The sequence below is a fragment of the Gemmatimonadota bacterium genome (genome assembly GCA_009838845.1).
In the GTDB taxonomy this organism is placed as follows: Bacteria; Latescibacterota; UBA2968; order UBA2968; family UBA2968; genus VXRD01.
In genome coordinates, this window is record VXRD01000010.1 from 1 (window position 1) to 57,671 (window position 57,671).

Sequence of the window (57,671 nt, forward strand, 5' to 3'; positions counted from 1 at the left end):
AATATTTCCCCATAAAGTTTACAAAAGGCACATCGGCTGGTGCATCAAACGTGTTATAAGCGACACACCAATCGGTAGTGGCTTTGTGTCCGCCTTGGGGAGGGGCATTGTGCCCACCCTGGGGACCTGCTATGCCTTCACCCATTCGAAGTACAGCGATGTAAGGTTTATTGCCTTCAGGTGTGTTTCTTCCGTTGACGCGAAAATAGTTACCGACTATGATGTGGTTCCTATCCCAACCGATGATGGCCATTGCCGCGCGTTGTAAAAAATAACTGTGAACAATGTAAGCATAGCCTCCCATTCGCAAACTGAGGTATTTGTGACAGTCTTCCATCGTGTTGTTGAGCCAGAGAAACCCCCCCATTTTGCCGACAAAGTGTTCTGGATCGCCTTCCCGGTTGCCTGCGATCAGGTTTGCATCAAAGATACTCTCAGAATCCCGATTACCAGTGCGGCCGAGTCTCAAAAAGCTATTCTCTATATTTTGAAAAAAGTTGTGGTCAACCCGCACGCTGATGGGATTGTTTGTGCCTTGCCTCTGTTCTAACCCTCCGTCGCCATCACCGGAGCCGACCTGGGTGTTATCGAGTTGAAGATAAGCCTTGCCAATGAAAGCACAATGGTCAATTCGAAGAAACCGGGCTACTTTGTCATTGGCTCTGAGGGAAGTGCTGATAAGGACGGCTCTAATACCTGTCTCCTGGGTGCGGCGGGGGTAAAAAACACACTCTGTGAAGCGATTGTGATCTCCTCTAATGGTAAGCGGCGTTTTAAACTGGGTTCTGCCTATTTTAGTATTTGAACTGATATCGCGAAAGATAAGCCCATGAAACACATTGTGATCCCCTGAGATATCAAAAACAGTGTTCCCCGTAATCGTGACTTCACCGGGATTAATCGCTCGCATTTCAAAGGTGTCGTACCGGCTGACCCCTGTTTTTGAAAATGCAATGCGCCCTAAATCTGTGTAAGTACCATCTGAAAAAGCGATGGTGGCAGGACCCGATACATCCTCTATGACGCTGGCGATACCCTCGGTGGTGGGAGAAACCGTAACGGTCTGCTTTTTGTAAATTGACACAGTTGTTGAGCCTATTTTATTCCTCGTTTGCGATAGCAAATCTACATGGAGAAGGTAAGTCTCGTTTTGCCACTCTGCAGGTTCGATTTTCAATCGCACTTTTCCTGTTTTTTCATCAATAGCGAAAGTGGCTGCTTTTTGTTGGTGGTCTTTTTGTGTGGGTTCCAAAACGTAATGGTGAACGGCTGCAAGATTCCCTTTGAGAAGAATAACGCCAATGGACTCGCCTGTTTTCGCAAGCGTCGAAACCCCAAAGAGCGATTCGCCTTGAAGATCACTGACTGACCCGGTGGTTCTTTTGCCAAAGCTACTGACAAAAACCAGAAAATCGTCAAGTCCAATCGCACCATCGCCATTTAGATCGTATCTTGCCTCATACATCTTTTGACCATCCTGAGCCCCAAACGCGCCTACAAACAGCAAAAAGTCGGAAATACCCACAACTCCATCTCCGTCAAAATCAGGGGAAGGTTCCGCACCGAGAGATAAGGGTTGACTCAACAGCGCGATGATTATAAACGTTTGTAAACGCATGCGAAGTAGCATATTAAACCTCTCCTAATAACAGCTATAAAGATTTGGATTGTACGCTTTTGTATCCACAGTAAGTCCTGCCCCCGAAATCTTGCTTTCTGAGATTGTAAGCGGCATGCTGCGAATCATTTCCCACTCCGTGCGCAGATCTTTTAGCCAGGCCGGCAAAGTTCCCAGACGCAATTCGAGTTGTGCGTCAAAAAGCGATTCCGGAGCAACCGCCTCACCATTCGATTCCAGAATCTCGAGATCACCTTCATTAAAGGTCGCCGGATTGCCGTGAAATCCCACAATAATCGGAAACAAAAATTTGAGATATCCCGCCCAAAAATCATAGCGAGTAACATCGCCCCCGTGGTTGTAATTCCAGAACACGAGACGCCTGAGATGATGCGGTGGAACACCACCACCGCTGCTACCAGACAACCTGCCGTTATTCACACAATCGTACAAATTGGCATAGCTGGGATCCGTCTTATGGATATCAAGCGGCTGGTCTGGCGACATATCATAGCGGTAAATCACATTGCCCGTTGAGCTATGGCTCATACCCGTACCATGATGCTGTCCTGGAATCGCACGGGTGTTTCTCTGAGCATCGATGAGAGGAGCCGTGCTATAAGGAGACTGGCCCGCAATATCTTCTGACAGCCCAAACCATATCCCGTAACTACCTTGACTGTTAAAAGCAGTATGCCCCTTATTTCCCGCGATTGTAACCTGGTAAACCGATGAGGCAGCACTGACAGTAAAACCAAGTGCGCCATTGACATGCATGAAAGAGACGCGCCGAACCCAGGAATTGACACACCGATTGAATGAGAGCGGCTTCCAGCCCGCATTGTGGATGAGATTCAGGTGATGGACAAATGACTCAAAAAACGAGCCGTGAAAACTGATGTCCTCAACGCCGACTTCTTCGACATGCGGCAAGGACTGCACCCCCCAATTATACGCATGATTGATATGGGTATGCAGGGGTTCATTGAGACGAATGCGATTGCCTTGAATCTCGGCAATGCTGTGTTCTTCCCGTATATCAAGCCCCACTTCGAAAAGTTCCCGCAAGCCGGACGCTGACGGAAGAGGTGCAATAAACTCGTTAATTGCTTCTTCCTCCTTAGTATTCACAGAGACCCAAATCCACTGACCGACTGAGAGCCTGGAAGCATTATTCACTGTAATCCAAAAAGTTTCTCGCTCCGCACTCTCTGTAATACGCGCTAAGGTAGAACGGCTGAAGTTAACAGGCTGGAAATTGAACATACTGGGCACATAACCGGGTCTATCGGGAAGGGGGACCATGTAATTGACCATTCGGATAATAGTACCATCTGTTCGGCTACCACTACCTCGCAAAACAATATTGCTACTGTGGATATAGATAGGCTCGTTGTAGCCTTCGTCATTTTTGTCCGTATCGGTATTGACGAGAAATACACCCGGCGGAAAGAACACAACACCTCTGCCATTTTCTTCTGCCGCAGCAATAGCTGCCTGGATAGCAGGCTGGTCAGACACATCATCATTGGGAATCGCACCATACGTCGTAACGTCGAATATGGGGTGCGCCACATCGGGCACGGGCTTATTAAAATAGTGATATCCCGAATAAGAAAAATCGGGCAAAATGGGTACTGCTCCATTCTCCTTAGCCTTCACAAACTGTTGATAGGCCCTCGCGTTCCTGAAAAATTCCGCTGGCCTGCCAAAGTCGCTGACAAAGAGCAAAAAATCGCCGAACCCAATCTCGCCATCGCCATTCAGGTCGTATTTTGCATCGAACCTCTCCTGACCTTCTCGAGTACCAAACGCACTTACAAACAGCAAAAAGTCGGTAAAATCGACCGCACCGCTCTCGTCAAAGTCTGGCGAAGGCGCTGCAGATACCGGTTGGACCAACAGCGCTATGAATACAATTATAAGCGTTTGTGCTAAACGCACGCGAAGTAGCTTAGCCATGTGAAATTCCTTCTAAAGGCAGCCATCCATACCACCTTAAGGAGTTTTTACTGATAATTATTTTCGTAAGGATTTGCCCCATGGAACGCTCTGTAAAGCGACTGCCAATCCCAACCCGGGCCCACATCCCTTGTGGTGAGAGGACGATTCAGATTTAACTTATCTCCCAAGTCCCTGAGATCCACGAGCTTGTAAAGAGGATGTCCTTTGTCGATAAGTTTATCTTTTTGCTTGTGGATAACCCCATAGAGATCAATGGGAAGCATGTCGTAGTTTGGAACGCGAAAGGTCTGAGGTATCTCAATAGGCGTGATGAGTAAGCCGTTGTGGTCTCGGCTGATGGCCTGTTGAGTGAAGGTGAGCCCACCTAAGTTTTGGGTTATTTGTCTTGAATTTTCTTCGTCGCCGTTGGAGGTATCGTGTTCATAAATTTCTGTCACGGGACTTGAGATGAGATTGGAGGTAAACGCGTTTTGTTCCCAAACGCTATAGTGAACGAGTGAAAAGGTTTTTGGGGGTTTGGAGGTGGCAGCTTCGCGATGGAAAAAGAGATTGCCTATGAAGGTATTGTTGATGGGATGTGTGAACCTGAATCTTTCTTCTGGGGACGTGGTGTGGGTGTACGTACCTTGTTGGACTGCCTGTTGTGCCTCGCTGAGTCGTCGCGCGACAAAGGCTCTTCGAGAATATTTCCCCATAAAGTTTACAAAAGGCACATCGGCTGGTGCATCAAACGTGTTGTAAGCAACACACCAATCGGTAGTGGCACTGTGCCCGCCCTGTGGACCCGCTGCGCCTTCACCCATTCGAAAGATAGCGATGGTGTTTCCATTACCCCCAAGTGTATTTCTTCCGTTGACGCGAAAATAGTTGCCGACTATGATGTGGTTTGTATCCCACCCGATGATGGACATCGCCGCTCGTTGTAAAAAATAGCTGTGAACAATATAAGCATAGCCTCCCCCTCGCAAACTGAGGTATCTGTTACAGTCTTCCACCGTGTTGTTGAGCCAGAGAAAACCGCCCATTTTGCCGACAAAGTGTTCTTCATCGCCTTCGCGATTGCCTGCGATTAGATTCGCATCAAAGATACTCTCAGAATCTCGATTACCAATGCGGCCAAGTCTCGAAAAGCTATTCTCTATATTTTGAAAAAAGTTGTGATCAACCCGCACGCTGATGGGATTGTCTGTACCTTCCTCAGATTCGTTTCCTCCACCGACATGGGTGTTATCGAGCAATATATAAGCCCTGTTGATGAAGGCACAATGGTCAATTCGAGTAAACCGGGCTACTTTGTCGTTGGCTCTAAGGGAAGTGCCGAGGATGCCTGTCCACCTATCTGCCTGGCCGCGGGGGTAAAAAACACACTGTGTGATGCGATTGTGGTCTCCCCTGATAGTAATCGGCTTGGGATACTGGGTTCTGCCTATTCTGGTATTTGAACTGATATCGCGAAAGATAAACCCATGAAACACATTGTGATCCCCTGAGATATCAAAAACAGTGTTCCCCGTAATCGTGACTTCACCGGGATTAATCGCTCGCATTTCAAAGGTGTCGTACCGGCTGACCCCTGTTTTTGAAAATGCAATGCGCCCTAAATCTGTGTAAGTACCATCTGAAAAAGCGATGGTGGCAGGACCCGATACATCCTCTATGACGCTGGCGATACCCTCGGTGGTGGGAGAAACCGTAACGGTCTGCTTTTTGTAAATTGACACAGTTGTTGAGCCTATTTTATTCCTCGTTTGCGATAGCAAATCTACATGGAGAAGGTAAGTCTCGTTTTGCCACTCTGCAGGTTCGATTTTCAATCGCACTTTTCCTGTTTTTTCATCAATAGCGAAAGTGGCTGCTTTTTGTTGGTGGTCTTTTTGTGTGGGTTCCAAAACGTAATGGTGAACGGCTGCAAGATTCCCTTTGAGAAGAATAACGCCAATGGACTCGCCTGTTTTCGCAAGCGTCGAAACCCCAAAGAGCGATTCGCCTTGAAGATCACTGACGGACCCGGTGGTTCTTTTGCCAAAGCTACTGGCAAAAACCAGAAAATCGTCAAATCCAATCGCACCATCGCCATTCAGATCGTATCTTGCCTCATACATCTTTTGACCTTCCTGAGACCCAAATGCACCTACAAACAGCAAAAAGTCGGGAAAATCGACCACACCACTCTCATCAAAGTCGGGCGAAGGCACCGCAGACAGCGATTGGATCAACAGCGCAATGAGTATAATCGTAAACATTTGTGTTACACGCCTGTGCAATAACATATTAAATTCCTTCTATCAATCCTCTGACCACTCGATACAGAGCAACAGGGATATGCCCCTTGCTACTCAATGAGACTTTTGCTATAATTCTACAAATGAATTTAAGAAAGGGCAAATAATTGGCACTGACATTTGAATGGGATGAAATGGGCACAGAATACGATTTTTCGGGCGGTGTTCGCGGAAAACACCATAAGGCGTATCGTCAGGGACATTCAGTAAAAATAGAAAAACAGGATGGATCAACAGAAGTCCACCACTTTACACTCGCAGATGGCTCTGTGATGCTAGATTCGGATGTAAAACAACATTTTCCCAATTCTGAATCAGTAAATAAAGCACTCCGATCATTAATAGCAAATACATGAGAATATATTTGGTCGGTAGCACTGGAACAGATGTCCAACAAAATAAAGGGTCACTACAATTTGTAGTGACCTTTTTTGTATCTGGCTCTCACTCCATCTGCAGGAGAGAGATTGAGGGAAAGCCTGAAAATTTAAGCATTCAAGGCCTTAACAGAAGCATGGTTCTTTCTTGCCGCGCGGTACGTTGGGAACACCTGCGGATAACGTTCGCCGGAAGCCGTCTGGTAGGCATCTGCGTGAATGAAGGCAATGCTGAAGGCGCGACGGGGCCGATTCGTGGTATTCACAAGAGAAGAATGCAGCAGTTTGGTTTTGAAGAGAATGACTTCGCCTTTGTCCATTTCCATGTAAGCCCGTTTTTCTTCCGGGGCATACTTTTGAATGTCATCTTCTCGATCGACCGTATGAATGGGACATTCCTTGTGTGAATAAGGAATCACGGTCAGGCAGCCGTTTTCCCGTGTCTGTGGATCGAGGGCGGTATAGATCGTGATTTCTTCGGGAATACTCAGGTTCCAACTGCGCCCGTCCTGATGCCAGACAAGGGGCACGCCGCCTTCGGCTGGTTTGTTAAAAAACATGGACCTGAACACGCCGACTTTCTCGCCTATCTTTTTTCGCGTGATATGCCTGAAAAGTGGATGCTGGATGTATTTCAGAAACAAAGGGTCCATCTCCAGTTCCTGAATCTTCCGATACTTCAGGGAACTGCCCTTGTGCCTGGCAGTAAAACCGTTCATCTCCTCTGCCTTTGAGGCCGAAGGGCAAAGCTGCATGCGCATCCCCTCGTAGCGAATTTTGCCCAGCATGATCTCATCGATGCGGTCGCAAAGTCGGTCTATTTCTCCTTCTGGTAATATCATACCCAGCCGAACATAACCAATCGCTTCCAGTTCCTGCCATTCGGCTGTGGTCAGTTCAGGGTTCTGTCTGAGGTTTGTACCGTTCATTGCCATTGGGATATCCTCTCTATGCCTATGAAGCAACCTCATCAAGGGCATTTCCGATAGCTAAAATCAAACCATCGATGTGCTCGTGCTGCGTCGGAAGACTAATCGCACACATAGTCAGTCCCTGCCCGCAGAAATAGCCCTGATTGAGCAGAGACAGAAAAACGGCGTGTGCCATTGCCTTATCCGACCGGGTTTGATCGCGATAATCGCGCAACCGGTCAATGCCAAAATGGATACCGAACACCGACCCCGTCACAACAACCTGCGCCATAACACTCCGTTCGGCAAACAAATCTTCCAGACCGGTCTTCAACCGATTCCCCAGACGATTCAGATGCGCGTAAGCCTCGTCAGTCATAGATTCGAGCGTAGCGATCCCCGCAGCCATCGCCACGGCGTGACTGCTGTGGGTACCACTCTGAAAAACAGATGAAGACCCACTGGAATTATCCACCAGATCCATAATATCTGATCGCCCGCCAAAAGCCCCAACGGGAAACCCGCCGCCGATCATCTTGCCAAAACACGTCAAATCGGGCCTGACCCCCACATGACTCTGCAAGCCACCCTTCGCCTGACGAAAACCGACAATCTCATCGAGAATCAGCAAAATGCCGAGTTCCTCGGTAATCGCGCGCACCCGCTGGATAAAATCGTGCCGGATCGGGATAATACCCGCCTTTGGATCGAGAATCACACACGCCAATTCGTCGCGGTGGCGCGACAAAAGCCGCTCGACACTCTCCTCATCGTTATAGGGTAAAACAATCACATCCTCAAGCGCGTGCGACGCCATACCCCCCGCGCTGGGAACGGCATTGGGCGCAGAGGCTTCACCCGCGGATTCCAGGGGCGGAGCAGTGCTGATCTCCACAGCATCGTGACTCCCGTGGTAACCGCCCTCAAACTTCGCGATCTTTGGCCTACCGCTGAAACACCTCGCCAGCCGGACAGCGTGCAATGTGGCTTCGGTCCCGGAACTGACAAACCGGATGCGATCAATCGAAGATATGCGCTCGCACATCATCCGCGCCAACCGGGTCTCGACACCCGTTGCAGCGCCAAGCGCGATACCATCGACCAACTGTCTCTCCACCGCTTCTATAATCGCAGGATGGTTATGCCCCAGAACCTGCGCGGTATGGTGATTCGAGAAATCGACATAGGACCTGCCGTCAACATCTTCGAGCACACATCCCTTTCCCCGCCGCAACGCGATCGGATACGGCGCAAAAAAATAGGCGCCCTTGGCGGCGCCGGCATTCACCGATCGACCATCCTCAAACATCTGACGGGACATCGGCGTCAATTCGCGGTATCTAACTTCAATAGTCTCTCGTGACATAGCACAATCTCCATCACAGTTTCAACAGACGTCTCGCATTTTCTCCAAGCACCAGGCGCTTCTCACAATCGCTGATCCTTGCGGTAATAATCTTCCCCAGTTGCGTTCGCGGATCCATAAGCGGAACATCCGAACCGAAAAGTACGCGATCGGCACCCGCTTCGGCCACCAGCCTTTCGATCACACCAGGCTCGCGGAAAGTGGAACACGTCTCGACATAAACATTCGAAAACCGCTGCGCCGCCCGGATCGCCTGACTTCTGTAAGGCTCGGAATTGCCCGCATGCGCGATCACAAAATTCGCATTCGGATAGCGCCCGGCAATATCCTCAACATAAACGGGCCAACACGTCTCTTCCCCACCCGTATGCGAAATAATCGCCAGGCCGCGATCATCCGCGAACTGATAGACCGGATCCCACACCGGATCGTTCAACAGCCAGCGGGAATAGGGCGGGTAGATCTTAATCGCCAAAAATCCGAGCGCGTCAATCGCCCGTTCCAACTCCGGCACCATAAATTCGGGCATCAGGGGAGAGACATAGGCAAAACCGATAAACCTCTCCGGATAGCGACCCACAAAAGCCGCAGTCTGATCATTGCCCGTTGCGCCATCTGGATGAAAGATATTGAACATACAACAGCGATCAATGCCCACGGCATCCATCGCGTGGAGAATCTCATCGGCATCATCGCCCATCTCAAAAATATCCCATCGGCCGACGTGCCCGTGAAAATCGATAACTTCCCAACCGTCAATCATAGAGAACCCGCTCCAGATTCGCCGCACAAATCAACCTGAGATCATCATTCGATATCTCCAGATGATGGAGCGCGAACAGCATCGGACCCATCGCATACCGCGGGAAAAACGACCCGTACATCAGGCGACTCGCACCAAACTCCCGAACGAGCTTCTCAATCCCGCAGATATTCTCATAACGGCTGAGTTCGAGAAACGCATTGGGCAACACCCGCATCATCGGACGGATCATCATCGAATGCGTATAATGCGCGCCGACCAACACAACAGTCAGATCCGGATACCCACCCAGCGTATCGACAATCTCAGCCAGCGGCGTATCCGCCAGCGAGACCCAGAGGGGAATACCCTCAGCACTCAGCCATGTGAGCAAATCACCATAGAGCCACGAAACAAATGGCAGCCTGCATTCCTCGGTATTGTGCAGTCGAACGCTCGAAACGACACCGTCCCGGTGGAAATCGCACAACTGCCCCAGCGAACCGGAATCGCACCCGGCGACGAACTGGGGAACCAGCGCGTCATTTTGCCCCGTCAACCCTGCGAGCGAATCATTCCCCTGCATCGGACTAATCCATTCGCCTTGAACGGAATAGACAAGCGCGCGATCAACCCCGTGGCGTCCCATCTCCTCGAGCAACTGACCGGGCGAATCGACTGGAGACCGCCGGTCGTGGCGATTGCCAATCCCGACATTGGCATCAAATACGGGAACGCGAGATCTGAAAGACAAAGACATTGTTTATAATCCAACTCGGATATGGAATCACCCATCGCCCCGCGCAACGACCTCCGACCAGGGAACGCCATGATGGATGTCCTGGTGCGCCTGAGACCAGGTCTCCGTATCATAACCCGGAACATCTGCCGGATTCAACCCCTCTATGAGCGGACCGTGCATAAGCGGCGGACAGGAACGAAAACGCAGCAAATCGATCAGCAACTTCCCCCGGACCTCGCGATAATCCGGATCATCCCACCGGTTGACGAGTTCCCCCGGATCAATGCGATGGTCGTAGAGTTCGCTCTCATCTCCCGTAATATCCAGCGTAATCCGAAATTCTTCCGTACGCATCGACATATGGTGATACGCCTTGACGTGTTCGCACAGCACAGCCTGCTTATTCCAGGCCTCCCTACCCTGAAGAGTGGGAACCAGACTTCTGCCCTGAACCGTATTGGGCGCATCAACACCCAGAATATCCATCAGCGTGGGATAGAGATCCACAGACTCCACAAACCCATCGAAAACCTCCCCCTTCGGCAACGCCGCGGGATAGCGCAGAATAAACGGCACCCGATGGATACACTCGTAAAATCCGAGATTTTTCCAGATAAGACCGTGTTCACCGGCAAAATCGCCGTGATCTGCCGAATAAATGACAATAGTCTCCTCCAGAACACCCTGAGATTCCAACTCTCCGAGAATGCGCCCGATCTGCTCATCAATCAGAGAGACCAGCCCGTAGTAATGGGCAATGCACTTCTGCAGATGTGCCCTATCTCTGGGCCTGAACGGATAGGGAAGCTCCCCCCTTTTGGCCTGTTGCTGGCGTTCGGACTTGCCCTCAAACGCGTCCGCTGCATTATCCGGCACCGCGACCTCCTCGGGATCGTACATGCGATCAAAGGGCGCGGACACAGTAAGCGGGTCGTGTGGTCTGGAAAAAGAGATACACGCGAAGAACGGTTTGCCCTTATCGCGCTCCCGAAGATATTTTACAGACTCATTCCCACACCACACCTCGACCGAGTGTTCCAGTGGCAGCGGCGAAGTCACCGCACATTCGGGGTGCTGTGCCCATTTTCTGGTCAGGTCAAAATCATCCGCAACCCCCGCTTCGACCAGACTACGGAAATAATCGCAACTCAGCGGGTCGTCGGGCAGGGCGTCGGTCATGTGGTCGAAACGATGATAATCGAACTCGCGGCGGGGCCAGTGAACGCCGATATGCCCCTTGCCGATGATAGCTGTTTGATACCCCACCCGCTTCAATGTAGAGGTGATCGGGTTCAGGTGATCGGGCGGCTCGTCCGTATTATTGTGCCGCCGGTGAAAATGCTCGTACATCCCCGTCATATAGGAAATTCGGGACGGACCACAGTGCGCGCTATTGCCATACGCCCGCGAAAACCGCACCCCCTCTCGCGCCAGGCGGTCCATATTCGGCGTCCGAAGCAGGGGCTCCCCAGCACAGGACATCGTGCGCGCATTGTGCTGATCGGTCAAAATCCAGAGAATATTCGGTTGTCCAGATGCCATTTAACGCCTCACTTTCGCGTCACCCGCAGCACGCCCTCATCGGCATCCACCACCACATGGTCGCCCGTAGCGATCAGCCCAAAGGGATCTCGTTCCAACTCTGTCATCATCGGAATCTCATTGACAATACATCCGAGTGCAGCCAATCCATCCACCTCCACATTGACAAAAGCCGCAGGCGCGTTGCCCTCCAACTGTGCCAGATTTAAAACCATAGGCGTACCCGAAGAACCTTTGGTCGAGCGGATAACCAGCACGCGCCCCCCCAGAGAAATCCCCTCCAGAGGATGCCCCACGCCAATCACCTTGCCAGTAACTGCATCCACCTCGCCCCAGAACGACAGGGTCGTATCAGCCACCAGCGCCTCGCCCTCGGCGTATCCCTTAACCACCCCGTGCCCCCTGATATCAATAGTATTAGCCATCTCCGAGCCACCTCCCGGCAACTGCCGCACGTATGCAAGCATCCGTCTTGGCAATAATCACTTCCGCCCCCACCATCCCCCGCGCGTAGTGCGCCTGCTTAAAACCGTGGGTCACAATGCGCTTCGCCGGAATCCGCATATTTGTCGGACAGGTATCGCAAAGAATGCGCCCGCCAGCCGACTCGATAATCTCCGTATAGCCCATCCTATCCGCATTCCCCTTGGTACCACGCGCCGTATCGATCCACAGACGCACGCCTTCCGCCACCTTTTTCCCCTTCAAAAGAGCGGCAATTTTCGACAATTCATTAATAGACGCATGTGGGCAGCCCAGAATTACCGAATCGATTTCATCTCCCGTGCGCACCCGCAAAGACTCATACGTCTCCCTTAACGTCTCTGCATCAAACGTCAAATATTCTTCTGGAACATCCCCCTGAAAAGCCGCATCTATCGTGGGTGCCTCTGGCGTAACACCTGCAATATGGCACATCGTCACCCCGCCCGAAGTCGCCAGAGCCGCACACAGTTGCTTGGCCTCGTCCTGAGAGGGTCGTCGTATGCCATTGAACACCGGAATACCCAGACCCGCGGCTTTCCCCGCAAAATAGCCCAGCGCGCCCCAATCGGGCGGATCCTCCAACTCCGCCGTCACCTCTATCCGAAGCGTACCCTTGCGATTCTCATCCAGCAACACGCCAAACTCCGGAACCAGCCCCAGAAGCGAGGCGGCAATCGCGCTCTCCGTACCGTGTCGCGTAGTCCGCGCGCCCAGAATAGAATTGGCATAAACCACCGCAGACGACTCCGTCCACGCCAGAATCTCGTCCTTGAGCGGCACATTGCCCACCAGGTACGGAGCACAGGTAAAAGTGGGAATAAATCCCGCATCCGCAGCCAGAACCGCCAGATCCTTCTGCATCTGCACCTGCTCGGGATCATTCTCGGGCACATCTACTTCGTCCAGAGTCACAAACGCGGCATGCACCGTACAGGTACATCCGGGATGTGTCCCATGAGAACACGCCTCCACGAGATCGGCCATATATCGGTCCATCGTCTCTTTGGACGCCCCCTGAGCCATCAAATTGGGCACCGGCAGCAAAGCGTGTGTATTATCCACCTTAATCAGCCGTTTTGCCCCCATTACCTCACCCCAATCAACCAGCCAGCGCATGCACTTAGCCAGATAGTCTCCCCGCGACCCATCCAGAACTGCCTGCTGTTCTCCTGTCAGTTCCATAAAACCCTCCTTAATTGCCGAACGGATCGATACCCGCCAACTCGTAATTCCTGATCCAATCGTGATGGGACCTCGCCACGCTCTCCGGATTAACCCGGCTTCGAGCGATAAAACCCGGCACATCCTCACGACCCGTCGGAAGCCCAATGCGGCTATAGCGAACATCCAGACTCCACCTGACCGAATTTGTCGTATGCGGGGTTGATCGATGGAGAACGCGCTCCATCGTCATCAATACATCGCCCACATCCACCTCGCAGGTCACGACCTCAGAATCTGGAAGCTCGCTTTCGAAGACCCCTTTAAAGTGGGGCGTTCGATAATCATGCGGCAAAAGACCGACCCGATGGGAACCGCGAAGCACCTGCAAACACCCATTATCAGCCGTCGCCTTAACCAGTGGGATCCAAAAATTGACAAAAAGCGTCTCTCCCGCATCCTCCGGTATGAGATACGCCAGATCCTGATGCCACGGCACCACGGTCGCTTCCAGGTCTGGCAATTTGGCGCGCAGATTGGACTGCGGATGTGCAAAAATTTCAGGACCGATCAGAGATTCAGTCGCATCCAGTATAGCGGGATGCGTCCTGAGCGCGAACATCCCGGGCGTCTTAAATCTCTTACCCTGAAAATTCTTCCAGATCCGCTCTGGCTCCGAACAGGCATTCGACACCAGAGCCAATCGGGTCTCAAAAGACGCGTCGGGAAACGTATCCCCCGGATCGAGCAGCCCCTCACCCACCGCCTCGCTCACCACCTCATCAATTTTAGCCACAACTTCATCGAGAAACGGTTGGTACGCTTCTTTGGGAAGCTGATCGCGGACGATCAAAAAACCATCGTCGTGGAACTGCGCCACCTGTTCCACACTCAGTCCATATTCCATGGGAAACCCTCCAATCAGTTTTTATCCACGCATCGCCTTGTAATCAACCGCAGAATTTTCTCCAGGTCAAGCGTTCTCTGCGGTCCCTCTTTTGAAGCGGTCCACATCCACCTATCCCGGCGTACCTCCGTAATAAAAAACCACCTCTCGCACCCTGACCTCACCGCTGACCAGATCTTCAACGGTAATCTCCAATACATTCACGCCAGCTTTTGCCTGCCTCAGGTCGAGTTCGACATATTCGTACTCGGACCGCTCCGTCCCTATCTGCTCGTAGGTCACCGACACCTGGGGTTTTCTCCGCTTGAAGAGCGAACGGAGCCCGGTCGTAATCGCCCCGGCAATTCCCACAGCAGCTTCAGGCGTGAACCGCACCAGGTATTTTACCTTGTAACGGGTCTGACCGTAGTCATTCCGTTTCAAATTGTAGATCTCGAAATAGGCATAGACCTTCTGCTCCTTCGTATATGTCCTGGAAGGCACCGGAACCACCCAGAGTTCGCCCTTCCGAAATCGGTTGTTCGTCCCTTCACCGCCAATTGAAGAAGCGAGCTGGATACCGCTGACATGGAGGCCCTCCAATGCATAGTCCGGGACCTCTACAGACTGCTTATAGATCCCGATGCGCCCCGAAGCCCTGTCCTTGAGCTGAACCTGTAGCTCGTATTTCCCGGGCGGTACCTGAACCCGAAGCTGGTCGGGCACAAACACCCCCCTCGCCTGACTGAAACCCTTGCTATTCTGGTAGAAAAACTCATCTGTAGCGCGGTAAATATGGGTGTAATCCTCGTTCATCAGAGCCATGGAACTCTGCACCCGGATCATGAAGTCCTCGTCTCCCTTGACGATCTCCACCTCTCGGGGGGGAATACCGTAATAGACTTCGAAATTGGTCTGTCCCTCGGAACCGCGGAAATCGGCCAGATCGTAATAGAAATGCAACGCGGCACCTCGTATGCTCGGACGATAATAATCAGGAGTTTGTGCAATGGTCCTCTGGAAGACCGTCCCGGGAGCATATTCGAGCATTCGCGCGGCATTTGCAAGCTTATTCTCTCCAGTGGGAATGGGGGGAACCCGAGCAAACTCGTAATCGCCGCTGCCGAACTCATCGGTAAAAGTAAACTCCACACCCCCCTGGAGCTGGGTGTAGGTCCACGTCTCCCAGGGCACGGTTTCAGCGCTGCGTTCCATCGTCACTGGAGCGTAGTTTTCGAAGGTGAGGCGGAGATTTGGATTTCCCAACTCATCCAACATGCTCGTGGGATTAAGACCGAGCATATCGGCGTTGGCATCTCCTTCCGCTTCTGCCGGAGCCGGCCCCACGGTCTCTTCCAACTCCCCGGGCGCGTCGAGGGACCCCGTTTCGATATCGAACTCCATATCGGGACGACGAGGACTGGATCGGATGGGAAAGACCGGCCCGGTAAAGGTTAAATACGTGGCGGCAGGCCCGTAAAGGTCCACGGCCATCCGGGTGCGCACCGCCTCGACCTCAGGGCTCACACTCAACTGCCTCTTACTGGAACGGTAGTCTGGCTCTCCGTAGCGAATATAGACCTCTCCCCGCTTGTCCCATGGGAATACCTTTTTGGAAAAAAAGGTGCGTGCGTACCAGACCCGGCGATAATGTTCAATGATGCGCTCGTTGATCCGCGTCAGGATATCGGAATCTCGCCGCAACCAGAATTTTTCCAGGTAGTCCAGACGCTCGGTACTGTCAGAGATCGCTTGATAGGCGTGAAATTCCCTCTCAGATGCAACGAGCGAGATGTCGGTATAGTGCTGGCGCTCCTGATCATCTACCTTCTGCAGATAGCGCTCGAACTGTTCTAAGGCGGTTTCATAGCGCTCTAAAAAGAAGTAGCCCTGGGCTATTAAGGGGATCAGCCGGGTCTCTCTGAGATGCGGTTTCAAGTGAGGCGTGAGGTATGTGTTGATCTTGCTGTACTGTTCGCCCTGCACACAGGCGAGTCCGAAGTAGTAAAGCCCATCTACATTGTCGGGCTCCAGCGCTACGTACTTCTCATAGTAGTGGATGGCTTTCTCGTGGTCCTGCCAAAAGCGCTCGTAGAGTTCGCCCAAAAGCCGGTAGGCCGGGGCATAAGTAGAATCAATCCTGATCGCCCGCCTCGCCTCGCCTCGAGCACGCCTGGAGTTAAAGAAGGCATTGAGTCCCCTACCGGGGCCCTCCACATAGACCAGCCCGAGGCCCACATAAGCATCGGGACGGGTTGCATCCAGCTTTTTGGCCGTCTTGAAGGTCTTTTCGGCTGCCTTGAAGTCCCGATTTTTGAGGTACGCATAGCCGAGCCGAGAGTGAAGGGCGGCATCTTCTGGATAAGCCCCAACCAGCCGGGTGAAGGTAACGACCGCATCGCCGGACGCGCCTTTGAGCATCTGTTGCTCTCCCCGGGCAAGCAGAGTGTCCTTCTCGGCTTTGGAAAGCACCACCTTCTGTTCTGTTTCACCCTCTTCCCGGGCAGAAACAGCAGATACGAGGATCGGAATCCCTATCCCCACCAAAAGGATCCAATTGCGGGGGAATTTATTCCAGTTTCCCCGGTCTCGTAATCGACACAATCCGGTCAAAGCATTCATCGCACCCCTCTCCTTACTCCGCTCTACTTTGCTTTTGAGGTAAGGCCCCATTCTTTGCGGAGTTTCAAAATGGATTTTCGATCTTCCAGAGGAGCCTTGGGAATGACGTCGCCCGCGTCCTCTCCCATATGGCGATCGTCAACCGCTTCGGATGCGAGTTGATAACGGGTATCGCTGCTAAAGCGAAAATAATTGGACGTGTTTTCAAGCGAGGCGTGCATGAAATACATGCCGAAAATGACGACATCGCCCGCGTTAAAAGGAGTAGATGCCCAGCGGACACCCAGAGTTTTCACGACGTCATCGGGATCGGTGGAAAACGCACCCCCGTCCAGATCTTGATGCGCGTCCATCGCGCCGTAAGTATTTTTGAGCTGCTGGATTTTGTGGGAGCCTAAACAGAGGGCAAGCGGGCCCATGTCCAGAGATATATCGCCGAGCGCGGTCCACATCGTATAGAGTTTTTTGGTGCCGGCACCCATATAGACCACATCGTAATGCGCCCCTGCATTCTGACCTCGGCAGATCACGCGGAGCCATTTGTGGTCAAATGAAAGAACGGGCCCCCCCATGAAGCGTTCGAAGAAGTCCATGGTATTTTTGCCTTCAACGATTTCGAGAAATCCCGGCCATTGTTTTACAAGTCGATCCGGAAAGCGGGGACGGCGATTTTCGCCAATCACCGCCTTGTCCAGAGGCGTGTCCGGGGCAAGGAGATTCTGGGCGGCCATGTTTTCCAGAATTTCTCGCCGGGCATTTTGAATTTGCTGCCGCGTATGAAAGTTGCGAATGATGAGATAGCCGTCTTCTTCGATGCGCTGGTGAAGGGCCTCGGTATCGTCGAGCAGATGGGTGGCTTCTCTGGGGGTGAAAATGGTTTCGCCAAAGACGAGTTCGCGCCCAGACATCGAAACCCGGGTACCGTCGGGAATGTTAAAAGTGGACATGAGTATCCTCCTTAGAGATTATAGAGAGTTCCTGAGGATCATTGATTCTTCTTCGACTAACATCACATCAACCGGGCGGACAAGACAAACACTACTCATACTCTATCCAGAGCTGTAAGTCGCAAAGGGTGAGCGCGTCGCCGCCTGGCGCATTGTGCGCGATCTCAATTCGGTTTGAGCCCAATTTCACCTTCCGGGGATTCACGGTATAGGTCGCCCAAACATCGGTGAGCCCCGTGCAGACAAGGGGATTACCGTTGAAGGTGATAGATACGTCGCTGGCATCGGTTAATGCTTCAGCTTGAAGACACAGAGTTGCCCTGGGCCTGAAGCCGCTAGCCCCGGCACTAGCCAGATCATCCCCGACAGTCAGGTCAATCTCCAGGAACTCGCCAGCATTCAAAGTATGCGGATCCTCGGGGGAAAAGACCCCTGGACGCGTGTAGAAGCGATCGCCATCCTTCAGCCAATACCCGGCATCCATGGCCTGTCGCCCCCGGAAAACGGGGCAATAAACCTTGTTCAAATGGGCGAGCGTATCTGGATCGCCCAGATCGTGGAGAATCTGCCAGCGCGTCAAATTGAAGAAATAGACCGAATCGGCCCCCGCGTTTAAGGCGTTGACAGATCGCGCCCGGTACGCTTCCAGCGAATTGCGCACCACAGAAAAGGGCGGCGTCACACCGGAAGCGGCGGAGAGTTCGCACTCGAGGTGCCTTGAAACCCCGGTCAGTTGAGGCAAAGGGGTTTGGACGCGACATTCGTCCAGAGCCGCCCAGACCTGAACGCCGTATCTGTGACCGAGGGCGACACTCTCGGACCATTCCTGCAGGCGGAAGTATCCGCCCGGAATCCAGATGTCGATCAAATCCTCGGCCATCCATTTTTCTATCTGGATACCCATTCCGTTGCAGTACCCGACGGAATCCGGGGTGCGAACGGACAGGAGGATGGGCCGGGCGCGCTCCGCACCGATTTCATCGGTCATCGCTCTGGTCCTGCGCATCAGATCGGTCATACTCTCGCGCTCTGCATCACTGACCTCCTCACCCCAGGCGGCGCTCTTGAACAGGGTCGGATGCCGAAAGAAATCGAACATGAACCCATCGATATCGTAGCGACGAGCCACGTCTTCCCACAGGCGAAAGGCCTGGTCGCGAATTTCGTCTCGCCCGTAATTGACCGATGTCCAGCGACCGTGGGGAGGCGGGTCATCCTGGGTGCCCACCAGCCAGTCGGGGTGTTCCTGTTTGAGCCTGTTGTTGGCGATTTTCCACCTCGCATCCTCGTAATCGCCAGCATCGTGGGTATCGTTCATGCGCATGGCCCAGAAGGCTTCGAAATTATTCTCGCGACAGAACTCGAGGTAGATCTGAAGCCCATCGCGCCCCTTATCGTCGAGCTCGATACCTTCTGGCGGCCACTCCTGTCCGACTGCGGTGCGATACAAACGGGACAGGTTGAACTGATGCACCAGTGAATAGGTACACGTATCGACCCGGGTACCCACCGCATGCGCGAGAATTCGCTCTATGGGCTGCCCGTCGGAGTGAAAGACAATCCGGCGTTTGCGCCCGGCGGCCCCTTTGCGGAGAGCCTTGATTTGCGCATCTGAGAGTGCCATCAGTTCCACCTCTTTTCTTTTCAAAGACTACCTTCAAAAGTGTTTCGAGACCGGAGAAAAGTCAACTCTAACCTGAGCCAATTCCCGAATCACCCCGCACAATGCCTTTTCCAGGCATCATACATCTCGGCCATCTCTTTCACCAGGTCCGGATATTGATCCGCAAGGTCATTCACCTCTGTCCGATCAATCTCCATATCGTAAAGTTCCCAAAGCGAATTCGGGTCCGGCCGCGCTTTTTGTTCTGACCTTGCCTCTCTGTCAGTACGCCAGGGATTGTAATCTCTCCAATAATCAGGAGAGACGAGTTTCCATTTTCCCATTCTCACGGCACGCCAGAGGGCGGTCTCACTATACTGATTCCAGTACAGCGCCCTGTGGCCCTCGCGCTGTTCGCCTCTGAAGACCGGCAGCAGGCTCTTGCCTTCCAGGGACAGGACGCCTTTGTGGGAGGACGGGTATTCCGCTCCTGCAATATCTGTACAGGTAGCCATAACATCGATGAGGTGACCGATCTGATGGGTGATCTCGCCCCCGTTTTGAATCACGCGCGGCCAGTGTACGATAAACGGTGTAGAGATGCCACCCTCGTGATTCCACCGCTTGAATTTGCGAAAAGGCGTATTGCTGAGATTGGCCCAGGGCAGATCTACCGTACGGTACGACGCCGCGGGACCGGGCGGAATATCGGGCGTGCTGGTCCTGTCTTCATCGCTGGCGCCGTTGTCGGACAGAAATAGCACGAGGGTGTTTTCCTCTATACCGAGTTCGCGGAGTTTGGCCTGCAGGCGCCCGACATTCTGGTCCACGCGGTCAATCATGGCCGCGTAAACAGCCATCTTCAGATCCCAGGCATCTCGATCCTCAATCTCCTCCCACGACAGCGAATCCGGATCGCGCGCCGAAAGGGCCCACCGCTCGTCAATCAGGCCCATCTCGACCATGCGTTCGAGGCGCTGCTCCCGCAGCCTATCCCAACCGACTTTGTATTTGCCCTTATACTTTGCGATGTCCCTCGGCCAGGCGTGCAGGGGATAGTGCGGTGCAGTATAGGCCACGTAGAGGAAGAAAGGTCTGTCTTCCCGCCCGTACTCGTCCAGGTATCCAAGGGCGTAATCTGTGAACGCGTCGGTGGTGTAGAAGTCTTTATCCTCGGGTGTATAGGGCTGGATGACCCTGTCGTCGATGGCAAATGCGGGATTGTCGTCCGGAAATTTTTCACCGGGCTGTTCTTCACCGGGTCGTTGCAGACCCGGGTTAAAGAAGTTGCAGCATCCATCGACGAGGCCGTAATAGCGGTCGAAACCCCGTTCGACGGGTAATCCAGAGAAGAGCCCGGACAGATGCCATTTTCCCGACATGAGGGTGCGGTAGCCAGCAGCCTTGAGTACCTCGGCGATGGTGACACAGCCCTTCGGCCCTCCCCTGCTGACTTGCTGGGAGTAAAGCCCGGTCAGCAGAGACGCCCGCGTGGGTGCGCACAGGGCATTGTTGTAAAACTGGGTGAAGCGAAGGCCGTTTGAGGCAAGCTGGTCGAGGTTGGGAGTGCGGATCTCGCCGCCATAGCATCCCAGGTCGGAAAAGCCCATATCATCGACCATAATCAGGAGGATATTTGGTCTTGCGCTATTTTCCGTCGATCTACTCGAGTTCATCTAACATCTCCTAAAAAATGTCGCAGGAGACCCCGTGTTTGAGCACGGGGAGGCACGCGAAGCACAATGCCAATCATGCGACGTGTTTATAAACATAGACCTGCACATTGATGTTGACATCCATACCATTTGTGAGTATAATAAAGTATGATTATAACAATAAAAAACAATATGTTATGTTATTCCCTGCATACCATTGTGCCGATTGGACACTCTATTCAGGACGGTCAGTTTTAAATGCCATACCTGACAATAAAAGCCCCTCTTCGCGGCGTACCTGAACGCTTTGACATTCTTCGTGACGCGATGCTGTCTGCGACCAAAGTCTATAATGGCTTGATCTTTCATCTGCGTCAAGAATACCAGCAGCATGGGAAAGTCTGTTATTCGGCCAGCCATCTCAACCGCATCGCACGCGGGTTGCCACGCCACAAGGAATTGTATTCCGATGTGGTAGATACCACGCGACAGGCGGTGGGATGGGCTTTTGGGTCGTTCTTTCAAAAGCACAAGCGCGACAAGAAGGCACGGCCTCCAGGATTCAGGAAGAAGACACGACTCTCTCCGCTACGCTATTCCCATCCCAACAATGGCTCCATCAAGGTAATCCACAAGCGCGGAATGACATATCTTCGCATCTCGCTTGGCACCACCCGAAAGGATGGTGTGTGTCGCCTCGTCTTTCGTCTCCACACCCGCCCAAATGTTGACCTTTCCAAGTTGAAGAATGTCCAGATCACCTACGATACGCATACACGGGATTTCCAAGCCCGTCTGGTGGTCAAAGTGGATGTTCCTGATAAGCCGGGAGAGGCCACCGTTGGTGTAGATATAGGCGAAGACTGGCTCATTGCCGCAGATTTCTGTGACGGCGCGCAATATCTGGTTTGTGGACGTGAACTTAAGGCCACACGCCGATACTGGCAGAAGGTCAGAGCAAAGGTCAAACCACCCAGTCAAGACCAGCCCAAGATGTCGAGACGCTATCGCCAGATCGCCCGAAAAGAAGCCCGACAAATCACACATGCCCTCTATATCGCCAGTAGAAGGTTTGTGGATGTGTGTGCCGATAAGGGTGTAGGACTTATCATTTTGGGAGACCTCACCGGCATCCGACATCGCATTGCCTATGGCAAAAGGATGAATCAACGCCTGCACGCCTGGCCATATGCCAAGCTCAGGACGATGATTGAATACAAGGCTGCGCTGCTTGGCATAAAGGTCAAAGTCGTCTCGGAAAAATATACTTCGCAGACTTGCCCGCAATGTAATATAAGAAAGAAATCCAATCGCAAGCATCGTGGTTGGTACTCCTGTCGTTGTGGCTTTGAAGGTCAAGCAGACCTGGTAGGTGCTTTCAATATTCACCGGCAAGTATCTGGGGTTCCCAGTAGTGGGCGTTCGGCGCGCCCCGTGGTCTTGGTATTTGATCACCATACGGTCCACGAAGCTGCAAGTTCTCGGGAGGCCGCCTGATAAAGGGTGACCCCCGGAATCCCTTGACTTCAGTCAAGGGAGCACGTCGATTAAAAACTCATTGTTTGCGGAGGGCCGGGGTCCATCGATAACACACGGGCGTCAAAGTTTTTTTTCAAAAGCTGCAGCTTCAGGTCCCGATATTCTGGATTATGCCACAGGTCGGTAAACTCCCAGGGATCATTTTCCAGATCGTAGAGTTCGCCCAAATCGTCGTGTTCAGCACTGTGATAGGCCACGATCTTCCACCGGTCATCCCGGTACATCGTCGCGTGTACCGGGCTGGATAGCCGGTGGTCGAAGTATTCAGATCGCACAAATTCCCGGTGCTTATCCGGTTCCGCCTGCCCGGTCAGGATGGGCAGCAACGACTTTCCCTGCATGCGCTCGGGAATAGGCAATCCAGCCAGGTCCAGCAAAGTGGGCGCGATGTCAATGAGTTCGACCAGAGCCGGGCTGCGCATACCGCACCGGAAGCGTTCGGGCCACGACCAGATGAGAGGGACGTGTACTCCGCCTTCGTAGAAGCGGCAGCCCTTCAGAACCAGGCCGTGGTCCCCGAGCATCTCACCGTGGTCGCTGGTGAAGAGCACGACCGTATTTTCGCGCTGTGCGGTTTCGTCCAAAAAGCTCAGGATGCGTCCAAACTGGTCATCTACCAGCGCGACCATGGCGCAGTACGCAGCATACAGAGCCTGGGCGTTTCTCTCATCGGGGGGAAGAGAGCGAGTCTGGAAACGCACGCCCATCTCCGCCAGCCTGTCCTGGTGGGCGATATCGCTTTCGCGGAAGTGTGGTAAAGGCATGGCAGCGGGATCGAACCGACGATAGTACTCCCAGGGCGGGTTAAAGGGTTTGTGGGGATAGAAGACATTCACGCACAGCATCCAGGGGGCCTGTGCCTGGCCGATAAACTCAAGGGCTTTCTCCGTACACCAGGTCGTCTGGTGCAGATCGGGCGGTACGTTGTCGCGTTCGGGTGTTGGGGCCATAACGCAGTCCATCTTCCGGTGCGGGAGCCTGACGACTTCGGCGGGATCCAGGCCTTTTTTACTCAGCCAATCGGCGTAGTCATCCTGGTCGGGCGACTGTGGGTTAACTGAGGTGTGGTTCCACTGGAAGTATCTGAACCCGTCGTCGGCACGGGATTCGCGCCCGTTCTTGCTCCCCGCCAGATGCAATTTTCCAACCAGCCCGCAATCGTAGCCGGCCTCCGCCAGCAAGCGGCTCACGAGCGTGGCCTCTGCTTCTTTGGGAAAGTAGTCGTTGCCGTTGTAATTGACGTGTACTGCACTGGGATAGCGCCCGGTCATAAAACTGGCACGGCTCGGGGTGCAGATAGGATGCTGGCAGTAGGCGCGCGTGAAAGCCACGCCATCGGATACCAGTTGGTCGAGCGCTGGTGTGCGAGCGTGGGTATTGCCCAGCGCGCCGATGGTGTCGAAGCGCTGTTGGTCGGTGCAGTACCACAGAATATTTGGCAGATGGTCTGACATTGTGTTTTCTCCTTTCTCTCTATGGCCGCAGCAAGACCTTTCCGATCGAAAGCCGTTCCTCGATCAGCCGGTGCGCTGAGGATGCGTCTCCAAAGGGGTATACGTGGCGTACCACCGGTCGGAGCCTGTCGGCCTGGGCCAGATCGATCAACGCTTCCATAATCTCGGGAGTGTGTGCCTCCGCATTGCTGCTACCCCCCCACCCGATCAGCTTCAGATTTTTTACCCAGAAAGGCCAGAAATCGACCTGACCTGTACCGGTGAAGGTGTTGGAACCAAAACTGACCATCCGACCGCCTTCGGCCATGCAGTTCAGACTTTGGGTGAAGACTTCGCCACCTACCGACTCCCACACCACGTCCACGCCACGTCCTGAAGTGGCCTCCAGCACCGCAGCCACGAAATCGTCGGTTCGATAGTTGATTGCCAGATCAGCGCCGAGTTCACGTGTCAGATCGAGTTTTTCCGGGCTGCCAGCGGTGGCCAAAACCCGCGCCCCAAAGGATTTGGCAAGCTGGATGGCCAGAACGCCCGTACCACCTGCGGCGGCGTGGAGAAGCACAGTCTCACCTGCCTTCAAACCCGCCGCGATTTTCAAGGTGTGATACGCCACCGGCGCATAACCGAATGCGGCCACCTGCTCGGGCGTAAACGATGGGGGACAGGCCGTTGTGCCCGGCCTTCCGTCGGGCCTGGGCTGCAAAGCCTTCGCATCCACCACAGCCCACTCCACGCACGAGCCGGGTCGCAGGCCTCCAACCAGATGGCGAGAACCGAGTTCAACACCTTTGGCGTTCGTCCCCAGCGCCGCGACTTCCACGCAGGCTGTGCCACCGGGAAAATAGGGAGGACCCGCGATACCGTAGCTCGATTCTCGTGCCGATCCGATGCGGCCGCTACCGCCGCGCCTGATGTGGAGCTGAATGTAGTCGATGGCAATGGCCAGAACCTTGACCAGGACCTCGTCGGGACCCGCCTGTGGTGTGGCTACCTCCTCACAGTGCAGGACCTCTGGCCCGCCAAATTCGCGGTATACTACGGCTTTCATCGTGTCGGGAAATCGGACGGGATTAATATCTCTTCCGGACATATCTGATGTGACCTCTCTGTAATGCGTCGGACCCTGGCCTCACCGCTGACCAGATCCTCAACGGTTTGAAAATTCCAACTTACCAGCCGTGAACATAATGCCCGTCTCCGAGGGGGAACCAGATATAGTCAACAAGGGAGGAGAGAAAGACCCCTGCGACGTAGCCTATCGGGAGACCGATGAAAAAAGGAGCGGCGCGGCGATACAGACCAATGCCCCCGATGCGCATAATCAGGCTCTTGGCAGCCCAGGTCAAGAAGATGGAGAAAGCGTAGATCCGGGGACCTGTGGTATTCTGGAAGGCCAGGCCGAGGGGATGGAGGGGCCACCAGGGCAGGCGGTTGCGCAACAATATCATGAGCAGAACCTCCAGGGCGCCAAAAAGACAAACGCCCACCTTGGCGGGGTCGAAGACGGTAAGATCGCTCTCCAGGACTTTCGCCGCCAGCCTGTTGTACGGAGCGACCAGTGATCCCTCCGGGTTAAAAGGTCCTTTGTGCAGGTTCTGTCCACCGTAGATGTAGGGCAGGTAGATCACGAAGAAGAAGGAGGCGAACAGACCCGCGAGAAACGCCAGCAGAGCGAGCCAGACGACGAGCGATCGCCTGCGGGTGAGGCTGCTGAGGAGCTTGAAGTGGTGTGGCAGCGCCGGCCAGGCCGGGATGCGGAGATTGCCGAAGAACGCGCCCGTGTTGACCATGCCGATGCCGACGAGGTCCCCCCGAGAGAGGTTCGCGGTGCCGACCAGAGTCTCCAGCATAGGTCCCCCTTTTACAGCCACCGGAAAGAGATGGGTAAACCCGCTGGCGGCCGTGAACTTAGCAACGGTCAGGTAGGCGATGTAGAGCATAAGGGTGTGGGCGATAGCCATTGGGAGCGATATGCCGAAGGCGTGCATCAAGCCGATGATGAAGACGGTAGAAATCCCGAACCCGAGCAGGGCAATCCGATAGGACGCGGTCCCCTCGTCCTTCACAGCACCTACGTCCCCGAGTGCGGTGCGCCAGACCCGCTGCAGATGGCCCCGCGCGACCCAGACCGACCAGAGCGCCAACAGGACCATTGCGCCGTAGCCCTCCAGATCGAGGATTCCACTGGGAGGAGCCTGCTGTCCGGACAGTCCAATACCGAAGCCAGTGCGGTTCATGATTCCCAATTTGAAAATCGCCAGCAAGCGGAATGCCCAGAGGCTGAGCAGGATATCCAGATTGCAGAAGTAGGTAAGCCCGATCACCGTGGGCAGGACGCGGAGATAGACCGGAGGAAAGTCCCTGCTTACATGCACCGCCTTGGTCAGGTAGAATCCAAAAACGGTGATTTCGGGCAATACGACCGCGAAGTAACCCACGATATTCCAGAGAAAGATACCAAATACCAGAAAAAAGCCCGCCCAGAAGACGCCATCGCGGAAGAGGCGGGGTACCCGTCCCGGCTCGTCGAATCCCGACGTCAACTCCACGGCAAATTGCGCAAGCGGATAGGTCAACCGCTCGGCATCCTCCCACTGGCGCTGGAGGATAATAAACGCGCAGATGCCGGCTGTGAGCACGGCGATGGGGACCGCCGTACCCCAAAAGAGGGGCCTGACCCACCCGATCCAGGGCACGGGTGTCTCGGGCGCAAGGCCGTCGTAATAGGGCCGGATAACAGCCGGAGACGCATCGGGCATATACCACCAGGGCAGGGCGTCGAAGAACGCCTCTTCCCACCGGTTCTCGGGGGAGGCGAAGTAGGTGGGAGCGGCCAGGGTACTCGCCCAGTAGCCGGTAAAACCCTCAAAGGGGATGTTTCCGGCGATCCAGGACATGCTGTAGATCACCAGGAGTTCGGTGCCGCTCAACGCCGCTCGGGGGAAAAAGGCCTTCAGGCCCAGGTTGACGAAGAGCCAAAGACCAAACGGGATCAGCATCGCCATTGGAAACTGGGACTTATTCAGGGAAAAGGAGCCCATGACCATGCCGGCATAGTCGGCATAGATGTTGAGAATTACGACAGTGGCCGCGCCCAGGAGAACGGAGCGGAGGGTGATGCGGGCGGGCGCCTTCTCGGGAGCCTGGCTGGCCTTGGTGTCAAGAGCTGAAGAATCTGGCATGGAATCTGTTAAAAAAATCGCAATGGCGCAAAAGCCCCCATTCGAACCGAAAAAATCCAGTCGGGTAAACTTTGCGCCACTTGAGGTTCCCCCGGCTCCGCCTAAAAGGGAAGCCGAGGGGATTTCGCGTTTTCAGTCTGGCGGTTACAGCGAGCCGGAAAAACTCAGACGGATCGGGGCATCGAAATATTTGCCGAAGTCGGAGTAGGCGATGTCCAGCCGAATATTTCGACCTGAGAAGGTGCCCTTCAGCCCTGCGCCGACGGTCCACGATTCTGCATCGTAGTCAAACTTATAGCCAGCGCGCAGCGCGACGATATTCTTCAACCACAACTCGCCGCCCAGATTATAGCGCTGGTCGCGGTCGGTGAAGTAGGCCCCCTCAAAAGAGGCGGTCAGCGACATCGGGTCGCCCAACTCGCCGAAGACCTCCATCGAGGTACCCAGGTTGAACACCACTGGAAATTCCGCGGGGTCGCTGTGGATCTTCATCTCGTTGCCCAGGTTGTTGATGCCCATGCCGATGCGGAGGCTGCGGTAGCCAGTATGCAGCAACGTGTAGAGGCTCAGCGAGGTCCCACCCAGCTTTTCCGGGCCGAGATTGGACTGTACGAATGAAAACTTGGCAGCCGCGGAAAGCTTATCGGTCAACTGACGGGCAAAAATCACACCCAGGGCGTAGTCGCCTACATCCAGCATTTCTCCTGTGCCATTGGGCTCCAGGATGGTGGTCCGTTCGATCTCTGGAGGTTGGTGATTGACCACGGAAATGCCCAGCACAGCGTTCCACCCGACATTGAGGGCAACAGCGCCAGAGTAGAACCTGGAATCTACCAGCCACTGCACATATCCGAAGGAATAACCCAACCGCCGCACCGAGGTGATACCGGCCGGATTCAAATAGATCGCATCCATGCCCTCAGCAACAGAGGTATAGGCATCGCCCATTGCCGCAATACGGGCACTGGGTGTGACCTTCAGGAAGGCGAGCGTACTCGGCCCTTGCTTTTCAAAAGCTCCGGTAACCTTGTCATTAAACAGGTGCGGCACATCCAACTCTTGCTGTGCCTCCGCCCCCAGCGTGCCGCAGACGACAATCGCGATCACAAAGAAGAGAATTCTTTTCATAGTTGAAACCATCCTTTATTTAAAACAGCTACTTGTGCAGGATAAAGGCTCCTCGAGACAGCTTGCCCATGCTCTCCTGTACTTCGGATTCCACGACAAAATAGTACAGTCCGGAAATGACCTCTCCACTGAGGAACCGATCCTTTAACTCCCAATTGGTCTCGCCGAGAAGCGGGTTGTCGTGTCTGATTATCGCTACCATATCGCCCGATACCGAAAAGATGCGGATCGTACACTTGTGGGGTAATCCCACAAACCGCAGGCTCTCGGCACCCTGGTAACTCTGGCCGTCCAGAGTCACGCTGAACGGGTTGGGCACCACCCGCACCTGTCGTTCCAGATTGTCGCTCAATGTGCTACTGGCCATCTTGGGGCGCAGCGGCACATTGACCTTTGTCTCCGGCGCGGAGTAGCCGCCCTCCAGTCCGCTCACGGTGAGGTGTTCCCGGACTTTCGGAGGCAGATCGGCCAGGGTCACTGACCCTTCGTTCCAGTCCTGCTTGGGGGAAGCAACGGCGCGGACATTGTAGATATAGCGAAAGCCAGCCAGAGAGTTCGTATCGACATACTTATACGTTCCGGCACTGGTGGCGGGAATCTCTTCCACCAGTTCCCACGGACCGTATTCCTGGAAGGTAGATCGGTAGATCCGGTAGGCCACAACATCGGCCGTCCCATATTCGGGATTGATTGCCTTTTCAACGGCGTCGGTCCACGAGATCTCGATGTTGGCATCCTGGTTATTTCCCGCCTGGAAGTCCACGTCCGGAGGAGAGTTGGGAATGCGGAAGCCGCTGTCGTATGCGAACTGGGCGTGAGACAGGTTCTGCAGGAGAGCCTTTTCACCCTGGGCAAGCACCTGCTTGCGGGCATCGTCATTCAGGCCCCTTTCCCCCACCCCGAATGCCCAACTCATCTGGTCCCTTGCAAAACCGGTCCTGGAATCGACATTGCTCTCTTCTATGTCCCCGGCGTGGCCAAAGACGTAGGCGACCACGATCTTGGCCTTATCTCCGGGTGCCAGGTCGTAGGGACCGTAGATCTGGTCGGACCAGACGACCCCCTCTGCAGGGGGATCGGCCATCGAGGGAGCCGTGTAAATGTCGTAGAGATCGGCCATACCGACGCCCTTGCCGATGGGATCATCGATATTATCAAGCCCGTGTGCCCTGAACCAATGCCCCAAAACCTGGTCGCTCTTCGGATCCACATAGCCCTGTGCCAGATCGTTCGCGTTGAAAACGTGGCTGGAACCGGAATTGCGAAACGCCAGAGGTGCAAACCCGGCGTATTCTGGCGCGATCGGTGTGCCTTTCGGTCGGTCTCCGCTGGCCGGGAAGGAACCACCGGGATTTTCAAGATCGGAATCAAATGGATCTCCCGTGTCTTCCTCAAAGCTATTGGTGGTATTCCCGTCATATACATAGGTGATGTGTTTGCCGGCGAAGTCCGCAGCGGTCAAGCCGCTGAGGGAATTGGGCTGGAAGCCGGGAGATCCCGAGAAACGGAAGAAATCGTCCAGCCCACCCGACCTGTTGTATCGGATCATCCCACCTTCGTGCCCCCACCGGTAAGAGGTACCGGTGGAGTTGACGTAGAGGGTGTTATTGAAGCCGAAGTAGGTATCATTGAGCTGTTTATCGCCCCGGTTCTCGAACTCGACATCCACGATAATGAAGTCGTCGAAGTCCTGGTGGCTCCAGGCGTATATCTTGCGCGTCATCACGATGTTGTGCTTGAACCGCGTCTGCGTGATGTGAATCTCCTCAGGCGCGTCCTGCACGGGTGGATAGATATGGTAGTCGTAATTGTGAATCTCGTAGGGTTCGGCAGCCGTGGCATCGCCCGACTTGGGCGTTGCGCCGGGATACCAGTTGGACATTTCCAGACCGGTCTTGATCCCCCTGAAGGGCACGACCGTGCGGATGCCCCAATTGGCCTCTGGGCCGTTCAGGATGTCGTAGATCATCGGGAACACATCCTCCGAGGGGTGGCGCGGACCGGTCCAGGAGACGTGCTTCTCTCCATCCACATTCGTGAGTACCAGCACGCCATTGCCGGATGAATGCATGGTGCCTTCAGACTTGTTCGCACCGTCAGACCAGGCCTTGTCACCCCAATATTCCATGTAATCGGTAGGATTCATCAGAGTGTAAAATCCCATCATCATGCCGGGGTAGATCAGACGGAATGCAGCCCGGCCCGCGCTGTCGGCGTAGTGCATGCCGGAAAACCCATAGTTGTGAAAGGTCTCCCAGACAAGCGAGCGCGTCATCATGCGGCTGGCGTAGTAATCGAGCTGGGCCGAAGCGGTCAGGGCGCCCGACAGCAGTAGCGCCAGCGCCAGCAGGCCCACCCCAAGCCATTTCTTTATCAGAGATAAGGACATTGAAATTCCTCCAGTGTATATTCAAGGTCAAAACTTCAGGCGTGCGCCGACCACCCAGTTGCGGGGATAGCGGCCCAGTCCCTGGTCGTAACGGTCTATATCGCCATCCCCATACTTCAAGTAGGTGCCGTTGTCCGGGTCTGGCATCTGCTTCCCCCACTGTATCCAATCGAAACCGGTCGTCATGTCGGCCTTGTCGTTCCAGAGGTTGTGGATCTCCAGGAAAGCGGTGGCTGTCATAGCACCACCAATGTAGAATTCCTTCTCCAGATTGATATCGCTAACCAGAGAGATCGGCCCGGTCCGTCGCTCCCGGGGACCTGTGGGAGGCGTATAATTGAAGGGAATACCGGTATGGAGCCGGTAGAGCAACGATATCCGAAGACTGGCCAGGGGCGCAATGTGAAAATCAGAGGGACTGGAAAAAAGGAATTGCCCGCTGAGGATGTTGCGCCGGTCGATACCGCTTTGCAATGTCGGCGTATTGTACCGGCCGATGGTATAGGCATAAATCCCAGGCTCGAGTATCTCCACCGGGGCGTTCCAGTAGCCATCGGACAGAGGCTCGCCGATTCGGCTATCGTAATCCCTGAGTTGTGCCCTGGCCCTTTCGGCCAGTTGCACCCGCTCTTCCTGAGTGGGTGCGTGAGGAACCTCCTGCCCGTCCGCCCGCGCATCCACACCCACGAAGTATCGGTCACTCATGACGTATGAGGGCCCAACCACATGGTAGGCTCGCCAGTTCCGAAAGCCGGAGTTATTCATATTTTTTGTCCACGCAAGATTATACGCCACGTTGAACGTGACCATGTTGCTGAACTGCTTTCGCAGAGAGACCTCGAACCCCCGGGACCACTTCCGACCCCGGTTGCCGGATCCCCTTGAAGAGACGCCGTCGTACCCGAAAGCCGGTTCCTCCAGGCGCCAGGAGGTGGAGCCATTGGTGATAATCCCCATCTGATCCCTGTAAAAGGCAGTGACACTGGCAACGTATTTACCGGCGAAGTTCCAGTCAAACCCGGCCTCGAAACTGGTTGATTTTTCCGGCTCGATGTCGGACATCCCGGAGACCGCGTGGTGGAACTGCTTCAGGCTGTTGTACTTCTCCATCTGATCGATCTGTCCGTTCCCGTTCACATCCCTGTCCTCTCCTGTCCCCCCGAATTCCCGCTGGTAAAAATTCTGGATATCGGGAAATTGCCGGAAGACGCCAGTGAAGAACCGGATGGTGGAGCGATCGGTGATGGGGTGAGAGACGCCAACCCTGGGACTCCAAGCGTGCAAAAACGGGAGGTCTTCGGTTACGGGCATGTTCCGAAAGCGCGTCAGGGATTCGTAGTGTCTGAACATCCAGAGCGTGGCGATATTGCGCCAGCCCTTTACCGGGTCCATTGCGTCGAACCGGATACCGGCGTTGATCACCAGGCCCTCAAACTCCATCTTGTCCTGGATATAGACCCCGTACTGGATGGGATGAGCCCGCTCCATACCGATGATCGGGTCGCCCGGACCGCCGGCAAGGCGGATCGTAAAAGCGCGGGCCTGACGGGAGCCCTCCTCGTGGTGGTAGAGGCCGTAGCGGGTGATCTCAAACCCGGTTTTGACAAAGTGTCCCTTGGTGATCTGGCTGCTCAGATCGGCTTTGATGCGCACCCGCTTGTTATCCATATACTTAAAAGAATAGATATCCCTCGGCAGAAAGTACCCCTTGCTGTCGCGTCGCACACCTTGGGTCACAGGAGGCACATCGCTGGTATCGGTCAGGGTTTGCTGCCAGTTGAGACGCACCTCATAAAAGGTCGTGGGGGATAGGGTATGGGTAAAGAGGAGATACGCCATCCTTTCGCTGAAGTTCTGTTTGCCAGCTGCAGAGTGGCCCTCGGGCAGGAAAAGATTGCGCCCGCCCCTGGTGATACCCCGCACACCCCCGTCGGTATCTAGCTGCTGGCCAGCGAAGGGATCATCGGGATCGATCCTCGTATTAGACCCTCCAATTCGTCTGCTGCCTCTGGTCCCGGGATCGAAACCCTCGTAATAGGCGAACACCCCGCCCAACTTAACCTTGAAGTTGGGAGATGGTCGGGTGACAAAGTTGCCGAAAGTCTGGATATTGAGTGGCTCGCGGTTGAGCGCGCTGGGATAGATGGGGGCCTTGCGACTGTGGGCTGCATTCACAAAGAAGGAGACGTCCCTGGCGATCGGTCCAGAGGCCGAACCCTCCAAATAGTGCCCGAACACGCCCGTGTAGTCGGTGCGTTCATGCACCTTGCGCCCGGTCTCGGGATCGGTTTCGTTCGTAAAGGCCGGGTCACTCCAATCCACCTTGCCTGCGTGGAAGGGATGATCGTAGATATTCGGTCCCCAGTGTCTCTTGGCAGGCAGATCCAGGCGGTATTCCCCAAAGCCCGTATAGGCGTCCCGGCCCTCTTTGGTGACCAGGCTTATCACGCCTGCCTGAGCGTTGCCGTACTCGGCCTCCATCCCACCAGTGACCACCTGCACCTCCTGCAGGGCGCTTTTGTTGATGCCCATCCAGGTGGGAGCAACAAATCCGTCGTTGTTGACGAGCCGAACCCCGTCAATCTCCACAAAGGTATCGTTTGAGCCAGCCATAGACGCATTGTTGCTGCCCCGGATGCGGAGGTTGCCGTCCAGCGACACGCCCGGCTGTAGCGCGATCACCTCATCGAGGGTGCGCGCAAGGGGCACATTCTCGATGTCCTCGGCATCGACGACATAACGGCTGAAGGTCCGGTCCGGCTCTACTGGTGGTCGCTCGGCAATCACCACCAGTTCTTCGGCCTGTAGCGCGGCCTCCACCAGATTAAAATCGACGGTGGTGGTGAAATCCGCTTGCACGACCACATCCTGTTTGGTCGCCGCGGTATAACCGACCATCGAGGCTTCCAATTCATATCTGCCGGGTTCGACCGACAGAATGAGAAAGTAGCCTTCTGCATCGGTCGTAGCACCCCTGCGGGTGCCCTGGATCACCACGTTGGCCCCGGGTAATGGCGCGCCTGAGACATCGGCCACAACACCATTGAGTTTGCCGACCGTCCCGGCCGATACGTCCGCGGGCGAGAAGGCGATCGGCACCCCGATCAACAACAGGCAAACCAAATAATAAAGGTATTTCATAGAAAAACCTCCTTATCGCGTAAAGTCGTGAGACATTGCCGGATATGGGCTACTGCTGGGTATAGAACTTGAACCGCACACCGACATTGAGCTTCTGAAAGGGGAAGACCTCTTCCATTCCCCAGGCCTCCAGCGGACGCACACTGCCCAACACGATGTTATACTGTCCTCTCAAGTCGATAGCCAGAGATTGGGAGGTGAAAAACTGCACCCCCAACCCCACATTGAGCCCCAGCGTCATGTGCTGGTCAATCGCAGGCTCCAACAGCAGATTCTCGTTCAGAGGCGGCGCGGGCTGACCGGGCCAGATGAGGCCACTGACCTCGTTCTTATATTTAAAATACCCCGTACCCACCACCAGGTAGGGCGCCCTACCCCCGCCTTCTGCCAACTTCTTACCCCCCTGATTAAAATGATATAGCCAGCTAATCGTCCCGCCCATCCAGGTCATCTTCGAACTGGCCTGTGGGCTGGCATACTCCTGCTTGTCAATCGACCAGAGAAATGTCCGATTCTCCAGTTCTCCGCCACTGTACTTGATGTAGTGTCCCTCCACTTCGGCGGTCCACCGCTCGTCGAGGACGTAGAGCACCGTCCCACCGAGATTGACACCACCGGAGGGAAACCATTCGTTTAATTTGAAGGTCGGCAGATCGTAACTGGCAGCGACGCCAAAACCCCACGTCCCCCCAACTTGCGCGACGGCGCCAAAGGGCCAGGACAGCAACAAGACCCCCGCTAAGAGCAACATCCTGTATCTCATAATTCCTCCTTTTTGAGACCTTCAATCCCTTCGAAAACTACTCCAAAATACTATTAGATCTTCCCGCGTTTTACCTCCTTTCAACAGGCATAACAGTTTACCAAATAGCACTTTAATACAAAATTTGTCTTGACAATAAAAGACAACCCGTTTTATTTCCTGACCTGGATATGCGAGGAGGTGAAAACGCCTCTTCTCATATCTCCGAAGCCGTTAGCTCCAGTCTCGCCAAAGGTCGGTAGCTAACGGCTCTTTTTTTTCAGCTTGAACTCTCTCCATACACCTATCTGATAGTGCCCAGCAGTTCCCTTTGAAAAAGATAAACCTTAAGAATTCCTGTGTCAAGCCATTAGTAAAAGTAAATATAGCCTGCATATTCACCAACTATGCACGCCATGTCCTTGCCCTGGGAACCAGACCGCGTCAATGAGAAAACACCAGACGACCCCAAACGTGTAGCCAATCAGCAGGCCCAAAAACAGGGGCATGGCCCGGCGGTAGAGGGTCACCCCGCCAACGCGCATCAGGATCGCCTTGCAGACCCAGGCGAAGAAGACCGGGATGACGATGGACTTGGAGTTATCCGAGGCAGATATGGCCAGACCAATGGGATGGATCGACCACCAGGCAAACCGATACCGCAGGAAGGTGAGCAGACCCATCAGAGCCGCGCCAATGCCAAAGAAGATCATCCGGTCCAGGGCTATTGGCCCGGGTGTCCTCATATGCGACAGGGTAGAGGAGAAGACACTCTTGGGATTTCCCTTGTAGTAGAACGCAAAGTTGTAGGCCCCGTGGACATATCCCAGATAGAGCGTAAGCCAGACCGAGGCGACGAGTCCGACCAATGCACCGATCACCACCCAGAACACCAGCCTGCGTCGATTTTTCCGAATTAAGTCGCCCAGCTTGACGGCCTGCGCCAGCCCCGGCGCGAACAGGCCACGGATGTAGTCGATCAGCGAATATGAGAGAAGCATCGAGGTGAGGGTGGACCCTGTCATCACGTCGGTCCCCCGCATGTCCATCGCAAAGGCCTGCGCGGTGATGGGGGCCTGCGTGGTAACCAGGCCGGTCTCGGAGACGATTCGGGCCATCCCGATGTAAATGATTCCCGTGCCAGCCAGGAAGACCAGCGCTGTGAGGAGGTCCATGCCGGATTGATGGATCAGGAACAGGATATACAACAGACTCAGCAACAGCCCCAAAACCGATGTGCGGTAAGAGAGGATCTCCTGGCGGTCATCAACCGGATAACGGGAATTGAGAGCCTTCAAAAAGACGTCCCTCAGGTGGTGCCGGGCCACCCAAAGTCGCCAGAGGACCAGACAGGCCAGTGCGCCAAAACACTGCCAGGACTGAATCTCCTGATCGGCGGTGAAAGAGTCCGAGGGTTGCTCGGTCTGCAGGCCCATGCGGTTGATGATGTGCCCTTCCACCACATGGATCAGGAAGAAGAACCAGACACTGAAGAGGACCTCCAGATTGGCGAAGTACGCAAAGCCGAGCGTGTAGAACTGCAAAGGGCGAACTCGTAGGGAAGGCGAGTAGCGCGTGAATTGGAAATAGCCTCCGGAAGGGATAAGGGCGATATCGGGGACGGCGGGAAAGAACCAGGAGAGGGATTTCCAAAAAAAAAGTCCAAACGCCAGAAGGGCCGCAACCCAGAAGAGCTTGCTCCGCATCAAGGTCGGCCAGAGGCGCTCCGAATCGGCGTCTCTGACCAATTCAATGGGTATGGAGACCAGAGGGTACACGAGTTTCTCGTGCTCGACCCACTGCTTTCGAAGGATCACCATCACACACGCCGTCCCAACCAGGATGGCCGCGATGAGGCTGCTCCACCACACCAGCGGGACCAGCCAGACCGTCCAGGGAGCCTGTGCGCCCGGGGGCAGCCCCTCGTAGAACATCCTCAGAGCCTCGCGGTCGGTGGGCACCATCCAGGTGCTGAGATGAGGATGGTAGAATTCGGCCCACTGGTTTTCGGGAGTGGCAAAGTAGAACGGGGAGGTGATGATGCCCAGGAAAAAGCCGGTAATGCCGGAACCAGGGACGACCGACCCGACAATACCTATAGCCACGACTGTCAGAAGCTCCGCGGGGGAAAAGGCAAGCCGTTGCCGGTAGAGCTTGAGCAGAGGATTGAGAAATCCCACCAGCAGGACGAAGAGGGCCAGGAGTGGGAGTTGAAAATAGGCCAGATTGAGCCGGGTAGATTTGACGACCGCTTCGGCATAGGTCACCCAGAGGTTGGTAAGGATCACAATGGAGAGCCCCAGAGCGACCGCCCGGAATGTGACCCCACGCTCCGGGAACGGACTGGCCTGTGTTTCGGTCTGTGGAGCAACAATGACATTCTCAGACACTATTCCTCCTTTGAGCTGGAGGTGCGTCTTTTACTCACGCATCACTTCGTAATCAACCGTCGCAAACGCGCCCTCCCACTCCCGTCCAAACGCAATCACATCTTCCACATTTGATTCCCACTCTTCAGGTAAAACTGGTTTGTTCCAGAGTAATTCGCCATACCAATCGGGAACGAGCGATTCATTGAACTTACAACGCCCATTAAGCGACGCCTCCCCGTACAACTCAACGTAACGCTTATAAAATGCAGCCTTAATTGTTATTGAGTTATCAGTTGGCCTTACCGTGCCCTTTGGTAATAGAACAACATTACAAGCGCAGGAAAAGTCTCCATAGGGATATAGAGCTTCTCGAACACATTTGAAAAACTGCTTTTCAAAATCTATTTCTGATTCTTTGTGTGTGAACACATGGGCCAACTCAAACTCCCCAAGACCTGAATTTTTCCAGTTTGGACCGCTATACGTTTTTCCGTTTGCAAGAAAACACCATAGATGACGGGGAAAAGTGTTGTCATCTATTATGGCCTTGTATTCTTCATTATATGCGTTTTTCTTTCCTTTCGCGCTCACATATCGCCTATTGAAGCCCTGAAGCATTCAGAATACTGTGTCAGATAGAGACATCGTTTTTCTCATCTACCATAACGATGAGTTGGCGCACGATAGGTACCAGTTTGCGGGGAACCTGCATAGCGGTATAACCTTGCTCAAAGGCAGCCTCATCTTCAGCAATGGTCTCTTCTTCTGTCCGGGATTCGACATGGTCAATGACCTCCTGGACGCGCTTCTGATTCCACCCATCAGGATATTTATTTTTATCCATATTTATCGCCTCCTGCGTTGGCGACGGCGGAGAGCCCGCAATTCGTTGCCACGCATCTCAATAGCGGTTATAATGAAAAAGCTATCTGCGGGATAATCGTCGCGCACATAAACGATGCGCAGATATCGGCCGCCTCGGGTCTGGCCCAGGGCTTCGCGAGTGCCATTGCGACCAGCGCGATCTTCCAGCGCGTTGTGCATTACGTCTTCCACTTCGTACTCTTCGACGCCGTGGTTGTAAATGTGAAACTGATTAGTATCTGGATCAATGTAAAAGCGAAAATGCATATTTTTGCCTATGCAGACGGGGGAGCGAAATTGAGTAAAAAGTGTATCACAACAACGCCAAGATTTTTCCTACCTTATCCTCAAAAATCATCTGCCACTCAGGCGCCAGCATACAATCGCTATCTTCTTGCGCACCACCTCGATTTTTGAGTTGCTCTGCCGTTGGCGTATAATAGATATATCCATTTGTAACACCCGCGACAAAAGTGAACTTATGCGGAGACTTCTTTTTAATATTGAGACCGATCTCCACCGACAACTCACCCGGAAACGTCACCAGAACAAATTCCCCAACTCTTAAACCCATCATCTCAACTTCAATTGTACTCTCTCCAGCAGCGACATTCCGCGCCTGATGTTTTTTAAGCAAATTTAGATTAATCTGGATCCTCGTCAATTTCTCCATCGCGTAAATATTCTCAATATACCGGTCCATATTCGCTCTATTTTCGGCATCCAGCTTCTTCAAACCATCTCTCCCCATCATCTCCTCATGCAAATAACGATGAGAATAATAAGAAGGAAAATCGCGGGAAAGATTGTATTTCACATACAGGGGAATAAACGTCTTCAAATTGAGACTCGTCCCCTTCAGAGCCTGAAGCAATTGCATCTGTTCGGCCTGTAGAGATTCGATCCGCCCTGCGAGGTCGGCCCTTGGCAGTTCAATGGTCTCACGGATAACCTTCAACTCCCCTCCTTCACTACTGCGGATCCTCTTCAACCCCTGCAACGTGCTAAGACCCAGCATATTCCCCAAAATCTCGGCATCCCGAGGATTATTGACATCCTTGTACAAAATCGGATTGACATCACCCCCACAACCCTGCAAAAACAGAGCAATCGTATCATCGCTCAAATTATCCTCAATCACCCTTGACGCAAACCCGGAAATATCCGCCGTATTCTCTCTACTCGGCACCTCCAGAATCGGATGACACGCAAAATTGAAAACAATCGCCAGCGTCTCACCATCCTCCCTATCCAACCGAAGAATGCCAATCTCCGAATCAACTGGCCCGACCGAAGCGACCTCCTCATCGGGCGAAAGCGAATACGCGTGGCGGACATCGGCTTCCCTTCCATTCTTCAGCACAAGCCTGCGATTCTCCATAATCCTGTCCTCGCAGCCAGTACCAGCACCCACACTCACGGAAACCATATTTTGCCACGCCTCCACGACCGCCTGAACCGTTCGCTGTTCCACATCTGCGCAGACCTTACCATGACAATGGCTGGCATTGATCAGAATACGCGCAGGATCGAGATTTAACTCCCTATTCAATTGCGAACGCACATTGGCGAGAAAATCATTTCTGATAGAACCGATCTCAGCTATCGCTACCGCATCTACAGTCACAATAACAGCTATCTCATCACCAGACCTCAGAACCAGAGCTTTAACATAAAGGGGATCATTGGCCGGTCCCGCCTCCAGATCGGTTATCACTACCTTTGCAACACCCGCCAGGAGATTTCTCGAAATCGCTTCCATACCTTAATCAAAGCCCCAGATCTCTCAGATTATAATTTTTCAAAACACTCTCCCGCGTCTCTTCGTTCCACCTATTGATATCCTCCTCCCCAATCAAAGGCTGATAAACATAGCGAAATTCATCTGGAAATCGCTGCTGCCGCGCATCGATCCCCAGAGCGATCAAACGAGAACGCTCGTGGATACGCGCCTCGTCGTAAATCACCTCCTCATCCCCACGTCTCACCCGCGCATTCAGGACAGAAGACCGACGGTGAAAGCCAAAATTAATCGTCATCCGCTTATCCGGCGACGTATTGGCAAAAGAAGCGTGCAGAGCCTGACGGTTGGACATAACCACATCGCCGGGCTCACACACCATGGGAACCGCCCCCGGCAAACGGTCAGAACCATCATTATCCGCAATCATCGCTTTAATATCCAGCTTGCCCCGCTTGTGCGAACCGGGAATCACCCAGACCCCGTTAGCCGCCGTACTCCCGAAAAGCTGAGCCATAAAATTAAACCCATGCGTACCCTCATCCCAATCGGGCCTGTCCCACTGCGTGGTACCGTCCTGATGCCAGGCCACCGATGCCCCCAGCCCCGGCTGCTTGACAATAACAGACTCCGTAAACGGCGTAAAATCCGGCCCATTAATCTGCTCTGCAACAGACAGCAGTTGGGGATGACCATAAAGCCGCAAACAAGAATCCATAATTTGCAGTGGCGCAGCGATATTGGAAATCACATAAGCCGGCGCATCAGCCGGAGGCTCTGGCTCCGACATCCTGGCCGGATGCCGCCCATTATTGCTCGACGTACCCCCCACGGGATCGCTCAGCGGTTTGACAAAGCGAAAAGGCTGTCGCGCCAAATCCGCCCCGAGTGCTCTGCGGCCCATTGAATCGACCAGCGCGTCTTTAGTATGCGGTGCCCGCTCAAACGCATGCGCCAGATCCGCCTGCAAATCTTCGAGTTCCTCAGCGCCCAGCGCACCCTCAAACACATAGAACCCCACGCGCCAATACGCCTCTGCAATATCCTCATCCAGCGCACCGTCCGCATTAAACTTGATAGCACCGCGATTCCCAAGCGCAAACGCCATCTCCTCGCCCTCGCGGACATAAGCATCCTCTGATTTAATTTTCATTTTATTTCTCCTCTACCAATAGTCCTGTGCGCGGGCGACCACAGTGGGTCGCTCCTACATCTATTTATCTGCGTTCATCTGTGTTCATCTGTGGTTGCTTTTACCATCCATGCGTCCAGTGTGGCGTTGACGGAAACCAGATATAATCCACAAGCGAAGAAAGCGCGCATCCCGTCACATACCCGACAACGAGACCAAAGAAAAACGGACGTATCCGATTGTAAAGCGGAATGCCGCCAAACCGCAGAATCATATGCTTGGCCGACCACGTCAGAAACATACTGAAAGCATACGTCCTCGATCCCGCGCTAATCTGAAAAGCCAGCCCCATCGGATGCAACGGCCACCAGGGCACGCGATTTCGCAAAAGCGTAAGCAAACCGGCAAAAAGCACGCCCAGAACCCACACAGTCGCCTTGGCCGGATCGAACACTGTCTTATCGGCCTGCACAATAATTGAAACCATGCGATTATAGAGATTCCGATTACCACCTTGAAATCCACCCAACCCCAAATTCTGCGCCGCATTGTCATAACCCAGATAAATCGTATAGAGCATAGACGCGAAAAAACACGTCGAAAAAGCCAGAAAAATCGTCCAAACAACCCGCTTCCGTCTCACTTCGGACGAAAAAAGCTTGAGATGGTGGGGCAGCGAGGGCCAGACCGGAATGCGGTAATTCCCAAAAAACATATTGGAATTGACGAGACCCAGACCAACGACCTCCCTGCGCGTAAACGTCGAATAGCCAATCAAACTCTCAATAATTCGCCCACCCCGAACCGCCACCGGAAACAAATAGGAGAACCCACTCGCCGCCGTGTATTTCGCAATAGTAAAATAGGCAATATAAAGCAGCACCACCTGAAGAATCGCAAGGGGCAACGAAAGCCCCATATACGTGACAAACCCCACGACAAAAACCGTAGAAAGTCCCAACCCCACAAGCGCGAACCGGTAGGGAATAAGACCATCATCCTTGGGAGATCGACACCCCTCTATTGCCGCCTGAAACACCCTGCGCAGATGCCCCCGAGCAATCCAGACCGACCACAGCGCGAGAAAAACAAAAGCCCCGTGGGATTCCAAAAGCAAAATCTCATACGCATCTGCCTGCTGACCCGTATAGCCCACCGTATATCCAACGCGATTGATAAATCCTTCTTTCAAAATCGCAAAAAGTCGAAATGCCCAAAAAGAAAGAAGAATATCGAGATTGCACAAATAGGTCAGCCCAATAACGGGCGGCATAATGCGCAGCCTCAAAGGCGGGAAATGTTCTGCAATAATAACATCCTTATTCGCGATACGCACCGAATCGTAAATCCCCATATGGGGCAAATTGGGCGCAAAATACGTGATGATATTATAAACATAAACCAGCAACACAACCAGAACGCCCGCCCAGAAGATACCGCCTTTAAACATGGCGGGAATGCGCTCTTTACCATCAAAACCCTCAGTCAGCGCGACGGGAAAAGCCACCAGAGGAAAAGTCAGCTTTTCGGCATCTTCCCACTGCCTCTGAAAAATAACCGAAACACAAAGCGCGGCCACCACAAGCGCGATAGACAAACTGAACCACCAACAAAGTGTGCCTACCCAACTGCCCCACGGAATGCTCTCTCCCGGCGGCAGACCCTCGTAAAAGGTCGTTATGGACCCCTGCGACGCCTGGGGCAATACCCACCAGGGCATAACATCAAAGAGAAACTCCTCCCATCGGTTTTCCGGCGAGGCATAATAAGTCGGAGAACTGACAATACCGCCCCAGTACGTGGCCCATCCCGCAACGGGAATCGTCCCCACAATCCACGACATACTGTAAATCAAGACGAGTTCAGAACTGGAAAGGGCAATGCGGGGCCAAAAAAATCTAAGAACGAGATTGACGCCAATCCATCCCACAAAAGGCAGCAACACAGACATCGGGAGTTGCGACTTAACCAGCGCGCTATTGACGAGCACCATGCCCGTGTAATTGGTATAAGTATTGAGCAAAACACCCGTAGCCACGCCCAATACAACCGCCCGCACAGTAATAACCGGCCGTTTTTGTTCTGATACATTCCCTGAAGGTTGAGCGCGTGCCATAACGACCTTAGTCATCATAAGTGACGACAACATCATCGCCGTCAATCTCTACCGCATAGGTCTTGACATACACCTCCGGATCCACCAGACAGCGTCCCGTTGAGATTTCAAAAGACCACTGATGCCAGGGACAGTGCAGAATCTCGCCATCGCCATCAATGGAAATCTCGCCCTCCCCCGTGGAAGGCGGTGCCTGAGTCGTCACCCGACCGCCGAGTGTCCCTGTGCAAAGCGGACCATTCTTATGCGGACAAATATTGCGAACCGCGTAAAACGAACCCCCGACATTAAAAATGCCAATCCCGGCGCGCCCGCGAAATGGCACCACAATTTTGCGCTGCCCGGGCGGGATCTCCGAAACCCTGGCAACTACAATACGCGCCATTTACACAACCTCCATACGCAGCATCTCCAGGGCATTATCGGCAAAAATGCGCTGATGCAAATCCTCTGCCAGCCTGGGAAATGTCGTCACGGGATCGTTCCAGTCAAAATGGGGAAAATCCGAACAATAAATAAGGGTCTCATCCGCGTGTAACATATCCAGCATCTGGTGTATCTGCTCGGGTCGCTCAGGCTCGTGCAAAGGCTGTGAGCCAACCCGAATATGGTCGCGGAAATACTCGCTCGGCAAACGCTTGAGCCACGGCGTCTGATCGCGCAACGCCTTCCAATCCGAATCCATGTGCCACATCAGCGGAACAGCCCAAAACTGCTGTGCTTCAATAAGCGCAAACTTCAAATTTGGGAACTTCTCAAAAACACCTTCACAAATCAACGACGCCGCATGGGAACTCGCCATATACGGTCGGCTCATTCTGGACTCCATATAATACGTGGGAAAACCCACCGGAGTCGGAACAGTCCGCGTTGCCCCACCGCCGCCACCCACATGAGAAACCACTGGCAACCCGTGATTCTCACACGCCTCCCATATCGGATGGTAAAAACGATTGCCAAAAGGCATCATCGTACCCATCGGCACCATCACCGCAACCGTATCTTTGCGATGCGCCAGCCTGTTGATTTCATCGACCGCCTGAGACGGATCAGTAGGCGAAATGAGAATCGCATTGACGAGACGGTCATCGCGACTGAGCCAGTGCTCAATCGTCCAATCATTAAACGCGCGACACAACGCAGCCGCCCAATCCGGATCCGGCAAACCCGAATACCCGTAAAAAGGCGGTGGACCCGTCAACAGCGCATAATCGATATGCCAGCGGTCGAGATGCTCCTTCTGCAAAAACGCAACAGAAAAATTGAAATCCCGCTCCTTGAGATCCGGATCTTTCAAATCCGGTCGATTGGCGCGGAAAGGCATATTGGGATATCCACCGCCGGGCAAATGCAAACCCTGATCGTAGAGATGCTCCTGATAAAATTTGGAAAGATGCGGCAACAAATCTTCCGGGCGGCGAAAATTTTGGTGTACATCGCAATCGACAATCGCAACACCTTCTCTGGACTTAGCGGTCCAGCCCGGTGCCGTAATGGGAGCAGCACCTATTTTTCCACCTATATCGCTCATTTAGTCCTCCATATCTACTTTAATAGGTGTTTTAATACCTGTTAAAACTAAAAGTACTGACACATCTGAGCACTTGTCAAGACAGAACGGGCTATTTTTGTTGACGTATCGAGAGATTGGTAGTTATTTCTTACTCCCAAAATCATGTTCACGGATGAAAGGAGCGTATTATGTCAAACAAAATTCGCGTAGCAGTCATTGGCACAGGACAGCGCGGACCGTCGCATGCTCGCGAACTATTGGGATGCGATGAAGCCGAACTCGCACTCGTGTGCGACCTGGATGAAGAACGCGCCAAAAATGCTGCTGAAAATTTCAACGTAAAATACGAACTCGACCATCGGGAAGTCATCGCGCGGGACGACATCGACGCCCTGGCAATTGCGACGCACACGCGACATCACGCAGGCGTCATGCGCGATGCAGCCGCGGCAGGCAAGCCATTCCTGGTCGAAAAGCCATACTGCGACAGCATTGAATCGGGCGTAGAAATTTGTGAACTTGCAGAAAAAAATAACGTCGTAGCAATGGTGGGCTATCAATCTCGCTTCACGGCTTTTGCCCAGGAAATGAAAGCACTCGCCTCACAGATCGACCTGATCCAAACCAACGTAACACTTCAACGCGGATTTTTTAACCCGCAGTACTTCTTCCCCGAACACTACAGCGGCATCCTCGACGCGCTCTCACACACCATGGACCTCGCTTTGTGGTGGACAGGCTCTTTGCCCGTAGAAGTCATGGGACACGAGCGTTGCGGCCTGTTCAAACCCGACAAAGACGCCGTAGAATTCGTCAACATCACAACCCGGTGCGAAAACGGACAAATCGTGTGTATGACCGGCAGCATGGCGGGCATCCAGATGCAAAACATCTATCAAATGGCGGGCTTGAGGGGAAATATTTCGGCAACAGAACGCAATCGAATCCGATACGTCACACACCTCGGATTTAACGAAGACAAAACACCAATTGATCTAAAAGCGGGAGAATGGACGGGACCGGGACAGCCACCGAAAGACATGTGGACGCATTTCGCGCAATGCGTGAAAGAAGGGCGAACAGATGTATCGCCCGGAGCGAGCCTGCGAGATGGACTCGCACAAGTAGCGGTAAGCGAAGGTGCATATTTCTCTTCCCGCGAAGGAAAGGCCATCACAGTCGAGCTTTAACGAATCAGCGAATCTACGAATCTACGAACCCCGCCCATCCTCCCAGAATCAGTGTTGCCATTCGTCTATTCGTCTATTCGTCTATTCGTCTATTCGCGCTTTTTTTACCGAAGGAAGACAAAATGAAACTCGGATGCCAGGCGAGATCATTTGGCAAAGGAATATACCCCAGCGAAGCGGACTTCCTCTCAGTGGTTCACCAAATCGGAAAGCTGTGTTTCAGGGGACTGGAAGCAAATTGGAAAAATCTGGAGCGATATTTTCAAGACCCCGAAGCATTCAAACGCATCCTATCCGAAACCAATCTCGAACTGATTGGCGCACATTACGGTGCCGCACACTGGGATGAATCCTCCCGCAAACAAATCAGAACTGAGGGGGATCAGATCGCCGACTTTGTATCCGCTGTTGGCGGACAGTACATTGTTTGCAGCGGACGGCGACCAACACAGGGAACCGTATCAGACGAAATGTGGAAAAAAACCGCAGAAGGTCTGAACCTCCTGGGCGAACACTGCGCGCCCAAAGGTATCCAACTCGCCTATCACAACCACTGGTGGGAATCTGAGCAAGAAGGACTGGTCAAACTGGCGGCATATACCGAACCGTCATACGTGGGATTTGCCTTTGACACCGGACATCACATACGGGCGGGCAAAGACGCAATCGCATTGGTCAGAGAACTCTCAGACAGACTACACATCATCCACCTCGCAGACCATTCAGAAGACGCTGCAGGCCATGCAGTCCGACCACAATTGGGCACGGGCGTATTAGACCTATCAGCATTACGAAACGCGATAGAAGGATTCACCGGCTGGCTGGTACTGGAAGAAGAAAATAACGCCCCATCTCCAGAGAAACAGGTAGCTGAGTGCATTGAGGTGATGCGTAGATTAATAAAATGAAGCGTGGGTCACGAGATTTAAAAGAGAGACAATTGCGGTGTCTTAGGAGGATAGAAAACACCAACGATCACGAAGGGATTTAGAGATACGTGATGGTGTCGTAGCGTGGTACCTAAAAAAAGATACACATCATGTTTCTCAAGAAATGTATCAAAATATTTTTCACGAACAAGCGCGTTGGCCGCATCTTCATCCCCATCGGTTCTTCTTAAGCAATTCCAGAACAGTGCTCCGATTTCCCAATCCTCAATCATCATTGTACGTGGCCGATCATCGCCTTCTGAAAGAAGCCTATAGGAATATTTGTAAGGAAGTTTTCGCACATACTGGCGCGTTTGCATTTCCCCTTTGGCATTCGCCATTAAGTAATCCCGCTGTACATACCAGTTCTCCATAACGGCTCGAAGGTTGAGGATAGGTCTTGACCGTAATGAACACCTTTGCCTGGGGAATTTCAAGATTCATTCTTTAAGTCCTATAAATGGCTAACTCGGGTGCTAAAACCTGCGTTCTTTTTTAAATATTCCGTCACCTGATTGCGATGACAGCAGTGATGATCTTTTTCAAAGCACGTCAATGCAATACGCGTATGTTTGCTCAACAATGTCTTTACATCTTCGAGACTTTCGAGCTGGTCTGGTAAAATTTTCGTACGATAATATTCAAACAAATCTCGATATGCATCAGATGAATTTAGATCACGCCGCAAACTTGATGGAATGCCCAACTCTGGCAAATGGTAATATTGAAGGCCAACGCTTTCTATATAATTTCGCAATCTCGTTTTAGAAAATCCATATTTCATAGATAATGGATTTTTACGCACATCAACGAGTGCCTTAACATTATTGGCAATCAATTGATTAAGATAGGCATCAATGCTTTTACCTTCATATCCAATTGTGAAAAGACAGGGCGATGTATCCCGCTGCCACCACGGCTGCAGGGATGTAATTTCATCATCGCTTAATATTTCTGAAAGAATCGTACTTTGGCAGGCGTAAACAGGAAACTCGAGATAGGTTTTTCGAATGAGTGGATTCCCTCGCAATCCATTTGTTTCAGCAACAAAAGTCTTAAGAGCAACTTGATCTTTTGACTTGAGTTGCTCGACAAAAGACACATCTGCTATAAATTCAAAATCCTCGTCCCGACCTAAAAGGCCTTGTGATACCAGACGACTCTTATCTTGATAAGACAAGAAGCTAAATCCACCATATTTATATGGGAAAAAATCGTAGAAATTCTGCCCGGTATATTGGCAAAACAAAAAGAGCAATTTTTGAAAATCTGTCCGCTTTAATCTGCCGCCAAATGCCTCAACCACTGCCAGCAGAATTTTTCGTCGGTAATACATCATAGAACACCCCACATAGAGCAACCTGAATAAAATAAACGCACTTCAAAAAATTAGTGCACAAATGTTCATTTGTCAAGATTTGTTTTTTCTTTTAAATTCCTCCATCTTTAATTCTTTACAAAACACACAAGATGAATAACTTAAAGTCCCTTGAATCCACGCGAAAGGAAAATTATGGAATTCATCCAAAAAGACGCACAAATAACACCGCATTATTTTCAAGACGACGGTGTGGTTCCAAATAGCGCATTCCCACTCATAGTCTATCAAAACGCTCTATCACTGCCCGAAAACGACCCTGCACGGGCATTTGAGCAGGTATTTGCAGCCAATCGCTGGTCGCGTTCATGGCGCAACGGCATTTATCCCTTTCACCACTACCACGCCACAGCACACGAAGTCTTGGGTATAGCGCAGGGAAGTGCCAGAGTATGCATGGGCGGTGAACAGGGCGTGCGCTTGACAATTGAACCTGGCGATGTCATGGTAATTCCCGCGGGCGTGGGACACAAAAACCTGGGCGCGAGTACAGATCTATTAGTCGTAGGCGCATATCCCGATGGACAGCACCCAGACCTGTGTCGAGAAAGTGCCCGTGAACACAAACACGCGCTGGAAAATATACCCAAAGTACCAATGCCCGCATCCGATCCGGTCTTTGGAACAAATGGTGCCGTAATGAATTTATGGAAAAAATGAGGTCTTTATGCAACCGACAAACATGCTCTACATCATATCCGATCAACACAATCGCAATCTACTCGGATGTTATGGTCACCCGATGGTACAAACCCCCAACCTGGATCGGCTATCCGAACAGGGCACGCGATTTACCAATGCCTACACCAACTGTCCAATTTGCGTACCGGCGCGTGCATCTCTGGCCACGGGACGCTACGTACATCAGATAGGCAACTGGGATAATGGACATCCATACATCGGAGATACGCCAAGCTGGCACCACCGCTTGCGCGAGCAGGATTTTAACGCCACATCAATAGGCAAATTGCACTTTAAGGGCCAGGGCACGGATCACGGATTCACCGAAGAAATCGAACCATTAAACGTCGTCGATGGCATGGGCGATGTACTGGCCTGCATCCGGGAACAGCCGCCCTATCGCAACAAACGACCGGGAATTCGAGAAGCGGGACCGGGCGACTCGACGTATTTGCAATACGACCAGCGCAACGCAGACAACGCGATAAAGTGGCTGCAAGAGCATTGGCACGACGAAAAACCCTGGTGCCTGTTTTTATCATTTGTGTGCCCACATCCGCCGTATATTTCGCCGCCAGACGCATACGACATCTACGCCCCGGACGAATTGCCCATGCCGCCGCAATGGCGCACAGAGGACTGGCCCGATCATCCCGCAATGGACTATTTCAGGCGACTCTTCACATTTGATCCCCAATTCCCCGAAGCCATCGTGCGGCAACTAAATGCGGCGTACTACGGCGTATGCACATACCTGGATCGGCAAATTGGTCGGGTACTAAATACCCTGGACGAACTGGAACTAACCGACACAACCCGCATAATCTATACAACAGATCACGGTGAACACCTGGGTGGACGCGGCATATACGGCAAATTTACCATGTATGAAGAATCGGCCGCCGTACCCTTTTTGATGGCAGGTCCCGACGTCCCCGCGGGCAAAGTCGTGGAAACGCCTGTCTCGCTCGTCGATAGCTTCCCGACAATTTTGGAAGCCGTGGGCGCGCAACAAACCGAAGACGACGCAGAGTTGCCGGGCGAATCACTGTGGTCCATTGCACGGGAAGAAGACCGCGACCGCACAGTATTTAGCGAATACCACGCGATAGGTGCACAGCACGGGGCGTATATGTTGCGAAATCGACAATACAAATACATATATCACGTCAATAACCCGCCGCAATTATTCGATACAATAGACGACCCAGAAGAGTGCCGCGACCTCGCGCAGTCGTCCGATCACCGAGAAGTCCTGGAAAATTTTGAACGCGAATTGCGCGACCTCATCGATCCCGAAGCTGTGGATACCCGGGCCAAAACCTCGCAACGAGAAATGATTGAATCTCTGGGTGGCAAAGAAGCCGTAATCCATCGGGGCGCATTTGACAACTCGCCCGTACCCGGTGAAGCACCAAAATTTCGACAACACGGATCGGAGTGAGCACAGGAGCTAATCATGGCCGAAACAGTCAAATTATTCCTCAATGGCGAATGGGTGGCATCTGAAGCAACGGAAACCGTACCGGTTTACAACCCATCGGATGGAACAGAAATTGCCGCAACACCCTTGTGTGGCGTGTTAGAAATAGATCGCGTAGTGCAATCAGCCGCAGACGCATTTCCCGAATGGGCAAATACACCGGCCGTTGACCGCGCGCGCGTGATGTTCAGGCTCGTCGCACTCATGGAAACCCACTTCGAGGAATTGGCCCAACTCGTAACCCTCGAAAACGGCAAAACCATAGAGGATGCGCGAGGCGAAATTCGACGCGGAATCGAAGTCGCGGAATTTGCCTGTGGTGCGCCTGCGCTCTTGATGGGCGACTCGCTGGAAAATATCGCACAGGGGATTGATTGCGACACCATCCGACAACCCATAGGCGTATCCGTGGGCATCACGCCATTCAACTTTCCATCTATGGTACCCATGTGGACATTGCCCATTGCCCTGGTATGTGGCAACACCTACGTATTAAAGCCATCGGAGCGCGTACCATTGAGCGCGATTCGAATTGGCGAATTATTGGCCGAAGCCGGATTACCGCCCGGCGTATTCAACATCGCACACGGTGGAAAAGACGCGGTAGATGCCCTGCTCGCCCACCCCGAAGTGAAAACCATTTCATTCGTCGGATCAACACCCGTGGCGCGCTATGTCTATGAAACAGCCACCCGCAATGGCAAACGCGTACAATCAGCCGGTGGCGCGAAAAATTACTTAATCGTATTGCCCGACGCCGACCTGGACTCAACCGTAGCTGCCGTAATGGGCTCCGCTTATGGCTGCGCTGGAGAACGGTGCATGGCTGGCAGTGTCCTCGTCTGTGCCGAAGGCGCGGGCGACCGTTTCCTGGAACCGCTCAGTGAAACCGCACGCGAATTTCGGGTGGGACCAACCGACCGCGACCCCGGTGTAGATATGGGACCAGTAGTGACCAAAACGCATCTGGACCGCATCCATCAACATATTGAAAACGGATTGCGAGAAGGCGCAGAACTGATCGTAGATGGACGCGATGTACAGATCGAAGAAACACCGCATGGATTCTACCTCGGTGCCACAATTTTCGATCGGGTAAAACCCCAGATGTCCATTGCGCGGGAAGAAATCTTCGGACCCGTATTATCGACCATGCACACAGACGACCTGAGCGGAGCCATTGCCCGGTGCAATGCCAGCGGATATGGCAACGCAGCCGTACTATTCACATCCAGTGGCGGAGCCGCGCGCAAATTTCGCCACGAAGTAAACGCCGGCATGGTCGGCATCAACATCGGCGTCCCCGCGCCCATGGCATTCTTCCCCTTCTCCGGGTGGAACAATTCCTTCTTCGGCGATTTACATGTACAGGGCACCGAAGGCATATCGTTCTTCACCCGACAAAAAGTGACAATCAGCCGATGGATTGACACAAAGCGGCAATTCTTTTAGTTAGATATTTCAGGAGGAAACATGGCAGATGATATCAAAGCTGCGGCGAGAACTGCGCGGCAGGCTGCTCTAACATTGAGTCAGGCAACGAAAAAACAGCGCAATGCCGCGCTCGAGGCCATAGCACAGGCATTGCATGTTAATCGCGATCGCATTTTAGACGCCAACAAACGCGATCAGGCGGCAGCAGAAAAAATGCTGGCACAGGGAGAAATCACCCTCCCCCTGATCAAGCGCCTGAAAGTAGATGATGAAAAGCTGGACAGTGAAATAATAGTTGGCGTCCGCAGTGTCGCAGCCCAAGAAGACCCCATTGGCAAAACGCAGGCCGCGACCGAATTGGACGAAGGCCTCAACCTCTATCGCGTAACCGTCCCAATCGGCGTAATCGGCGTGGTCTTTGAATCGCGCCCCGACGCACTGGTGCAAATCGCGACCTTATGTCTAAAATCGGGCAATGCCGTCATGCTCAAAGGCGGCAGCGAAGCATTTCACACCAACCGCGCACTGGCCGAAATTATGGTCGCTGCAACGGCTGACCTGGACGGCATCCCCGAAGGATGGATGCACCTTCTGGAAACGCGAGAAGAGGTCGCGGGCATTCTCGAATTACACGACCTCATCGACCTGATCATTCCGCGCGGCGGCAATGAATTCGTGCAACACATCATGAACAACACAAAAATCCCCGTCATGGGGCACGCCGACGGCATCTGCCATGTGTACGTAGATAAAGACGCCGACCTGAAAAAAGCCGTGCGCATCGCCATCGACTCCAAGACACAGTACGCAGCCGTCTGCAACGCCGCCGAAACCCTGCTGGTACACGCCGAAATTGCCAGAAACTTCTTCGCCACGGCAATTCAACAACTCACCGACCAGGGCGTTCTAATCCGCGGCGACGCCCGCACCCTGGACCTCGCCGCCAGCGCAGATGCCCTGACCCCGGCCAGTGACAGCGACTGGTCAACCGAATACCTCGACTATGTCCTATCCGTCAAAGTCGTCGATTCGGTCGAAGAAGCAATCGCCCACATCAACGAATACAGCAGCCACCACACCGACTCGATTGTAACCGAAGACCAGCAAGCTGCGAAGAGATTTTTGCAAGCCGTGGATTCGGCATCCGTCATACACAATGCGTCAACCCGGTTTGCCGACGGATTTCGCTACGGCCTCGGCGCCGAAGTGGGCATCAGCACCAACCGCCTGCACAGCCGTGGACCCGTCGGTCTGGAAGGCCTCGTCATCTACAAATACGTGGTAACAGGTGAAGGACACATTGCGGACGATTACATCGGCGAAAATGCCAAAACATTTACACATCGCAAACTGGATGTAGCCTGGCGTCCGGAATAATAACTCAAATAAAAGGGAACATCATGATCAGGAACTACTTCATTCTACTTTGCTGCGCGTGTGTCATAACCTCGTGTGCAACAACGCAGACAGAAGTTGAAACACCTCAACATCCAGCTCCCCAACCACCATCCCCCACCCTGCCCATCGATCCTGCTGTGCGAACGGGCAAACTGGCAAATGGGCTTCGCTACGTAATCCGGGAAAACAAACGACCGGAAAACCGCGCCGAATTGCGCCTCGTAGTCAATGCGGGATCCATTCTGGAAGACGAAGACCAGCAGGGACTGGCGCACTTTGCCGAACACATGGCATTTAATGGCACGGCCAACTTCCCCAAACAGGAAATAATCGATTTCCTCGAAAGCATTGGCATGCGCTTTGGCGCGCACTTAAATGCCTACACGAGTTTTGACGAGACCGTCTATATGCTTCGCATGCCCACAGACAGCACCGAAGTAATGGAAAAAGCATTTCGCATCCTGGGCGACTGGGCGCATCGGGTAAAATTTGACCCTGAAGAAATCGAAAAAGAAAGAGGCGTGGTCATAGAAGAATGGCGTTCGGGACGCGGAGCCAGAGCGCGCATGCGCGACAAACAATTGCCAGTCTTACTCAAAGACTCGCGTTATGCCGAGCGTTTGCCCATCGGCAAAAAAGCATTGCTCGACACATTTAAGCACGAATCCCTCACGCGCTTTTACCGCGACTGGTATCGCCCCGACCTCATGGCAGTCATTGCAGTGGGAGACTTTGAAACAGACGCGATTGAAACCCTGATCAAAAAGACCTTTGACCCAATACCAAAAGCAGATAATCCCCGCGCGCGAACCGCTTATACGGTTCCCGACCACGGTGAAACCCTGTTTGCGATTACAACCGACCCGGAAAATTCTCAATCTTCCATCGCTATCTATTTCATGCAAGATGTCGCACCCGAAGGAACAGTAGAAGATTATCGCAGCATGCTCATTCGCAACATGTTCAATAGCATGCTCAATCAGCGATTTAGAGAAATAACCAAAAAACCCAATCCACCATTTCTGGGCGCAGGCTCCAGCCGCGGAAACCTCGTCAGAACCAAAGCTGCATACATCCTGGGCGCAGGCGTCAAAGAAGGAGGAATTGAACGCGGCCTGGAAGCCGTCTTAACAGAAGCCATTCGCGTCCAACGCCACGGATTTACGCAACCCGAAGTAGATCGCTTAAAAACCAACATGTTGCGCAGCATCGAACAATCTTATCGCGAGCGCGACAGACGCCGTTCGCGCGGTTTTGCATCGGAATACATCCGTCACATATTGACAGGCGAACCCATTCCGGGCATTGAAATCGAACGCGATCTATTTCGTGAATTACTCCCGAGCATTCAAGTCGAAGAAATCAACCGCCTCGTCGGCGAATGGATCACCGACAAAAACCGCGTCATCGTAGTCAGCGCACCCGAAAAAGACAGCCTACCTGTACCTTCCGAAGCGGACTTGTTAAACATAATCAACGAAGTCCAGCAAAAAGATGTCGAACCCTATGTGGAAGATGTATCCGACGACCCCCTCATCGCGAATATCCCAACGCCGGGAAAGGTCGTACGCGAAACAACAATCGACACCTTTGGCGTCACAGAATGGGCCTTGAGCAATGGGGTAAAAGTCGTCATGAAGCCCACGGACTTCAAAAACGATGAAATCCTATTCACATCCTTCAGCCCGGGCGGTCATTCTCTATCAAGCGATGAAAACTACATGGCGGCATCCACAGCGACATCAGCCATAATGGAAAGCGGTCTGGGAAAATTCAATCAAATTGAACTCAATAAAAAACTCGCCGGCAAAGTCGTGCGCGTATCGCCCCGCATCAGCAGCCTCAGCGAGGGCGTATCGGGTAGCGCGTCTCCCGAAGACGTAGAAACCATGTTTCAACTCATCTATCTCATCTTCAAGGAACCGCGTGCCGACTCTCTGGCATTTCAAGCACTACTGGACCGCTATCGGGGCAGGTTGCAAAATCGAGATATGAGGCCAACAACAGCTTATTACGATACGATTCAAGTTACCATGTCTCAATACCACGTCAGGTCACGCCCGCTATCAAACGAAATCCTAAAAGAAATGAACCTGCAAAAATCGCTGGCATTTTACAAAGACCGATTTGCCGATGCCAGTGACTTCACATTTGTATTTGTCGGCAACTTTGAGCCAGAAAAAATAAAACCGCTGATAGAAACCTATCTGGGCGGCTTGCCCGCGCTCAACCGCGGAGAAACCTGGCGCAACACAGGCGTCAGAGCGCCAAAAGGCGTCATTGAAAAAACCGTGAAACGGGGACAAGAACCCAAAAGTCAAACGAGTTTGATTTTCACGGGACCTATTGATTACAACGATCGATTCAGGCGGTATGTCTTTGGCTCAATGGGCGACGTCTTGCAGATAAAACTTCGAGAATTACTCCGAGAAGACGAGGGCGGCACGTACGGCGTTGGCGTGCGCACATCTCTCTCTCGTTGGCCCGAAGGCCGATACAGCATCTCAATCAGCTTTGGATGCGATCCCGAACGGTTGGAAGAATTGACACAACTCGTTTTTGCCCAAATTGACAGCATGAAACAAAAACCCGTCGAACAATCCTACATCGACAAAGTGACCGAAATGGATCTGCGGGGTCGAGAAACCAACAAAAAAGAAAACGGTTACTGGCGCAGAACGCTGAGTACGTATTACCAGAATGAGATGGACTTGATGGCGTGGCTAACGTATGAAGACGAAGTCATCAAAAAACTCACAGCAGAACACGTGCAGAAATCAACACAGCAATACTTCAACCTGGAAAACTACGCGCGATTCGTCCTATTACCCGAAGAAGGGATGGCGGAAAAATGAAAACGCATGTATCAGAATTGAGCCAATTTCCTGCCGAATACCAGGAAGATATTAGACAAGCCATAGAAATACTGAAGGCGGGCGGCTGTCGAGAGATACATCTCTTCGGATCTTTGGCAGAAGGTCGGCCACGCAAAGGCTCAGATATTGATATCGGGATTCGAGGCTGTCCACCACAGCATTTTTTTCCATTACTTGGAAAACTTCTAATGCAATTAAACCACCCTGTTGACCTCATCAATCTGGATAATGAAACACATCTCTCCAGTTTCTTAGAAAAATACGGGTTACTTGTCCATGTTGAATGATACAGGACGTGATCAAATCCGATCCGAGATTGAAGATATCCAGGACATCTTCATAAAATTCGATTCATTACTCAGCAAATCGGAGACGGCAGAACCAGACCTCATAGAGCTATCTGCTCTGGGTACTGTCCTTCATTCATTTTATACAGGCTTAGAGGGAATCTTCCTTGTAATTGTCAAACGTATGGGTGCCGAAGTGCCTATTGGTAATCGCTGGCACATGGATCTCTTGGAACAGATCGCTAGGCCAACAGACAGCCGCAGTGCAGTGATCTCGGAAAGTACGCGACAGAAACTCGAATCTTATCTGGCTTTTAGACATTTCTTCCGCCACTCATACGCTTATATTTTGGAGTGGGATGAGATGCGAGATTTGATTATTGATTTGCGTGACACCTGGGATATAACCAAACAAGAGATTGAAAACTTTCTGCAAACCACAACATGAACATAGATATTGATATGAATCGCCTGAAAAACGCCACTTATCCCGGTCGTGGTATCGCAATAGGACAAACGCCCGATGGCACCTGTATGGTTCAAATCTACTGGATCATGGGACGCAGTCCGAGCAGCCGCAACCGCGTATTTGTGCGGGAAGGCGACGCGGTCAAAACCGACACCGTGGATAAATCCCATAACATCGATCCGCTAACCATGTATTACCCCATCCGCGTACTGGGCAACGCGCATATCGTCACAAATGGCGATCAGACCGACACCATTGTCCATACCCTGCAAAACGGCGGCTCATTTGAATCCGCCCTCAAAACCCGCACTTATGAACCCGACGCCCCCAATTTCACACCGCGCATCTCTGGCCTTACCGACCTGGACGATTCCCATGCCTATCGACTATCAGTCTTAAAAACCGTTGGTGGTGATGCGCGCTATTGTTCGCGCCAATTCTTCGACTATGAAACCGCGATCCCCGGCACGGGCCACTGTATCACAACATACACAGATGACGGCAATCCCCTGCCCTCATTCAAAGGAGAGCCTTATGCCGTCGAATTATTCGACGACATACAGCAAACCGCCGATGTATTCTGGAATCTATTAGACGAAGACAATCGCGTCTCGCTACTCGTAAAATTCATCCACCCCGAGACCTCTGATCTGGTAATCGTGAACAAATACGGATCAGGATAAAAGCAGGATGAAAGGATTTTCAGGATAAAAACCCGCAGGAAGGAGCACCGCTATGGAACCCATCAAATACGGTATGTTCATCATGCCTTTCCACGCCCCGGACAAACCGTTGAGTCAGGGATTTGACGAGGATCTGGAGCTCGTTGTCAAAGCCGAGGAACTGGGCTTTGATGAATTTTGGATCGGTGAACACCACACCATGAAATACGAAACCATTGTCACGCCCGAAATTTTCATCGGACGCGCCCTGGGTGAGACCCAGAGCATCCGCCTGGGACCGGCACCGGTCTGTTTGAACCTGCACCACCCCGCCTATGTCGCCAGTCGTCTATCTTTCCTGGATCACCTGGCCAAAGGTCGGCTCAATCTGTGCTTTGGACCGGGCAGTGTCACTTCAGACCAGGAACTGTACGGTCTGGATCCCAAATCGGGCGGCGCAATGACCGGAGAAGCCATTGACGCCATCCTCAACTTGTGGACATCGGATCCACCCTATGAGCACCGGGGGAAATACTGGCAATTCCAGCTCAAAGACAATATTGACGAAGAAACCCAGATCGGCTTCATCCACAAACCCTTTCAACAGCCCCACCCGCCCATCGCCATGCCGGGAATGAGCCGCAACTCACACAGCATGCAAACAGC

General features: G+C 53.0%; 47 protein-coding genes (1 of these 47 running past the window's edge). 15 read left to right on the top strand and 32 right to left on the bottom strand.

Going from position 1 to position 57,671, the window contains the following annotated elements:
* The 3 genes from F4Y39_01175 to F4Y39_01185 form a co-directional block, all read right to left on the bottom strand.
* On the bottom strand, positions 1 to 1,630 hold a 1,630-nt coding region (locus F4Y39_01175; protein MYC12316.1), incomplete at its 3' end, for a hypothetical protein.
* A gap of 12 nt (positions 1,631 to 1,642) precedes the next feature.
* Complete coding sequence (locus F4Y39_01180) at positions 1,643 to 3,580, bottom strand: DUF4955 domain-containing protein (protein MYC12317.1); 1,938 nt, start codon at positions 3,578 to 3,580, stop codon at positions 1,643 to 1,645.
* A gap of 47 nt (positions 3,581 to 3,627) precedes the next feature.
* Complete coding sequence (locus tag F4Y39_01185) at positions 3,628 to 5,853, bottom strand: hypothetical protein (GenBank protein MYC12318.1); 2,226 nt, start codon at positions 5,851 to 5,853, stop codon at positions 3,628 to 3,630.
* A gap of 146 nt (positions 5,854 to 5,999) precedes the next feature.
* On the opposite strand from F4Y39_01185, the gene F4Y39_01190 reads away from it, so the two are divergent.
* Positions 6,000 to 6,221, top strand: coding sequence for a hypothetical protein (locus F4Y39_01190; GenBank protein ID MYC12319.1), 222 nt, complete (start codon positions 6,000 to 6,002; stop codon positions 6,219 to 6,221).
* Positions 6,222 to 6,352: 131 nt separating this feature from the next.
* Here the strand turns inward: F4Y39_01190 and F4Y39_01195 are convergent, their stop codons facing one another.
* From F4Y39_01195 to F4Y39_01250, 12 genes are all read right to left on the bottom strand, one after another.
* Positions 6,353 to 7,222, bottom strand: a complete 870-nt coding sequence (locus tag F4Y39_01195) for a phytanoyl-CoA dioxygenase family protein (protein MYC12320.1) — start codon at positions 7,220 to 7,222, stop codon at positions 6,353 to 6,355.
* Positions 7,197 to 8,519, bottom strand: coding sequence for an aspartate aminotransferase family protein (locus F4Y39_01200; protein MYC12321.1), 1,323 nt, complete (start codon positions 8,517 to 8,519; stop codon positions 7,197 to 7,199). Before F4Y39_01200 ends, F4Y39_01195 begins: the two co-directional genes overlap by 26 nt.
* Before the next feature lie 13 nt (positions 8,520 to 8,532).
* Positions 8,533 to 9,282, bottom strand: coding sequence for an amidohydrolase (locus tag F4Y39_01205; protein ID MYC12322.1), 750 nt, complete (start codon positions 9,280 to 9,282; stop codon positions 8,533 to 8,535).
* On the bottom strand, positions 9,275 to 10,015 hold the full coding sequence (locus tag F4Y39_01210; protein ID MYC12323.1) for a hypothetical protein: 741 nt from the start codon (positions 10,013 to 10,015) through the stop codon (positions 9,275 to 9,277). The genes F4Y39_01205 and F4Y39_01210 overlap by 8 nt, the downstream gene beginning before the upstream one ends.
* Before the next feature lie 33 nt (positions 10,016 to 10,048).
* Positions 10,049 to 11,545: a sulfatase-like hydrolase/transferase gene (locus F4Y39_01215; protein ID MYC12324.1), complete on the bottom strand. Its 1,497-nt coding sequence runs from the start codon at positions 11,543 to 11,545 to the stop codon at positions 10,049 to 10,051.
* 8 nt (positions 11,546 to 11,553) lie between these two features.
* The gene (locus F4Y39_01220; protein ID MYC12325.1) at positions 11,554 to 12,024 is read right to left on the bottom strand and encodes a DUF126 domain-containing protein; all 471 of its coding nucleotides are present in this window, start codon (positions 12,022 to 12,024) and stop codon (positions 11,554 to 11,556) included.
* Positions 11,963 to 13,378: a DUF521 domain-containing protein gene (locus F4Y39_01225; GenBank protein ID MYC12326.1), complete on the bottom strand. Its 1,416-nt coding sequence runs from the start codon at positions 13,376 to 13,378 to the stop codon at positions 11,963 to 11,965. Before F4Y39_01225 ends, F4Y39_01220 begins: the two co-directional genes overlap by 62 nt.
* Positions 13,224 to 14,099: a phytanoyl-CoA dioxygenase family protein gene (locus F4Y39_01230; protein ID MYC12327.1), complete on the bottom strand. Its 876-nt coding sequence runs from the start codon at positions 14,097 to 14,099 to the stop codon at positions 13,224 to 13,226. The genes F4Y39_01225 and F4Y39_01230 overlap by 155 nt, the downstream gene beginning before the upstream one ends.
* Before the next feature lie 111 nt (positions 14,100 to 14,210).
* Positions 14,211 to 16,751: a GWxTD domain-containing protein gene (locus F4Y39_01235; GenBank protein ID MYC12328.1), complete on the bottom strand. Its 2,541-nt coding sequence runs from the start codon at positions 16,749 to 16,751 to the stop codon at positions 14,211 to 14,213.
* Positions 16,724 to 17,647 carry a phytanoyl-CoA dioxygenase family protein gene (locus F4Y39_01240; protein MYC12329.1) on the bottom strand — a complete coding sequence of 308 codons (924 nt, stop codon included), beginning with the start codon at positions 17,645 to 17,647 and terminating at the stop codon, positions 16,724 to 16,726. The genes F4Y39_01235 and F4Y39_01240 overlap by 28 nt, the downstream gene beginning before the upstream one ends.
* Positions 17,648 to 17,738: 91 nt before the next feature.
* Complete coding sequence (locus F4Y39_01245; protein ID MYC12330.1) at positions 17,739 to 19,271, bottom strand: hypothetical protein; 1,533 nt, start codon at positions 19,269 to 19,271, stop codon at positions 17,739 to 17,741.
* A gap of 89 nt (positions 19,272 to 19,360) precedes the next feature.
* A complete protein-coding gene (locus F4Y39_01250; GenBank protein MYC12331.1) occupies positions 19,361 to 20,926 on the bottom strand; it encodes an arylsulfatase in 1,566 nt (521 codons plus the stop codon).
* 237 nt (positions 20,927 to 21,163) lie between these two features.
* Between F4Y39_01250 and F4Y39_01255 the strand changes: the two genes are divergently transcribed.
* Positions 21,164 to 22,402, top strand: coding sequence for an IS200/IS605 family element transposase accessory protein TnpB (locus F4Y39_01255; protein MYC12332.1), 1,239 nt, complete (start codon positions 21,164 to 21,166; stop codon positions 22,400 to 22,402).
* 50 nt (positions 22,403 to 22,452) lie between these two features.
* Here the strand turns inward: F4Y39_01255 and F4Y39_01260 are convergent, their stop codons facing one another.
* On the bottom strand, positions 22,453 to 23,898 hold the full coding sequence (locus F4Y39_01260) for a sulfatase-like hydrolase/transferase (GenBank protein MYC12333.1): 1,446 nt from the start codon (positions 23,896 to 23,898) through the stop codon (positions 22,453 to 22,455).
* Positions 23,899 to 23,917: 19 nt separating this feature from the next.
* Entirely contained in the window at positions 23,918 to 24,988 is a 1,071-nt protein-coding gene (locus F4Y39_01265; GenBank protein MYC12334.1) for a zinc-binding dehydrogenase, read from the bottom strand.
* A gap of 97 nt (positions 24,989 to 25,085) precedes the next feature.
* Between F4Y39_01265 and F4Y39_01270 the strand changes: the two genes are divergently transcribed.
* Both F4Y39_01270 and F4Y39_01275 read left to right on the top strand, forming a co-directional pair.
* Complete coding sequence (locus tag F4Y39_01270) at positions 25,086 to 25,460, top strand: hypothetical protein (GenBank protein MYC12335.1); 375 nt, start codon at positions 25,086 to 25,088, stop codon at positions 25,458 to 25,460.
* A gap of 24 nt (positions 25,461 to 25,484) precedes the next feature.
* A complete protein-coding gene (locus F4Y39_01275) occupies positions 25,485 to 27,068 on the top strand; it encodes a hypothetical protein (GenBank protein MYC12336.1) in 1,584 nt (527 codons plus the stop codon).
* A 156-nt stretch (positions 27,069 to 27,224) separates the two neighbouring features.
* On the opposite strand, the gene F4Y39_01280 is transcribed toward F4Y39_01275, so the two are convergent.
* The 13 genes from F4Y39_01280 to F4Y39_01340 all read right to left on the bottom strand — a co-directional run bounded on the left by F4Y39_01280 (position 27,225) and on the right by F4Y39_01340 (position 44,236).
* Positions 27,225 to 28,220 (bottom strand): PorV/PorQ family protein, encoded by a 996-nt coding sequence (locus F4Y39_01280; GenBank protein ID MYC12337.1) that lies wholly within the window; start codon positions 28,218 to 28,220, stop codon positions 27,225 to 27,227.
* A gap of 16 nt (positions 28,221 to 28,236) precedes the next feature.
* A complete protein-coding gene (locus F4Y39_01285; GenBank protein ID MYC12338.1) occupies positions 28,237 to 30,123 on the bottom strand; it encodes a hypothetical protein in 1,887 nt (628 codons plus the stop codon).
* Positions 30,124 to 30,624: 501 nt separating this feature from the next.
* Positions 30,625 to 33,738, bottom strand: a complete 3,114-nt coding sequence (locus F4Y39_01290; protein ID MYC12339.1) for a TonB-dependent receptor — start codon at positions 33,736 to 33,738, stop codon at positions 30,625 to 30,627.
* A gap of 49 nt (positions 33,739 to 33,787) precedes the next feature.
* Positions 33,788 to 34,501 carry an outer membrane beta-barrel protein gene (locus F4Y39_01295; protein MYC12340.1) on the bottom strand — a complete coding sequence of 238 codons (714 nt, stop codon included), beginning with the start codon at positions 34,499 to 34,501 and terminating at the stop codon, positions 33,788 to 33,790.
* A gap of 377 nt (positions 34,502 to 34,878) precedes the next feature.
* Positions 34,879 to 36,870: a hypothetical protein gene (locus F4Y39_01300; GenBank protein MYC12341.1), complete on the bottom strand. Its 1,992-nt coding sequence runs from the start codon at positions 36,868 to 36,870 to the stop codon at positions 34,879 to 34,881.
* A 30-nt stretch (positions 36,871 to 36,900) separates the two neighbouring features.
* Entirely contained in the window at positions 36,901 to 37,443 is a 543-nt protein-coding gene (locus F4Y39_01305; protein ID MYC12342.1) for a hypothetical protein, read from the bottom strand.
* A 40-nt stretch (positions 37,444 to 37,483) separates the two neighbouring features.
* The gene (locus F4Y39_01310; GenBank protein ID MYC12343.1) at positions 37,484 to 37,696 is read right to left on the bottom strand and encodes a hypothetical protein; all 213 of its coding nucleotides are present in this window, start codon (positions 37,694 to 37,696) and stop codon (positions 37,484 to 37,486) included.
* 2 nt (positions 37,697 to 37,698) lie between these two features.
* Entirely contained in the window at positions 37,699 to 37,983 is a 285-nt protein-coding gene (locus F4Y39_01315; protein ID MYC12344.1) for a hypothetical protein, read from the bottom strand.
* A gap of 46 nt (positions 37,984 to 38,029) precedes the next feature.
* Positions 38,030 to 39,478, bottom strand: coding sequence for a hypothetical protein (locus F4Y39_01320; GenBank protein MYC12345.1), 1,449 nt, complete (start codon positions 39,476 to 39,478; stop codon positions 38,030 to 38,032).
* 7 nt (positions 39,479 to 39,485) lie between these two features.
* The gene (locus F4Y39_01325; GenBank protein MYC12346.1) at positions 39,486 to 40,610 is read right to left on the bottom strand and encodes a phytanoyl-CoA dioxygenase family protein; all 1,125 of its coding nucleotides are present in this window, start codon (positions 40,608 to 40,610) and stop codon (positions 39,486 to 39,488) included.
* Positions 40,611 to 40,710: 100 nt separating this feature from the next.
* Positions 40,711 to 42,705, bottom strand: a complete 1,995-nt coding sequence (locus F4Y39_01330; protein ID MYC12347.1) for a hypothetical protein — start codon at positions 42,703 to 42,705, stop codon at positions 40,711 to 40,713.
* Positions 42,706 to 42,712: 7 nt separating this feature from the next.
* Positions 42,713 to 43,090, bottom strand: a complete 378-nt coding sequence (locus tag F4Y39_01335; GenBank protein ID MYC12348.1) for a Rieske (2Fe-2S) protein — start codon at positions 43,088 to 43,090, stop codon at positions 42,713 to 42,715.
* Positions 43,091 to 44,236, bottom strand: coding sequence for an amidohydrolase (locus tag F4Y39_01340; GenBank protein MYC12349.1), 1,146 nt, complete (start codon positions 44,234 to 44,236; stop codon positions 43,091 to 43,093). It lies immediately after the preceding gene.
* Between the two features lie 170 nt (positions 44,237 to 44,406).
* Here F4Y39_01340 and F4Y39_01345 point away from each other — a divergent pair, with 170 nt between their 5' ends.
* Both F4Y39_01345 and F4Y39_01350 read left to right on the top strand, forming a co-directional pair.
* Positions 44,407 to 45,408, top strand: a complete 1,002-nt coding sequence (locus tag F4Y39_01345; GenBank protein ID MYC12350.1) for a Gfo/Idh/MocA family oxidoreductase — start codon at positions 44,407 to 44,409, stop codon at positions 45,406 to 45,408.
* Complete coding sequence (locus F4Y39_01350; protein MYC12351.1) at positions 45,228 to 46,316, top strand: TIM barrel protein; 1,089 nt, start codon at positions 45,228 to 45,230, stop codon at positions 46,314 to 46,316. The genes F4Y39_01345 and F4Y39_01350 overlap by 181 nt, the downstream gene beginning before the upstream one ends.
* A gap of 17 nt (positions 46,317 to 46,333) precedes the next feature.
* Here the strand turns inward: F4Y39_01350 and F4Y39_01355 are convergent, their stop codons facing one another.
* A complete protein-coding gene (locus F4Y39_01355; GenBank protein ID MYC12352.1) occupies positions 46,334 to 46,678 on the bottom strand; it encodes a hypothetical protein in 345 nt (114 codons plus the stop codon).
* 113 nt (positions 46,679 to 46,791) lie between these two features.
* Positions 46,792 to 47,676, bottom strand: coding sequence for a DUF488 domain-containing protein (locus tag F4Y39_01360; GenBank protein ID MYC12353.1), 885 nt, complete (start codon positions 47,674 to 47,676; stop codon positions 46,792 to 46,794).
* 174 nt (positions 47,677 to 47,850) lie between these two features.
* On the opposite strand from F4Y39_01360, the gene F4Y39_01365 reads away from it, so the two are divergent.
* The 9 genes in view from F4Y39_01365 to F4Y39_01405 are tightly spaced (at most 52 nt apart) and all read left to right on the top strand, a layout consistent with a single transcriptional unit that may run on beyond the window.
* Positions 47,851 to 48,375: a cupin domain-containing protein gene (locus F4Y39_01365; GenBank protein ID MYC12354.1), complete on the top strand. Its 525-nt coding sequence runs from the start codon at positions 47,851 to 47,853 to the stop codon at positions 48,373 to 48,375.
* Positions 48,376 to 48,382: 7 nt separating this feature from the next.
* The gene (locus F4Y39_01370) at positions 48,383 to 49,840 is read left to right on the top strand and encodes a sulfatase-like hydrolase/transferase (protein MYC12355.1); all 1,458 of its coding nucleotides are present in this window, start codon (positions 48,383 to 48,385) and stop codon (positions 49,838 to 49,840) included.
* 15 nt (positions 49,841 to 49,855) lie between these two features.
* A complete protein-coding gene (locus tag F4Y39_01375; GenBank protein ID MYC12356.1) occupies positions 49,856 to 51,331 on the top strand; it encodes a CoA-acylating methylmalonate-semialdehyde dehydrogenase in 1,476 nt (491 codons plus the stop codon).
* A 21-nt stretch (positions 51,332 to 51,352) separates the two neighbouring features.
* Positions 51,353 to 52,690 (top strand): glutamate-5-semialdehyde dehydrogenase, encoded by a 1,338-nt coding sequence (locus tag F4Y39_01380; GenBank protein ID MYC12357.1) that lies wholly within the window; start codon positions 51,353 to 51,355, stop codon positions 52,688 to 52,690.
* Positions 52,691 to 52,713: 23 nt separating this feature from the next.
* Positions 52,714 to 55,566 (top strand): insulinase family protein, encoded by a 2,853-nt coding sequence (locus F4Y39_01385; protein MYC12358.1) that lies wholly within the window; start codon positions 52,714 to 52,716, stop codon positions 55,564 to 55,566.
* Positions 55,563 to 55,874: a nucleotidyltransferase domain-containing protein gene (locus F4Y39_01390; GenBank protein MYC12359.1), complete on the top strand. Its 312-nt coding sequence runs from the start codon at positions 55,563 to 55,565 to the stop codon at positions 55,872 to 55,874. Before F4Y39_01385 ends, F4Y39_01390 begins: the two co-directional genes overlap by 4 nt.
* Entirely contained in the window at positions 55,864 to 56,322 is a 459-nt protein-coding gene (locus F4Y39_01395; protein ID MYC12360.1) for a hypothetical protein, read from the top strand. The genes F4Y39_01390 and F4Y39_01395 overlap by 11 nt, the downstream gene beginning before the upstream one ends.
* Complete coding sequence (locus F4Y39_01400; GenBank protein MYC12361.1) at positions 56,319 to 57,026, top strand: inosine monophosphate cyclohydrolase; 708 nt, start codon at positions 56,319 to 56,321, stop codon at positions 57,024 to 57,026. The genes F4Y39_01395 and F4Y39_01400 overlap by 4 nt, the downstream gene beginning before the upstream one ends.
* Before the next feature lie 52 nt (positions 57,027 to 57,078).
* Positions 57,079 to 57,671, top strand: the 5' portion of a protein-coding gene (locus F4Y39_01405) for an LLM class flavin-dependent oxidoreductase (protein ID MYC12362.1). Its footprint extends 505 nt past the window's final position; 593 of the gene's 1,098 nt are visible here — the first part of the coding sequence; the start codon lies at positions 57,079 to 57,081; its stop codon lies beyond the right edge, outside the window.

What these genes read in the sequence shown, in the direction of transcription:
- F4Y39_01180 (MYC12317.1), bottom strand. Translation starts at nt 3,580, where the DNA reads ATGGCTAAGCTACTTCGCGTGCGTTTAGCACAAACGCTTATAATTGTA.
- F4Y39_01185 (MYC12318.1), bottom strand. Translation starts at nt 5,853, where the DNA reads ATGTTATTGCACAGGCGTGTAACACAAATGTTTACGATTATACTCATT.
- F4Y39_01190 (MYC12319.1), top strand. Translation starts at nt 6,000, where the DNA reads ATGGGCACAGAATACGATTTTTCGGGCGGTGTTCGCGGAAAACACCAT.
- F4Y39_01195 (MYC12320.1), bottom strand. Translation starts at nt 7,222, where the DNA reads ATGCCCTTGATGAGGTTGCTTCATAGGCATAGAGAGGATATCCCAATG.
- F4Y39_01200 (MYC12321.1), bottom strand. Translation starts at nt 8,519, where the DNA reads ATGTCACGAGAGACTATTGAAGTTAGATACCGCGAATTGACGCCGATG.
- F4Y39_01205 (MYC12322.1), bottom strand. Translation starts at nt 9,282, where the DNA reads ATGATTGACGGTTGGGAAGTTATCGATTTTCACGGGCACGTCGGCCGA.
- F4Y39_01215 (MYC12324.1), bottom strand. Translation starts at nt 11,545, where the DNA reads ATGGCATCTGGACAACCGAATATTCTCTGGATTTTGACCGATCAGCAC.
- F4Y39_01225 (MYC12326.1), bottom strand. Translation starts at nt 13,378, where the DNA reads ATGTTCGCTATAGCCGCATTGGGCTTCCGACGGGTCGTGAGGATGTGC.
- F4Y39_01230 (MYC12327.1), bottom strand. Translation starts at nt 14,099, where the DNA reads ATGGAATATGGACTGAGTGTGGAACAGGTGGCGCAGTTCCACGACGAT.
- F4Y39_01235 (MYC12328.1), bottom strand. Translation starts at nt 16,751, where the DNA reads ATGGGGCCTTACCTCAAAAGCAAAGTAGAGCGGAGTAAGGAGAGGGGT.
- F4Y39_01240 (MYC12329.1), bottom strand. Translation starts at nt 17,647, where the DNA reads ATGTCCACTTTTAACATTCCCGACGGTACCCGGGTTTCGATGTCTGGG.
- F4Y39_01245 (MYC12330.1), bottom strand. Translation starts at nt 19,271, where the DNA reads ATGGCACTCTCAGATGCGCAAATCAAGGCTCTCCGCAAAGGGGCCGCC.
- F4Y39_01250 (MYC12331.1), bottom strand. Translation starts at nt 20,926, where the DNA reads ATGAACTCGAGTAGATCGACGGAAAATAGCGCAAGACCAAATATCCTC.
- F4Y39_01255 (MYC12332.1), top strand. Translation starts at nt 21,164, where the DNA reads ATGCCATACCTGACAATAAAAGCCCCTCTTCGCGGCGTACCTGAACGC.
- F4Y39_01260 (MYC12333.1), bottom strand. Translation starts at nt 23,898, where the DNA reads ATGTCAGACCATCTGCCAAATATTCTGTGGTACTGCACCGACCAACAG.
- F4Y39_01265 (MYC12334.1), bottom strand. Translation starts at nt 24,988, where the DNA reads ATGTCCGGAAGAGATATTAATCCCGTCCGATTTCCCGACACGATGAAA.
- F4Y39_01270 (MYC12335.1), top strand. Translation starts at nt 25,086, where the DNA reads ATGCCCGTCTCCGAGGGGGAACCAGATATAGTCAACAAGGGAGGAGAG.
- F4Y39_01280 (MYC12337.1), bottom strand. Translation starts at nt 28,220, where the DNA reads ATGGTTTCAACTATGAAAAGAATTCTCTTCTTTGTGATCGCGATTGTC.
- F4Y39_01290 (MYC12339.1), bottom strand. Translation starts at nt 33,738, where the DNA reads ATGAAATACCTTTATTATTTGGTTTGCCTGTTGTTGATCGGGGTGCCG.
- F4Y39_01295 (MYC12340.1), bottom strand. Translation starts at nt 34,501, where the DNA reads ATGAGATACAGGATGTTGCTCTTAGCGGGGGTCTTGTTGCTGTCCTGG.
- F4Y39_01310 (MYC12343.1), bottom strand. Translation starts at nt 37,696, where the DNA reads ATGGATAAAAATAAATATCCTGATGGGTGGAATCAGAAGCGCGTCCAG.
- F4Y39_01315 (MYC12344.1), bottom strand. Translation starts at nt 37,983, where the DNA reads ATGCATTTTCGCTTTTACATTGATCCAGATACTAATCAGTTTCACATT.
- F4Y39_01320 (MYC12345.1), bottom strand. Translation starts at nt 39,478, where the DNA reads ATGGAAGCGATTTCGAGAAATCTCCTGGCGGGTGTTGCAAAGGTAGTG.
- F4Y39_01325 (MYC12346.1), bottom strand. Translation starts at nt 40,610, where the DNA reads ATGAAAATTAAATCAGAGGATGCTTATGTCCGCGAGGGCGAGGAGATG.
- F4Y39_01330 (MYC12347.1), bottom strand. Translation starts at nt 42,705, where the DNA reads ATGGCACGCGCTCAACCTTCAGGGAATGTATCAGAACAAAAACGGCCG.
- F4Y39_01335 (MYC12348.1), bottom strand. Translation starts at nt 43,090, where the DNA reads ATGGCGCGTATTGTAGTTGCCAGGGTTTCGGAGATCCCGCCCGGGCAG.
- F4Y39_01340 (MYC12349.1), bottom strand. Translation starts at nt 44,236, where the DNA reads ATGAGCGATATAGGTGGAAAAATAGGTGCTGCTCCCATTACGGCACCG.
- F4Y39_01345 (MYC12350.1), top strand. Translation starts at nt 44,407, where the DNA reads ATGTCAAACAAAATTCGCGTAGCAGTCATTGGCACAGGACAGCGCGGA.
- F4Y39_01350 (MYC12351.1), top strand. Translation starts at nt 45,228, where the DNA reads ATGGACGGGACCGGGACAGCCACCGAAAGACATGTGGACGCATTTCGC.
- F4Y39_01355 (MYC12352.1), bottom strand. Translation starts at nt 46,678, where the DNA reads ATGGCGAATGCCAAAGGGGAAATGCAAACGCGCCAGTATGTGCGAAAA.
- F4Y39_01360 (MYC12353.1), bottom strand. Translation starts at nt 47,676, where the DNA reads ATGATGTATTACCGACGAAAAATTCTGCTGGCAGTGGTTGAGGCATTT.
- F4Y39_01365 (MYC12354.1), top strand. Translation starts at nt 47,851, where the DNA reads ATGGAATTCATCCAAAAAGACGCACAAATAACACCGCATTATTTTCAA.
- F4Y39_01370 (MYC12355.1), top strand. Translation starts at nt 48,383, where the DNA reads ATGCAACCGACAAACATGCTCTACATCATATCCGATCAACACAATCGC.
- F4Y39_01375 (MYC12356.1), top strand. Translation starts at nt 49,856, where the DNA reads ATGGCCGAAACAGTCAAATTATTCCTCAATGGCGAATGGGTGGCATCT.
- F4Y39_01380 (MYC12357.1), top strand. Translation starts at nt 51,353, where the DNA reads ATGGCAGATGATATCAAAGCTGCGGCGAGAACTGCGCGGCAGGCTGCT.
- F4Y39_01385 (MYC12358.1), top strand. Translation starts at nt 52,714, where the DNA reads ATGATCAGGAACTACTTCATTCTACTTTGCTGCGCGTGTGTCATAACC.
- F4Y39_01390 (MYC12359.1), top strand. Translation starts at nt 55,563, where the DNA reads ATGAAAACGCATGTATCAGAATTGAGCCAATTTCCTGCCGAATACCAG.
- F4Y39_01395 (MYC12360.1), top strand. Translation starts at nt 55,864, where the DNA reads ATGTTGAATGATACAGGACGTGATCAAATCCGATCCGAGATTGAAGAT.
- F4Y39_01400 (MYC12361.1), top strand. Translation starts at nt 56,319, where the DNA reads ATGAACATAGATATTGATATGAATCGCCTGAAAAACGCCACTTATCCC.